Raw genomic sequence first — 57,243 nt, forward strand, 5'->3', positions numbered from 1 at the left:
AACCGAAATCCACGGTGCCGGCCTTGATCTGCGCAATTCCGCCGCCGGAACCGATCGACTGGTAGTTCACCTTGTTGCTGGTGGCGGCGTTGTAGTCGGCCGACCACTTGGACATCAGCGGGTAGATGAAGGATGCACCGGCGCCGGAGATTTCAGCGCTCTTGCTGTTGCTGGCAGTGGTACCTGCGCTTGGAGCACCCTTTGCGGCGTCGCCGGACTGCGCGTCCTTGCCGGGCGAGCACGCGGCCAGGGCGAGGGCGATGGTGAGAGACAGGGCGGTCAGGCTGGCCGACTGCAGTTTCATAGAAGCTCCGAGGCTGGATTGGCCGGATGTCCGGCAGACCACGCTATGAAATGATGTTTTTGTTACGCGTGCATGACAGTGCCTTCTGGCGAAGATATCACAAAAGAAGACGCGGCCCCGTAAGGCCGCGTCCCGGTGCCAATGCCGGTGGGAGAGACGGCGTCGTTCTGTACGTAGTCGCCCCTGAAAAACCCCAACCACCCAACGACCGCAAGGCCTTGATGTCTTCTCCGGCGTGCCAGAACTACCAGTGTTCGCTACGCTGAAGGCTGGTTTCTTGCAATTTCCGCCCATGCGTACACGCCGTCCTGCTGCCGAAGACAGACCCGCCGACGAGTTGTTTCGTTCGCGGCTGGAGAACCAGATCGATCTGCGTCATCCGCTGGCGCGGCTGAGCCAACGGATGCCGTGGACGGCGTTGGAGCAAGCACTTTCATCGCGCTTGCCGGCCACCCAGGCCGGTGGCGGTCGGCCGGCATTGCCGGTGCGGCTGATTGCCGGTTTGCTCTACCTCAAACACGCCTACGACCTGTCCGATGAAGCGGTGTGCGAGCGCTGGCTGGAGAATCCGTACTGGCAGTTCTTCACCGGTGAGGTCGTGTTCCAGACGCGTTTGCCGTGCGATGCCAGCTCGCTGACGCGCTGGCGGCAGCGCCTGGGTGAGGCCGGGATGGAAGAGCTGTTGGCGCACACCATCAACGCCGCGCATGCGATGCAGGCGGTGGACGCACGCGAGTTGTCGCGGGTGATCGTGGACACCACGGTGCAGGAAAAGGCGATCGCCTATCCGACCGACAGCCGTTTGCTGGAGGTGGCACGCAAGAAGCTGGTGTTACTGGCCAAGCGGCACGGCATCGGATTGCGGCAGAGCTACGCGCGGCAAGGCCCGGCCCTGAGCCGCAAGGCAGGTCGGTATGCGCATGCGCGCCAGTTCAAGCGGATGCAGCGCGTGCTGCGACGTCAACGCACAGTGCTGGGACGGCTCGTGCGCGACATCCAACGCAAACTCGATCAGGTAAACACCGGCGTGCGCGAGCGCATCGCTGTCTGGCTGGAACGTGCGCAACGGCTGTACACGCAGCGTCTGAAGGACAAACAAAAACTGTACGCATTGCATGCCCCGGAAGTGGAATGCATCGGCAAGGGCAAGGCGCGTCAAGCGTACGAATTCTGTGTCAAGGTCGGCATTGCGGTCACCGCCTGCAAGGGATTGGTCGTGGGTGCGCGCAGCTTCCCGGGCAACCCGTACGGCGGCGATACCTTGGCCGAGCAGCTGGAGCAGACACGCGGGTTGCTGCAGGATGTGAGCGTAGAACCGACGGTGGCGATTTGCGTCGCTGCAGGCTGAAAGGTGCCCAAGGCGATGCGCTGCACGTGCTCGGCTGCGCGGCCGGCTACAACCTGCGCTGGCTGCTGCGCTGGATCGCGTTTTGCGTGCCTGGATGCGGGCGATGGGATGGTCATCCTTGAGTGCTGTGCCGCTGTCACCGACGGCACTTGGCGCTTGAAGGGGATTTTTCAGGGACGACTACGTATCTCAACGTCCTGGAGTGGCTCACAAACCGTAGCGAGCAGTAGTCTACTGGGCGCGAACGGCGCTCAGAACCGCAGTATTACGAGCCCTAAATAACGATTAAGGACACCCCGAGCCGCGTCCGCCTGGCGGTGGTGCAGTAGTCCTGATGGCCACTCTTAGTGGGGCAGATTCTTGGCCCAATAGCCTTCGATCTGGGTCACCAGGCTGGCCGGCAGTGGCACGTAATCCAGCTGCCTGGCCTGCGCATCGCCCTTGCTGTAAACCCAGCGGAAGAACTCCAGCGTGTTTTTGAGGCCGGCCGGGTTCTTCGGTTTCTTCTGCACCAGGATGAAGTTGGTCGCAGTGATCGGCCAGGCGTTGTCGCCTGCGGCATTGGTCATCACCAGATAGAAGTCCTTGCTGTTGCCCCAATCGGCGCTATTGGCGGCGGCGGCAAAGGTCTCATCGGACGGCTGCACGAACTTGCCGGCAGCATTCTTCATCGCGGTGTAGGCCATCTTGTTCTGCAGCGCATACGACAGCTCGACGTAGCCTATACCGCCTTTGATCTGCTTCACGTAAGCGGCCACACCCTCGTTGCCCTTGCCGCCGATGCCGGTCGGCCACTGCACGGTAGTGCCTTCGCCGACCTTGCTCTTCCAGTCCGGATTGACCTTGGACAGATAGTTGGTCAAGTTGAAGCTGGTGCCCGAACCATCGGAGCGGTGCACCACGGTGATCTTGCCCTCCGGCAGCTTCACGCCCGGATTGAGCGCGGTGATCGCCGGATCGTTCCAGGTGCTCACCTTACCCAGGAAAATGTCGCCCAGGGTTTTGCCATCCAGCTTGAGCGCGCCGGCTGCGATACCAGGCACGTTGACCACCGGCACCACGCCGCCGATGACCGAAGGGAACTGCGCCAAGCCGGCGGCGGCCAATTCTTCCGGTTTGAGCGGCGCATCCGACGAGCCGAAATCCACGCTGGCCGCCTTGATCTGGGCAATGCCGCCGCCCGAACCGATCGATTGATAGTTGACTTGCTTCTTGGTGGCGGCGTTGTAGTCGGCCGACCACTTGGACATTACCGGATAAATAAACGAAGCACCGGCGCCGGTCACATCGGCGGCTTGGGCGCACAGTGCCAACGAGGCGGCGAGCACGCCGACGGCCAGACGGGTCTTCAAGGAGTGGACCACGGAACAGCTCCTGTAGCGTAGGGATGAGAACGTCCAGCAATCGTGCCATTGCAGAGCAGCGGCATGACCGCTCGGTGTCGGAGAGATGACAGGGCAATGACGGCGTGGCGTGAGCGCGCCTCCACGGTCGGGCAGGGCGGTGCAGCTGCCGCAAGCGCTCAGCCAAGCGCAACGCGGCGGCCGCGCCGGCACTCATGTACCAATAAATATTGCGCACGTGCTTCGGTGATCGACGGGTTGTCGTCGATCAGGCCACTTGTGGCGCTTTTGTAACGGGGGCTTGCCACCTTCTTCGCGTAGTTGAGCGGGAACGTGGCGTTGGAGCGCCAGTATCAGTTGGTGCCGATCGTCCACATGTCATCTTGCCGCCCAGTACGCCGTCCGCGAACGCAGTGGCGCCGTTGGGACCAGGTGACCATCGTTGAGGTCCATGGTGTCGTAGCGCATCGCCAGCTATCACAGGCCCGAGGCCGGCTCGTTCGGCAGTGGAGTGGTCGGCACGCCGGCCTTACGCTCGGGTCGTAACCGGCGGCCCACTCAAAATTTCCTGGGCCCTTGACACTGAGCAGCAGTTCGGCGCGACGGGTGCTGAATTCGGAATTGTCGCCATTGGAGCCGATCGGGCTGTTGAGGGCTCGCATATCGTTGTGGGACCAATTGCCGCCGTCGGCCTGGACCAAGCTATCCAACGAGATCTCCGAGCCGCCGATCACATCAATGGCGGTTTCAGCCTGGGCGGCGGGCGCGGCCAATGCCAGCAGCACGGCGGAGCCGAGCAGGGTAGAAGGAAGTTTCAAGTGTGCCTTGCGGCCTGAAAAAGTGAGTGCAGGCTATAGTGTGAAATTTTCGTTAATACGGCAACTTCGCGTCGCTCGGCCCATCAGGCCCTGTGCGCGCACCACTTGCGCAGGCGCGTTCTAAATTGTTAGCTTCGAGGCTATGCTTCTTCGATTATTCCACTCGCTGTTAGTCTGCCTGTTCGCGCTTACCGCGTGGTCGGCAGCCAATGCGCACACGCGCATCCATGATGCGTTTGTGGGCGAGGGCATGGCAGTGATGGTCGATGCTGGCGAACAACGCGATGCAGCAGACAATCTTCAGGACGACGCAGACGCACAGACCGAGGTCGATACACATCCTGCAGACGACATCCCCTTGCTTTCCCAAGCGTGGTTGATGTTCGCTTGGTATTCCCCCTGTTGGTACGCGCACTACGCGCCGGCATCTCAAAAACGCGACCTGATCCCGCAACTGCGCCCTCCTAACGCACTGCGCGCCTGATCGTCCGTTTGTCGCGTCAACCGGTGCTGCGCACCGGATCCTTTTAATTTTTTCGTCTTTGCCATTCGCGGTTTGCGACGCGGATGGCACCGTATTGCCTAGAGCGTGTTATGAACTTTGAAAGAGGGTGGCTGCATTTCCAAGCATCAGGATCGTGAAGACGACGAAGTGCAAACCGGCCAAGGTTTCCGGCAATCGCTCGTAGTCGCGTGCCAGCCGTCTGAAACGATTGGCCCATCCGAAGCTGCGCTCGACAACCCAACGGCGCGGCAGCAAGACAAAGCCTTTTTTCGCTTCTTGCAGCTTGATCACTTGCAACTCAATGCCTTCTTCCGTGGCCGCCTGCGCCGGTTCTTGACCGGTGTAGCCCTGATCAACAAAGGCGATCTTGACCGTTTCACCGGTCACGTGTTGTACCTCTTGTGCCAACGATCGGACTTGCGCGCGCTCCTGCTCATTAGCCGGCGTCACCTGGACAGCGAGCAGATGTCCAAGCGTATCGACGGCCATGTGTACCTTGCTGCCTTTCTTGCGTTTATAGCCATCGTATCCAGCACGCGGCCCGCTTTCGCAGGTGGACTGCAGCGTGCGAGCATCGAAAATGACCGCGCTCGGCTGGCCTTTTTTCCCTTGCGCCACACGCAAGAGTGAGCGTAGATCACTGACCATGGCCTCAAAGCAGCCCGCTTGCAGCCAGCGCTGTGTTTGCTGATACACCGCTTCCCAGGGCGGAAAATCGTTGGGAAGCAATCGCCATGGTGCGCCGGCGCGCGCGATCCACCGCAGTGCGTTGAACATCGCGCGTAGCTCATACTTGCGCTGCGGTGCCTGCACATCCATCAGCGTCAAATAGGGAGCCGCAAAGGCCCATTCTTCGTCCGAAATATCGGTGGAATAAGGCTTACGAGGCTTCATCCGTATACGTTAGCGTGACAAGGGCAAAGTTCATAACACGCTCTAAAGGTATCTCTCATGAAAAGTTTGCTAGAAGGTTTTCGTCATTTCCGCAAGGAAGTGTATCCGCGCCAGAGTGCGCGTTTTCAGGAACTGGCCGGCGGCCAAAGTCCGCACACCCTGTTCATTACCTGCGCCGATTCGCGCGTCATGCCGGAACTGATTTTCTCCGCGCAGCCCGGCGAATTGTTCGTCTATCGCAACATCGGCAATGTGGTGCGGCCTTACTCCCAGCACGTCAGTGGCGTGGTTGCAGCGATTGAATACGCCATCGCGGTACTGGGCGTGCGCCACATCGTGATCTGCGGTCATACCGACTGCGGCGCGATGAAGGCTGTGCTCAAGCCGGAATCGTTGGAAGACGTTCCTTCTGTGGCAGCGTGGCTCAAGCACACCGATGCAGCGCGTCATGTCACTGCCCATCACGGGCACGATCCGCACAGTCAGGAAGCGCTGAGCTGCATGACCGAAGAGAACGTGGTCTCGCAGCTGGACCATCTGCGTGCGCAGCCGGTGGTTGCAGCACGTCTTGCTGCAGGCACCTTGCGTATCCACGGCTGGATCTACGACATCGCCCATGGCGAGATCAGCGCCTTCGATGCCGAGAAGGGGGGCTTCCGTCCGTTATTGGCGGACGACACCCCCGAAGCCACCCCACGTCCGCGACTGCAGCAAGTCGCGCGCGCCGAACTCGCCTGACGGAGCCGATCATGAATGCATCAGATATCGGCGGATATTTCCGTCAGGGACTGTTCGGGCGCGATTTGTTGTCGTCTGTCGTGGTCTTTCTCGTCGCGCTCCCGTTGTGCATGGGTATTGCGATCGCATCCGGCATGCCGCCGGCCACAGGCCTGATCACCGGCATCATCGGCGGACTGCTCGTTGGCTTTCTGGCGGGCTCTCCTTTTCAGGTGAGCGGGCCGGCCGCCGGCCTGGCCGTGTTGGTGTTCGAACTGGTGCGTGAGCACGGCGTCGCCGTGCTCGGGCCGGTGATCCTGGTCGCTGGTGCGATCCAGTTGGTGGCCGGCCTGTGCCGGGCAGGTGTGTGGTTCCGAATGACATCGCCGGCCGTGGTGGCCGGCATGTTGTCGGGTATCGGCATCCTGATCGTGGCCTCGCAGGCGCACGTGTTGATGGATGCCGCCCCCAAGGCGCGCGGTCTGGAAAACTTCGCTGCATTGCCGGCCGTGTTATGGCAGGCGATCACCGAGGGCACCGGCCGCACCGCATTATTTGTGGGTCTGGCCACCATCGGCATCATCGTGGCGTGGGACACGCTGCGTCCGCAGCGTCTGCGGTCCCTGCCGGGTGCATTGATCGCGGTGGTCGTGGTCACAGCAACCGTGCAGCTGCAGGGTGTGAACGTCAACAAGGTCGATGTTCCGGCCAACCTGTTCTCTGCGATCACCATCCTCAGCTTCTCCGACATCTTTGGCGTATTCAACGCCACATTGTTGGTGTCTGCGGTGACCTTTGCCTTTATCGCCAGCGCCGAAACGCTGCTATCGGCGGCGGCGGTGGATCGTATGCATCAGGGCGCACGGACGCAGTACGACCGTGAGCTGGCGGCGCAGGGCGTGGGCAACATGCTGTGCGGTTTTCTGGGTGCCTTGCCGATGACCGGCGTGATCGTGCGCAGTGCGGCCAATGTGCAGGCCGGTGCGGCAACGCGCATGTCTACCATCCTTCATGGCAGCTGGTTGCTGGTGTTCGCCTTGCTTGTGCCGTGGCTGTTGCGGATGACGCCGGTGGCGTGTCTGGCTGGTATCCTGGTCTACACGGGCGTGAAGATGATCAAGATCGGGCAGGTCAAGGAGCTGGCGACCTATGGTCGTGGCACTGCGGCGATTTACCTGGCGACCACCTTTGCGATCGTGGCAACCGACCTGCTGACCGGTGTGCTGATCGGTTTTGGTCTGTCGCTGTTCCGTCTTGCGCTGCATTCCTCGCGTTTGAAGGTGCACGTGAGTGAGCACGCGGACAAGAAGGACGAGATGCATCTGACCCTGCAGGGTTCGGCAACGTTCCTGAAGGTGCCGGCGATGGCGCGTACGCTGGAAAGCGTGCCGCCGAACACCGCACTGCATCTGGACGTGGCCAAGCTGCACCATGTTGATCATGCCTGCATCGAGTTGTTGCGCGACTGGAGCCGGAATGCGGCCTCGCGCGGGTGCGAGCTGGTGGTGGACTGGAAAGAGTTGGATCGACGCGTCGAAGGTCAACCGACGCTGGAAAACGCGCTGGTCGAACAGCGCGTCGAGCAAGCGAAGGCTGCGTAACCTACTGATGCATGGCCCCGAAAGACGTATTGCCCGGTCGCGATTTTTCGATGGTCGGGAATCGGGAATCGGGAATCGTGAACCGCAAAAGCCCGGCTCGGCGTTAGCCGATGCGATGTGCCTAAAAAGCTCACGGCTGTGCGCTGCGCAGTCGTTGTGATGACCTTCCAGATCGTATCAGCCACGTTGAGTTGTCGGCCGTTCGAAGGGCGAAACGGTCTTGTCGCGATAGCGGCATAGATCGTGGATCACGCAGCCCGGGCAATCCGGTTTGCGTGCCTTGCATACGTAGCGGCCGTGCAGAATCAGCCAGTGGTGTGCGTCGTGCAAAAACTCGGCGGGAATGACCTTCACCAGTTTGTCTTCGACCGCGCGCACGTCTTTGCCCGGTGCAAGGCCGGTACGATTGGAGACGCGAAAGATATGCGTGTCCACTGCCATGGTGGGTTCGCCGAACGCAGTATTGAGCACCACGTTTGCGGTCTTGCGGCCCACGCCAGGCAACGCTTCCAGCGCAGTGCGGTCGTGCGGCACTTCGCCACCGTATTGCTCCAGCAGAATGCGGCAAGTGGCGATGACGTTTTTGGCCTTGGCGTTGAATAAACCGATGGTGGCGATGTAGCGCTTCAGGCCTTCTTCGCCGAGATCGAGAATGTCGCGCGGCGTATTGGCCACGGGATACAGCTTGCGGGTGGCTTTATTGACGCCGACATCCGTGGCCTGCGCCGAGAGCAGAACGGCGATCAATAACTCGAACGGCGTGGTGTATTCCAGTTCGGTGGTCGGGTGTGGATTGAGTTCGCGCAGGCGCGCGAACATTTCCTGTATTTCCGGTTTTCGCATGCTGCTGCCGCGACGTGCCGGCGGGGTCGACGTTGTCGCGTTCATGGCTGCGCTCCACCGGCGGCCTTGGCCTTGGCACGCGCGAGGATGGCAGCAGCCAGCGGCGGCAGCGCAGGCGCCGCTGGTTGGCTTGGTGCGGGCGCGGGTGTGCGGCCGGCATCGCGTTCGGCAGCACGGCGTTGCAGGCGCGCAGCGCGCGCGCGATAACGTTCGCGTGCGGCCCAGGCGTCGTGTAGACGCTGTTGTGCAGCGAGCAACACAGCGCACACATGCGGGCAGGTTGCGTCCAGCGCGTCGTGGTGCGGATCGGGCAGGTAATCCATTAGACCTAGTGCCAATGCGCGATCGAGATCGTCTGCTTGCACGCAGTCGAATAATTGCAGCGGCAGTGGGCGCGGTGCCGGTGTGGAGTCGAGCGTCATGGCGATGATCGGCGATTGCGGAACTGGGCGGGCGCTTATCGAGAAACGGGCGGGTACCTTCGCACATGTCGTCGCTGGCGAACAGCAGCGCAAATTCCGCTGTTTCCAGCTGCAATCCTTCTTCGATCGCGCACTGGCCGCCGAACACCACCGCGTCCAGAATGCCGCCCAGGGCCAGTGGTGCGGCGGCAGCCAGACGCTGAGCCAACCGCCAGGGTGTCTGCCTGCAATGCCTCTGGCTCGAGGACACGATGGACCAGGCCCGGCTGCAGCGCGCGCGCTGCATCAATCCGCATGCCGAGCAGGCACAGCTCCAACGCTACGGCGCGTCCGGTCAGGCGCAGCAGGCGCTTGGTGCCGCCGGAGCCAGGGATCACGGCTGAATTGATTTCCGGCTGTCCCAGCCATGCGGTTGCCGCTGCGATGCGCAGATGGCAGGCCATTGCCAGCTCCAATCCGTCGCAGAGCGCAACGCCGTTGACCATCGCGATCACCGGCTTGGGCATGCGTTCGATCCGGCGCATCAGCTGCTAGTTCAGCAAACAGAATTTGCGGCCCTGCATCGCCGAAAGGTCGCCCATTTCAGCGATGTCTACGCTGGCGCCGGAGGCCTTTGGGCCGGCGCCGGTGAGAATCGCTGCGCGCACCTCGTCGTCCGAGGCTGCCGCTTCCAGAAAGGCTTGGTTCAGCGCATGCATAATTTCCCGGTTCAAGCAAGCGTTCAGTTTGTCCGGCCGGTTGACCGTCATCGTGCGCACACTGGCTCGGTAGGCAATCAGACTGACGTGAAATGACGTGATTGGACACGGAAATCTTTGAGAACGTAAAAAATTAGTAAATACGGAACGTCCGAAAGCCTTGCGGTTCCTAGCTTTCGCGATAAGTAGCGGTTCCGCATCGCGGCCGCTATCCTAGCCCGTCATCTCAGGCGGCAGATCCGTCCTGTGCCCCCACCCTGGAGAATTGTTTGATGAAGTTGCGTTCTATTGCGGTCGCCGTGGCGGCCCTGGCCCTGACGGGCAATGCACTGGCCCAGGACACGACGTCCGAAAAGACTAACTTGAGCTACTACTTCGGCTATGAGTACGGTACCAACATTGCCGAGCTTACCGGCCGCGGCGAACAGATCGACATCAACTCGGTGGTAAAGGGTCTGCAGGACGCCTATGCCAAGAAGAAGCCGGCGGTCACTGCCGACCAGCTCAAGCCGGTGGTCGAAGCGTTCCAGAAGCGTGAGCAGGGCCGCGCCCAGCAGGCCAAGGCCGAATACGACAAGGCCGCTGCTGCCAACAAAACCAAGAGCGACCAGTTCCTGGCCAAAAACAAGGGCACCGCTGGCGTGCAGACGCTGCCGAGCGGCGTGCAGTATCGCGTGATCGAAGCGGGCAAAGGTGCCAAGCCGACTCAGGCCAGCACCGTGCAGCTGGAAGTGGCAGGCCCGTTCCCCTTCGGAGACCGCGAGAAGGCACGTCCGGCGCAGCAGATCCCGGCCATCAAGGTCAGCGAAGTGGAAATGCAGGCCATGCGCGACACGCTGCTGCAGATGCCGACCGGTTCCAAGTGGGAGGTGACCCTGCCGCCTGAGAAGGCCTACGGTGCCGACCCGCGTACCCCGTTTCCGCCGAACGTGGCTGTGCAGTTCGAGATCAAGCTGGTCAGCGTCAAGTAATTGCGTCTGATGTTGCTGTGACAACGCCGGCCACCAAGCCGGCGTTGTCGTTTTGGTCCACTGATTGCCTGGTTTGTCTGAAGAAATTGATGAGACGACGCGGCAGCTGCAGGAGCGGGCGATGACCGATACCAAGTCAGGTTGCAACACTGGTGTGCTGCCCAGCCCGTGTATCGGTGTATGTTCTTTGGACGCGCAGTCGCACTGTGTCGGCTGCCTGCGTAGCCTGGATGAAATTGCACGCTGGATGAGCATGAGCGACGCCGAACGCCGGGAGTATCTGCACACGGTCCTGCCTGCACGCGCCTTGACCGCGCGGCTGCCGGAATATATGCAGCTGCGGCGCGCGCTGTATCCATTGGATACCCCGCCGGACGGGCCGGGCTGGAACCATGCCGAACTGATCGACCTCACCGAAGGCGGCGCGTCTGCCGAAGCGGCCGTGCTGTGCGGCCTGGTAGCGCGCGAACACGGCACCATGGTGCTGCTGACCCGGCGCACCGAAAGCCTGCGTCATCACGCCGGGCAGGTCAGCTTCCCGGGCGGGCGCATGGAGCCGTACGATGCCGATGCGGCCGCTGCCGCGTTACGCGAGAGCTGCGAGGAAATCGCACTGAGCGCACAGCATGTGCATGCGATGGGCTACCTGGATCCGTTTCTGACCGTCAGTGGATTTCGGGTCACGCCGGTCGTGGCGGTGATCGACCCGGCGTTCGTGGCAGTGCCGCAACCAGACGAGGTGGCCGATGTGTTCGAAGTGCCGCTGGCCTACCTGATGGACCCGGACAATTTGCGCAGCGTGGAGCTGGAATTTCACGGCCGGCCCCGCCGCGTCCTCGAATACGACTGGCCGGGGCATCGCATCTGGGGCGCCACTGCGGCCATTCTTCTCAATCTTCGTCGTCGCCTGGAGCAGGTTGCATGAGCGCCGATCCGAACTGGACCACACTGGTCGATAGCGCCACCTTGGCGGCCATGCTGCGGCATCCGCATGTGCGTCTGCTGGACGCGCGCGCTGCGCCGCCGACCGCACCGGACCCGGATGCGGCACGCAAGGCTTACGCGAAGGGGCATTTGCCCGGCGCGTATTACGCCAATCTCGACCACGATCTGGCCGATCTGTCGCGGTCTGCACAGGGGCGGCATCCGTTGCCGCACAGCGAAACGTTCGCGCAGCGCCTGGGCGAGTGGGGCATCGATCCGGACCACCAGGTGGTGGTCTACGACGCGGGCGATGGCAGCATGGCGGCGGCGCGTGCGTGGTGGATGCTGCGGCTGATGGGACATCGTCGCGTGGCGGTGCTGGATGGTGGATTGGCCGCCTGGCGCGTTGCCGGATTGCCGGAGAGCACCGAGCAACCTGACGTAAGCGACAGTCCCGCCTATCCCGCTTGCTTCGACACCGATGCCGTGGTGGACGCCGAGCAGATTCTGGCGCGACTGCAGCAGGCGCCTGGCTGGCTGCTGGATGCGCGGGCCGGCGAGCGCTTTCGCGGCGAGATCGAACCGATCGATCCGGTGGCCGGGCATGTGCCGGGTGCGGTGAATCGCCCTCTGGGTCTGAGCATCCGCGATGGCCGCTTCAAGCCGGCAGACGAACTGCGCACCGAGCTGTCTGCGCTGCTTGGCGCGTATCGACCCGAGCAGGCGGTGGTGATGTGCGGATCGGGCGTCACTGCCTGCCATCTGCTGCTGGCCCTGGAAGTGGCGGGGTTGTGTGGCGCGCGCGTTTACGCTGGTTCCTGGAGCGGTTGGTTGCAGGACCCGGCGCGTCCGGTCGCGACCGCTCCCTGATTGCGGGCACAATAGCCGAAGGAGCGGTGACCTGTGGGGACGCAGGGTCGCTGCGCGGAGCGCAGTTTATTGCAGTGCTGGGTGACTCATGCGGTTGCAGTTACAAATCGGCGTTCTTTGCGTCGCGACGTGGTTGATGGCTGCCTGTTCGGCGGGGTCGACCGCGGGCGTCAACGATGCGCGTATCGCCGGTCGTGGACAAAGCGATGAGCACGCGGCGTATCAGGTCGAGCTGGAGCGCGCGCGTGCACAACGACTGACGCGTTTGCGCGCACCCGATGGTTGGTTGAGCTATACCGGCTCCGGTCGCGTGCGTGCGGGCCATTACCAGGTGGGCAGCGATCCGCACAGTGATATCGTGCTGCCAGCCGGCCCTGCGCAATTGGGGCAGCTGACGCTGGATGCCGACGGTCGCGTGCAGTTCCAGGCCGGGGCCGGTACGTCGGTGACCTTGAACGGGCAGCGCGTCGATCGTGAGCGGCTGGAACCAGAGCGGGCAGGGCAGCGCGGCGATCGCCTGGACGTGGACGGCCGGCAGTTCTATCTGGTGCAGACCGGCAGCGTGTACGGATGGCGTTTCCGCGATCCCGCAGCACCGGCGCTGACGCAATTCGATGGGTTGGAATACTTCCCGAGCGATCCGCGGTGGCGCATCCAGGCGCAGTGGCATCCCTATTCGACGCCACGCACAACGACCTTGTTGACCTCGATCGGTACGCCGCTCACGGTCGATGTGCCAGGTGAGGCGGTGTTCTCGCGCAATAGCCATGAATATCGCTTGCAGCCGCTAATGCAGGAGGATGGGAACGGTTTGTTTTTCCTGTTTGCCGATCGCACCAGCGGCAAGGAAAGTTTTGGCGGCGCACGCTATCTCTACACCGCATTGCCGCACGATGGCCACGTCGTGCTTGATTTCAATCTGGCCGAAAATCCGCCGTGCGCATTGACGCCGCATGTGGTCTGCCCAATCGCACCGCCTAAAAACCGGCTGGATGTAGCGGTGACTGCCGGCGAGAAGACCTATCGCGCGGCGGAGCGTTGAGCACTCTGCAAACCCGGAAAGACATGCATTGCGCATAGCGATCTGCCCAAATATCCAGTGCAGCCAACAACGCTAACCTACTTGCTTGGCGGCTACTGCAGTCGTTCGAGGGCAGTGCGCTTAGGTGCTCCATCAACGCTGCGCTCTGAGGGCAAACACAGTGTTGGGTGTTGGTGCTGAGCAGAATCGCTTCGATCTTTTGCCTGCGGCTCGCGTCGCGGCCAGCAGACATCGCTTGCCTGCTCAGTCGCTGTGCAGTCGTCGAAAAGAAATTCTCAGCGCGGCGTATGCGACCAGCTCACCGCAGCTTCAATCCGCGGCCACGGAAACAGCGGGCCGGGATCGAGTTTGCGTTGAATCTTGCGCGCTGGATCGTCGCTCGCCGCTTCCTGGGTGATATCCAGTGCCTGATGGCCGGCGATGCTGCGTACCGACGGAAGCTGCTGTTGCAACCATTGCAGCAGCGTGATCAGTCCGGCGATCTGCGCCTCAGGATACGGCTCGGTCATGACTTGATGGCGCGAGTCCAGCCAATGCGGGTAACGGCCGCTATTGACCAGCTCGATGCCCAGCGTGTGCGGGTTGTGGCCGCGCACATGATGCGCAACGCGCTCCAGCGCAATGTAGTGCTGGATGCTGCCGTTGCGGTCGATATAGTAATGCCCGCTGTTGCCGGTGCCGCTGTCGTAGAGCACGCGCTCGCCGTATTCGCGCGCCATCGCCATATCCGGCAATTCGGTGCAATGGATGACCACCATGTCGATCTGGGTGAGCGCGCGTCGCGCCAACCGTGATTCGTAGGACAACGGTGCGTAGGTGATCGGTGGCGACGGCAGGACGGCATCGGACATGGGGCGGATGCTAGCATTCGACGATGGCTTTGAATCCCGACAGCCCTTTGGGCAAATTTATGGCGACGCTGCCGCGGACCGGTCAGGTGACCTGGATCGGTGTGCGTCCGGCGCGCGACGTGGAGATGCTGGAGGTGGATGCGGCGCAGGCCACCACTGGCATTGGATTGGTGGGAGACCGCTACAAAGGCGGCAGCGGCAAGCGCGGCGTGACCTTGATCCAGGCCGAGCACCTTCCGGTGATCGCGGCGCTGGCGGGGTATGCGGCGATCGCGCCGGCCACGCTGCGACGCAATCTGGTGGTGTCCGGCATTGCGCTGATCGCTCTGAAAGGGCGGCGGTTTCGCATTGGCGATGTCGAGCTGGAAGGCACCGCTCCCTGCGACCCGTGCTCGCGTATGGAAGCTGCGCTGGGCGCGGGCGGCTACAACGCGATGTGCGGCCATGGTGGGCTGTGCGCGCGCATTCTGCGCGGCGGCGTGTTGCGCATCGGCGATACGGTGCAGGCGCTATGAGTCGCGGTCATTGCATCCTCTCGCATGGCTTCAAAAGTAGCCCAGGCGCACTGAAAGTCACCGCATTGGCTAACGTTGCCGAGCAGTTGGGCTGGACCCACGAGCGCCCCGATTACACCGACCTGGATGCGCGCTGCGCGGTGAGCACGCTCGGGGATGTGCCTGGCCGGCTGCAACGCCTGCTCGAGATCGCGCGCGCGGCGGCCGACAAGGGGCCGCTGGTGCTGGTCGGCTCCAGCCTGGGCGCGTATATCGCCGGGTTGGTATCACTACAGGTGCCAACGCGCGGGTTGTTCCTGATGGTGCCGCCGCCCACGATGGGCCCATTGCCTGCGCTGGATGCGGCGCCGGTGCCGATTTCGATCGTGCATGCCTGGCGCGATGAGCTGATTCCTGCCGCCGACGTGATCGCTTGGGCGCAGCCGCGCGGAGCACGCTTGCTGCTGGTCGATGACGAGCATCGTCTGGCGTTGCACGTGGATGCCTCGGCGCGCGCGTTTGCCGAACTATTGCAGAGCCTGTGATGCGCCTGCACCCGACCGACTATTGCGTGCGGGATTGCCGATGGATGTGCTGATTCGCGAAGCGACCGAAGGCGATGCAGCTGCCATCGACATCCTGACGATGGTCGCGTTCATGCGCGCCGAACACAGCCGCCACGATGAGCAGTACGTGATTGCGGCCTTGCGCGATGAAGGCGCCCTGGCGTTGTCGCTGGTGGCAGATCACGACGGCTATGTGGTGGGCCATCTGGCGGTGTCGGCGGTGTCGCTGTCGGATGATTCGCCCGGCTGGTATGCGCTGGGGCCGCTGGCGGTCGGCCCTGGACATCAAAGGCAGGGCCTGGGCACCCGATTGGTCCAGGCGGCGCTGGCCAGCTTGCGCGAGCGCGGCGCAGCCGGCTGTCTGGCGCTTGGTGAGCCGGCGTTTTTCAGGCGCCTGGGCTTTGCGGCCGAACCGGGCTTGGTAGTGCCCAACGTCCCGATATCGGAGCTGCAGGCGCTCGCATTCGGTGACCGACTGCTGCCGCTGGCCGATGTGGCATACCACCCGGCATTCGGCTTGAGCTGAGCGTGTGGCAAGCGCGTTCACTGCTTTAGCGCAGTTCCGGCAGCCGTGCTTCGTCTGGCATCGTGCATTCCGACGTCCGTTTTTCTCGCGGAAATTAAGATGAAAATTCAAAACGAACTCGTGGACCAGGCCACTTCTCCTGACCTTAATCGACTGATTTCCCATGGCACCGGTGCCGAGCAGGACTACGCTGCGTTACTGGAATCCATTAAGGCACGTCTGCGTGAGGCCGGCGACCTTCCCGATGCGACGGTCGACCAGCAAATTCGCTTGCTCAAAGAATTGTCGGCTTTCGAGCTTGGCCGGTTCCTGATCGCCAATCGTGGATTGAACGCGTACTGGACACATCAGTTGGTGACCTACCGCCCTGGAACTGTGCCGCAAGGGTCGGTTCCGGATCTTGAATATACCTTCTACGAGAAACTACCGGCGGTGCTCGCAACCCGCGAGCGTTTCGGGATTTTCCGCCAGCAACTGCAAGCGTTGCTACGGCCTGGCCTGACCCTGGCATCGGTTCCTTGCGGATGGATGGGGGAATTGTTGCTGCTCGATTATGCGCAGCATCCGGATACCACGTTGATAGGCATCGATCTGGATCCAATGGCGCTGGAGGGAGCGGCCCAACTCGCGGCAGAACGCGGACTGGCCGAGCGGTTGTCGCTGCATCGCGCCGACGCATGGGCTCCTGGCCTGAAAGCCAGCGTCGATGTGTTGACCAGCAATGGTCTCAATATCTATGAACCCGACGATGCGCGCGTGACTGCACTGTATCGCGGGTTTTTCGAGATGGTGAAGCCTGGGGGCTCGCTGGTTACCAGTTTCCTGACTCCACCAGCAGCGTTGTCGGATCAATCGCCGTCGGCGTCAACGCAAATCGATCAGGAAACGTTGTCGCTTCAATATCTCATATTCGTGCGCCTGATCGATGCGAAATGGAGCGCATTTCGAACCCATGCGCAGACGTTGCAGCAACTGGAGGATGCCGGTTTTTCCGACATCCGGTTCATCGATGATCGCACCTGCATGTTTCCGACCGTCATTGCGCAAAAGCCCCTTTGACACGTGTCGGAAAAGTTTGCGGGCCGGGTTGCTGCGTGTCGCTGCAGCAGGTGGAACGGTGCGGCTACGCTGACGTGCTGGTCCTGATTGTCACGCTGCCGCTCCTGTCGCGGTTTGGCCGACGGCTGCGCACGGATACCACGCAGGCACGCTGCCAGCGGGCGGCGGGATGAACCACCGATAGGCAATCGGGACGACGGGCTGGTAAAGCCGGCCGCGATGGCCGACCATTTGCGCCCGCCCGTGGCGGCACGGCATTGCCTTCCAAGGCGCCGGCCCGCCGTCCTGCTCTCACGCTCGCCACCGCGGCCAGCGTCTCCACCGACACCTGCCGACGTGAAATTCTTCGCATCCTGTGCCAAGGGCCTGGAATACCTGCTTGCCGACGAGCTGCTGTCGCTCGGTGTCAGCAAGGCCACCGCCACCATCTCCGGCGTTAACGTCGAAGGCGAATTATGCGATGCGCTGCGCGCGGTCATGTGGTCGCGCCTGGCCAGCCGCGTGCTGTGGCCGCTGACCGAGTTCGATTGCCCGGACGAGGATGCGCTGTACGCGGGTGTCGCTGAACTGCCGTGGCACGAGCACCTGTCTGTCGGCCACACGCTGTCGGTGGACGCGCATGTCTCCGGTACCGCGATCACGCACGCCCGTTACGCGGCGCAGCGCATCAAGGACGCCGTGGTCGACACCATGCGCCGGCAGGGGCTGGAACGCCCCTCGGTAGACGTGGAGAGTCCGGACCTGCGTCTGAACTTGTCGCTGCGCAAAGGCCGCGCCACCATCTCGGTGGATCTGGGCGGTGGCCCGCTGCATCGGCGCGGCTGGCGCATGGCGCAGAACGAGGCGCCGTTGAAGGAAAACCTGGCCGCAGCCGTACTGCTGCGCGCCGGCTGGCCGCGCGCTTACGCCAATGGCGGTGGCCTGCTGGATCCGATGTGCGGCAGCGGCACCTTGTTGATCGAAGGTGCGTTGATGGCCGCCAATGTCGCGCCCGGTCTGCAGCGCTACGGCAGCGATATCCCCAGCTGCTGGCGCGGCTTCGACCGCGAGAGCTGGCAGCAATTGGTGAGCGAAGCGCGCGAACGCGATAGCCTCGGCCGCGCTGCGCTCAAGCAGGTCATCCACGGCAGCGACATGGACCCGCACGCGATCCGCGCGGCCAAGGAAAACGCCCAGGTGGCCGGGGTGGCCGAGGCGATCTGGTTCGGCGTGCGCGAGGTGGGCGATCTGCAGACCCCACCGCAGGCTACGGGCGTGGTGGTGTGCAATCCACCCTACGACGAGCGCCTGGCGGCCGATGCAGCGCTGTATCGCCGCCTGGGCGATGCCTTGCAGCGCACCGTGCCGCAGTGGCGGGCCAGCCTGTTGTGCGGCAATGCCGAATTGTCCTATGCAACGGGCCTGCGTGCGGGCAAGAAATACCAGTTGTTTAATGGTGCGATTGAGTGTGCGTTGATCGTCTGCGACCCGATCGCGGTGCCGCGCCGCACCCCATTGGCCGCGCCGATCGCGCTCAGCGAAGGCGCGCAGATGGTCGCCAACCGCGTGCGCAAGAATCTGCAGAAATTCAAGAAATGGCGCGCGCGCGAAGGCATCGAATGCTTCCGAGCCTATGACGCCGATCTGCCGGAATATTCCGCCGCCATCGACGTGTATCAGGAAGCCGACGGCGCGCGTCGGGTGTTTGTGCATGTGCAGGAGTACGCCGCGCCAGCGACGATTCCGGAAGCCGATGTGCGCCGCCGTCTTACCGAATTGCTGGCCGCCACACGCGAGGTGTTTGAGGTGCCGGCCGAGCAGGTTGCGCTGAAATCGCGCGAGCGTGGCAAGGGCGGCAGCAAGTACGGCCGCTTCGAGCAGCGCAACGAGTTCATCAACGTGCGCGAGCACGGTGCGTTGCTGCGGGTGAACCTGTTCGATTATCTGGACACCGGGCTGTTCCTGGACCACCGCCCACTGCGCGGCACCATCGCCACGCAGTCCAAGGGGCGGCGCTTGCTCAATCTGTTCTGCTACACCGGCGTGGCCAGCGTGGAAGCGGCGGTGGCCGGTGCGACCTCCACCACCAGCGTGGATCTGTCCGGCACCTATTTGCAGTGGTGCGCCGACAACATGGCCTTGAACGGCCAAGCCGGCGTGCGCCACACGCTCGTGCAAGCTGATGCATTGGCCTGGCTGCAAGCCGAGCGCGCGCACTTTGACGTGATCTTCTGCGACCCGCCGACCTTCTCCAACTCTGCGCGCGCGGAAGACTTCGATATCCAGCGCGAGCACGTTCGCTTGTTGCGCCTGGCAGTTGCGCGTCTGGCACCGGGTGGCGTGTTGTACTTCTCCAACAACTTCCGTCGCTTCAAGCTGGATGAGGAAATGCTGGCCGAGTTCGCGCACTGCGAGGAAATCAGTCCGCGCACCATCGACCCGGATTTCGAGCGGCATGCGCGTATCCACCGTGCGTGGCGGTTGACGGCTTGAGGTAAACCCAGGTCGCGTCTGACCGACTGGTGTGCGCAGTTGCGATGTCGGTAACGCCCGCGTTCGCCTGGCTGCCGTGCGTCAGTGCGTCAGTGCGTCAGTCGCGCTTGATCGCGCAGGCGCGATCGCAGCCGCGCGTGCCAGGGCAGGGTGCGGCCGCAACAAGGCCACCACGGGGCTGCGGTATGCTGGTTCGCACGCTTTGGAGTCAACGATGACCGCACCGCCTCGCATCGCCTTTCTCGCCAGTCCCGCCGAGCCGGCAGTGGCCGCGCGCGCGCGCCTTGTGCAGCGCTACGGCGATCATTCGCTGGACACCGCCGACATCGTCTGCGCCCTGGGTGGGGACGGGTTCATGCTGCAGACCCTGCATCGGCATGGTGCCGCCGATAAGCCGGTGTTCGGCATGAAGCTGGGCTCGGTCGGGTTTCTGATGAACCAGTACCGCGACGATCAAGACGACTTGCTCGCGCGCCTGCAACGTGCAGGCCCGGCCCATCTGCGCCCGCTGGAAATGCTGGTGCTGACCGAATCCGGCGCCAGTGCCGGTTCGTTGGCCTACAACGAGGTCTCACTGTTGCGGCAGACCCGTCAGGCCGCGCATCTGAGCGTGAATCTCAACGGCCAGACCCGCATCGCCGAGCTGATTGGCGACGGCGTGATGGTCGCCACGCCGGCCGGCAGCACCGCCTACAACTACTCCGCGCACGGACCGATTTTGCCGCTGGGCTCGTATACCTTGGCGCTGACGCCGATCGCACCGTATCGCCCGCGTCGCTGGCGTGGTGCCATCCTCAAGGCCGATACAGAAGTGCGCTTCCGCGTGTTGGACCCATACAAGCGCCCGGTCAGTGTCACCGCCGATTCGCACGAAATCCGCGACGTGGTCGAAGTGACCATTCGCGAGTCCACCGAACGTCAGGTCACGCTGTTGTTCGACCCCGAACACAATTTGGAAGAGCGCATTTTCAGCGAACAGTTTGCCGTGTGATTGGAACGGGATTTGGGAGTGGGGATTGGTAACATCGCGAGCGCGGCATGAGGTCGGCGAGAGCGCGCGCCGACCCGGTGCGATGCGGCGCAAGTCATCCAATCCCGAATTTCAAATCCCCAATCCCTGCTCCAACTCAATCCCAATGCCAATCTCCAATGCCAATCTCCAATGCCAAATCCTGGCTCCACAATGACTGACAACCCGCCAAGGTTATTGACCGTCGCGGTGACCTCGCGCGCCCTGTTCGATCTTGAAGAAGGCCATGCGCTGTTCGAGGCCGATGGGGTGGAGGCATATTCGGCGTTTCAGCGCGAGCACGAAGACGACATTCTCGAGCCCGGCGTGGCATTCCCGGTGGTGCGCAAGCTGTTGGCACTCAACCACGATGTGCCCGAAGAGAGCCCGCGTGTGGAAGTGATTCTGCTGTCGCGCAATTCCGCCGATACCGGCTTGCGTATTTTCAATTCGATCCAGCACTACAACCTGGGCATCGTGCGTGCCACCTTCACTTCAGGCGAGCCGACCTGGCCGTACGTGAAGCCGTTCGGCACCGATCTGTTGCTGTCGGCCAATCCGGAGTCGGTGCGCCGCGCGCTCACGCATGGCATCGCGGCGGCGACCATCATGCCGCGCGCACCGGGCGAACGCGCTGAGGCTGCAGCGGCGATCGTTGACAGCCACGAAAGCCGCTTGTCCACACAGCTGCGCATTGCCTTCGACGGCGACGCGGTGATCTTCGGTGACGAGAGCGAACGCATCTCGCGCGAGCATGGCGTGGAGGCGTTCGGACGCCACGAGCGCGAGCGTGCACGCGAGCCGTTGTCGGTGGGGCCGTTCCGCAATTTCCTCCGGGCGTTGCACACGCTGCAGGCGGCATTCCCGCCCGGCGAGGCCTCGCCGATTCGCACCGCGCTGGTCACCGCGCGTTCGGCACCGGCGCATGAGCGGGTGATCCGCACCTTGCGCGAATGGGGTGTGCGTCTGGATGAGGCATTGTTCCTCGGCGGCCGGCACAAGGGGCCGTTTCTGGAAGCCTTCGGCGCGGACATCTTCTTTGACGATTCGCAGCACAACATCGACAGTGCGCGCCAACATCAGCATGTAGCGGCCGGTCATGTGCCGCATGGCGTGGCCAATGATCCGCCAAACAGATGACTGACGCATCCAGGACGCTGGCGTTGTGCGATGCCTTCGCCGCGCCGCTCACTGTAGGTGGTTGACGCTGGGCACGGCATGGATCGATCAATCAATCGATCGACTAAGGAACCTCTGAACAACGCACTTCAAATGCGCGACACTACACACCTACGTTGAGGAGTCATCCATGCAACTGACGTTCGGTGACGCTGAAGGTTTGGGCAAGCGCAAGCAGACTCGCCGCGAGATCTTCCTGGCCGAGATGGAGCAGGTGGTTCCGTGGAGGCATTTGCTCGGACTGATCGCGCCGCACTATCCGGTGTCGGGGCGGCCTGGTCGACAGCCGTACGCACTGGCGACGATGTTGCGGATTCATTTGCTGCAGCAGTGGTATGCGTTGAGCGATCCGGCGATGGAAGAAGCGTTGCACGAGATCCGGACCTTGCGCCGTTTTGCCCGGCTCGTCGGTTTGGACAATGTTCCCGACGAGACCACGATTCTCAACTTTCGCCGCTTGCTGGAAACCCATGGCCTTGCAGCGCGGATGCTGGAGGCCGTCAACGCGGATCTGGTGCGCAAGGGTCAGAGCCTGCGGTCCGGCACGATCGTCGATGCAACCCTGATCGCTGCGCCCAGTTCGACCAAGAACACCGACCGCGCGCGCGACCCTGAAATGCATCAGACCAAGAAAGGCAATCAGTGGTATTTCGGGATGAAGGCACACATCGGCGTGGATGAGTTTTCCGGGCTGGTGCACTACGTCCGTTGTACGGCTGCCAATGTGGCCGATGTCACGGTGACCCACGCATTGCTGCACGGCAAAGAAGACAGTGTGTTCGGCGACAGCGGCTACACCGGTGCGGACAAACGCGAAGAACTGCAGACCTGCAAGGCTGGTTTTTTCATTGCCGCCAAGCGTTCGACGATTCAAGCCATTGGCAACAAACGCGAGCGCCGCCAGGAAGAACGTTGGGAATACTTCAAAGCAAGTGTGCGTGCGAAGGTGGAGCATCCATTCCGCGTGATCAAACGCCAGTTTGGCTACACCAAGGTCCGCTATCGCGGCTTGGCCAAGAACACCGCGCATGTGCTGACCCTGTTCGCACTATCCAATCTGTGGATGGTGCGCCGGCAGTTGCTGCCGGCCAGGGGATAATGCTGTCTGGCGCCAGCCAACGCCGCAAGAAACCGTAGAAATCGTATCGTACGCATCAACTCTGTGCGCTATTGGCACGCAGCAGGCTCGAATTTTAGAGGTCTGGTGCGTTGTTCAGACCTTCCCTAACGTGGCCGCTGTCTGCCGTCTGCGTCACTGGACGACTTCGCGTTAAATTTTGCTGGTTACTTTCCAGGCCGCTTTGATCGATGAGCGATCGTGGACGTTTCGGAGTCGCCAGCAAGCGCAGCGTTACGGTGCGGGCGGATTGCCGGTATCTGCCAGCGGCAACCGGATATCGGTCAGCCGCCAATCTAGGCCTTGCCGGGTCAGCACAAACACCACTGGCGCCCCGGTCGCGGTACGCGTGGTGGCGGTGAACCGGCGCGTGGATTCGAAGCGCTGTTCGGCACCTTGCAGCGGCCGCGCGGGTGCCGGGGCTGCATAGGTATCCGGGCTGACGGTGTCGCCGATGACTCGATTCCACACGCTGTGGCCTTGCAGTAACGCACTGATGCCGACTGGGGTGACCAGCGTGTCCATGCCCGCGCCGCTGATGCCACTGGCAAGCTGCAATGCGAATCCGCCGAGCAAACTCGATTGCATGCTGCTGCCGGCCTGGCGAATCAGATAATCGTCCAGCTGCGCTTTGAGGTTGACCCGCAAGCTGGGGAAATCCACGTGGCGTTCCAGCTGTGTAGCGTCGCGATTGGCGAGCGCTTCGCTAATGCCGCGGATGGCCAGATACGGCCCGGCAACAACATAACTGCCCAGCAACAGCACGGCGATTACAGGTAATAGCAACCAGCGCTTTTTCATGGTTCGCATTGCCTTGCTGTTGATGGCAGGTCAGTCAGGTTGGCACGCCGTCGAGCGGTGCAACCACAGTGCTGCACACCGATTGCCGGCGCAGCACCGATCGCTGTCTGCTCCGCGCGCCGCATCAGAATTCAAGATCCAGCGCGGCGCAGAGATAGTCGACAAACGGCGCCAGCACCACCAGATCCGCCTCGATGGTCTGACGCAGGCGAGGCCCGGTCATGATGGCGTCGTCGAGATGGCGCAGATAGGCCCAGTTGCGATGCTTGAGATCGTCGATGAACTCGAAATCGTTGGGGAAGCCGCGGGGCGCGCGTACCAGCTTTTCGCTGTCGTCCATGGCGAACTTCCGGTGCAGCTTGGGATCGTGCGCGGCGGCCTTCCAGCTGCCGGGGTTGTCGAAGATGAACTGTCGCAGCTTGCGTTGGGTATCCGGCTCCGGATGCCACAGCCCCGCGCCGACAAAGCTCTCGCCCGGCTGCAGATGGATGTAAAACGACGGTGCCGGGACTTGGCGGCGGCGCGCATGGAACAGGCGCGCGCCCTGCCAGTTCTTGTACGGCGATTTGGCGTTGGAAAAGCGCGCATCGCGATAAATGCGAAACAACGCCCCCCCTGGGTCTTGGGATCGGCGCGATAGTGCGCGCTGACGTCGGCCAGCGCCGGCTGCAGGTCGGTGATGAGCTGCAGAAACGGCTGGCGCACGTGCGCCTCGTACCGATGCCGGTGGTCGTTGAACCAGGTCTTGTCGTTGTGGCCGGCCAGGGCGCGCAGGAACTTGAAGCTGGCGTCGGAAAAATAGCTGGTCATAGCGTGCGTTGGAGCTCCCAACCCCAGGCGGCGAGCTGATCAAGCAGGGCTTGTTTGGTAGCATCGGCGGAGTGAGCAAGCCGTAAATCCGCAATCTGCGCCTGGAATTGATCGAGCGTTACTTCGCCCAGGCCGCGGTCTTCGAGCAGACGCTGGCGGCGGTACACATTCCAGCGTTCCTGCTCCTCGAACGATAGTGTCTGCGGCCAGTTGCGCGCGCGGTAGCGGAACAGCAATTCGATCAAGCGCGGGTCGCGAAAGCGCGATTCCAGCGCGCCCAGTTCGGCCGGCGCGCTGGCGCGGACCTGCGCAAGCAAGCGCTTGTCGCCTTCGGCCAGGAAGCCGTCGTAGAGCGAGGCATCGGCATCGTTGACCGCCGCCGCAGCGGCGCGCTCATTGCCGTACACCTGGCGCACTTTCTCGGCCAGTTCAGGGCCGAGGTCGCGCAGACGCGCGGCTTTTGCCAGCACCACCTCGTGGTCGATGCCCAGGCGCGCAAAATCCGGTGCGCGCAGATGCTGCCAAGCCACAAGTGCCGGCGACTTGTTCAAGTGCACTTCTTTGAGCGCAATGCGTTGCTCGCCTTCGGGCAGATCGCTGGCGCGGATATACAGCCGGTCGACGATTTCGTCCGGGCTCAAGCGCAACAGCACCTCCGGATCGCCGTCCAGATCGAACACGATGACGCGGCTGTCGATGCGCGGATGGCGCGTCAACGGCAGCACTGCCGCTGCGCACAGGCGCGATGCGGGGTAGCGCTGCGAGATATGCAGCACCGGCTGCATCGCGATGACGCCCAGCAACGTTGCAGCAAAACGCTTGTCGCGCAGACGCAGCGCGTATTCCCACAATTTCGGCTGACATTGCTGAAATTTGCGCGCCAGGCCGATGGTGGCGTATACGTCAGACAACGCCTCGTGCGCATCGCCTTCGCGCACGCCGTTGGCATCGGCCAGGTGTTCGAGCTTGAACGAAGTGGCGCCGTCTTCGCGCTGCGGCCAGACGATGCCATCCGGGCGCAGGGCATGCACCAGCCGCAAAACGTCCAGCAGATCCCAGCGCGAATTGCCGCCGCGCCACTCGCGCTCGTACGGGTCGTAGAAATTGCGGAACAGGCCGCAGCGCACGAACTCGTCGTCGAAGCGGATCGAGTTGTAGCCCAGCGTGCAGGTCTGCGGGCGGCTCATTTGCTCGGCGATACGGGCGAAGGCTTCGGCCTCGGTGACGCCTTCGCGCAGCGCGTGTTGCGGGGTGATACCGGTGACCATGGTCGCGTAAGGGGAGGGCAGCAGATCGTCGGCCGGCTGCACGAAGAAACTGATCGGTTCTTCGATCACATGCAGTTGCGCATCGGTGCGCACGGCGGCGAACTGCGCGATGCGCGTGCGACGCGGATCCTGCCCGAAGGTTTCCAGGTCGTAAAAGAGAAAGCTTTCAGCCATGCGCTATCGAAATCCGAATCCGCGGAGCGCTGCGGGCGAGCGCCGCCAGTGTTGCCTAGTATCTCTCATCCGCGCGCCGGCACGCTGACGCGGCAGGTTCAATGCGCGCCTTCGAGCGGCTCCAGACGCGCATGCACGGCTGCTTCCAGCGCCGCCCAGTCGATGCGCGACAAATCGGTGTGCCCGCGCGTCGCCTCGTCCAGGATTTCGCGCTGGATATCGCTGCGCCTCAATACAATCGAATAGCGCGTGCGCAGAAAGGTCACCATCGTGTAATGCGGGACAAAGCGCGTGGGCCAGCGTGCCTGCAATTCCTGTTCGAGCGCGCGCTGCAACAGGAATTGCGGATCATCGACGCGGTCGCGCATTTCCAGATAGTTTTCCAGCGCCATCTGCTGGATGGCTGCCGCATCGTCGCGACGTGCGGCTTCGAACGCGGCAAACGCGCTGCCGAGGTCTGCGTGCGCATCCAGTTGTTCTGCCAATGCCACGCAATCTTCGAACGCGCAATTCATGCCCTGGCCGTGGAAGGGCACCATCGCGTGCGCGGCATCGCCAATCAGCAGGGCGCGTCCGTGCAGATGCCAGCGGTCCAGCGTCAGGGTGCCGAGCAGCCCGGGCGGATGTTCTTCCCAATGTTCCTTGAGCTGTGGGATCAGCGGCAATGCATCCGGGAAGTCGCACGCGAACAATGCCAACGCTTCATCGCTGGTGCGCGTGGTGGCAAAGCTCGGCTCGCCGGCGTTGGGCAGAAACAGCGTGACGGTGAAGGTGCCGCCGTCGTTGGGCAACGCGATGCACATGTAATGCCGGCGTGGCCAGATGTGCAGCGCATTGCCTTCGATGCGGAAACCGCCGCCGGGCAGCGGCGGAATTTCCAGCTCTTTGTACGAGTGGTCGAGAAATTCGGTGCGCTCGCCCAGTGGCGCTTTGCGTTGCATCGCCGCGCGTAATGCCGAGCCGGCGCCATCGCTGCCGATCAGGCTCTGAAAATGGATTTCATGCGGCTGGTCGTCGCGGTCATCGATGAAACGCGCGTAGCCGGCATCGAAATCCACGGTGTGCAGGCGGCGATAGAAATGCACGCGTGCGCCGGCTTGTTCGGCCAGATTGAGCAGGGCGACATTCAACGCGGCGCGGTGGATCGACCAGATCACTTCGCTGTCGTCGCGCCCGTAGCGCTGCAGCTGCGGCTCCCCCACAAGCGGATGCACCATGCGCCCGCGCATCATCACTGCCTTGGCCATCACCGCATCCTCGGCGCCAGCCTGGCGCAATGCGTGGCGGCCACGTTCGGCCAACGCCAGGTTGATCGAGCGGCCGGACTCGTAGCCCTTGATGCGCGGATCGCCGCGGCGCTCGTAGACAGTGACCTGCCAGCCGCGACGCGACAGCAGAATGGCCAGCAGGCAACCGGCCAAACCGGCACCGATCAGTGTCAAAGAACGAGGAGAAACTTGGTTCAATGCAGTATCCGGCAGCGCCGGACGCGGATGCCGGCGCAGATGGAGGGAGTGAAGCGGCTAGCGACGGCGTAAGCCGCAGTCAGCCAGGTGCGGGTGCGGAGTGTACGTCGGCGTGTAGCGGTTACGGCGACGCGCACACCTGTTCGACGGCACAGTCTGTGTCGCGCGCTCAGGCGGCGGCCCAGGTTTCCACGTGCTCCACGAACTGGTGCAGATCGCAGAAGCGGTTGTACAGCGGCACCGGAGCGATGCGTATCACGTCCGGTTCGCGCCAATCGCCGAGTACGCCGACCGAGTGCAGGTACTCGAACAGCGAGCGTCCCTGCGCGCCTCCACCGGCCACCCGCAACGACAATTGACAGCCGCGCTGCGAAGGCTCGGCCGGCGTCACGATCTGTAGCACCTGCGGCACGCGTGCATGGATCAGCTGTTCCAAGTAGCCGGTGAGTTGTTCGGACTTGGTGCGTAGCGCGGCCATACCGGCGTGATCGAACAGCTCCAACGACGCACGCAACGGAGCCAGTGCCAGCACCGGCGGATTGCTCAGCTGCCAGCCTTCGGCGCCAGGCGAGGGCACGAACTGCGGGTCCATGCGGAAGCGCGTTTGCTGCGCGTGCCCCCACCAGCCAGCCATGCGCGGTAAATCGCTGTGGGCGTGGCGTTGGTGAACAAAGCAGCCGCCCACCGCACCTGGACCGGCGTTGAGATATTTGTAGTGGCACCACACCGCGAAATCGACGCCATCGTCGTGCAGCGTCAGGGGAAGATTGCCGACCGCATGCGCCAGGTCCAAGCCCACCGCAGCGCCCTGTGCACGCGCCAGCCGCACGATTTCGCCCAGATCGAAGGCTTGGCCAGTGCGGTACTGGACGCCTGGCCACAGCACCAACGCAAGACGCGGGCCGTGCTGTGCGATGGCATCGGTAATCGCCGCCATCGATAACGTGCCATTCGGTTCATCGGCGTCCACTTCGATCAGGTGCGTGGCCGGATCCAGCCCGTGCAGTCGCAGTTGCGATTCCACCGCATGTCGGTCGGACGGAAACGCGCCCGCTTCGATCAAGATCGCGCCGCGCTGCGGCGTGGGGCGATAAAAGCTGACCATCATCAGGTGCAGATTGACGCTTAGCGCGTTCATTGCCACCACTTCGCCTGGCAGTGCGCCGACCACGCGTGCCAAGCAGTCGCGCACCAGTTGGTGATAGGTCAGCCATTGTGTGGGTCCGGTAAAGTGACCTTCCACCCCAAGTGCGCCCCATTGGTCGAGCACCTCGGCGACCATCGCGCGCGTGGCGCGCGGTTGCAGGCCGAGCGAATGGCCGACGAGATAGGTCTGCTCCTGGTCGCCATGCTGCGGGAACACGAAGTCATCGCGCAGGCTGCGCAGCGGGTCGGCGACATCCAGCGCAGCGGCATGGGAGCGGGACAGAGGGTCGATCATTGTGGTGCTCGCAACGCAGGTATCAGCGCTGCAGTTTACCTGCCGGCGCCCTGTGCACTGTCATGTACGGCCGGCGGCTCGGTCGAAGCTGGTCGGGCAGGGCGCAGCAGATGGGTCAGTGTGCCGATGCTGTCGGTGATGCGGTCCACGGTGTCGGCCACTGCGGCGGTAGTCGGTGAGCCGTCCGGCAATGCGGCCAATGCGTCGGACAGCCGGCGCTCGGCGCTGCGCAAGGTGGTCGCGGCGGGGATGCCGCCGTTGATCAGGCAGTCGATCAGTTCGGACAGCGCCTGGTCGGCCTGTTCTGCGAACGCGAACAACGCTTCCAGCGTAGGTAACGGGTGGCCGTCGCGTAGCACCGCCTCCAGCGACAACGTGGCGCGGATCAGCCGGTTACCGTTGGCCAGCAGCGATTCGGCGAGTTTGAGTTCCTGCAGATTGCGCTGGCTGCGGGGCTCGCCACGCAAGCGTTCGATCGAGGCCTGCGCATTGGTACGTGCTACCCGTGCGGCGGCGCGAGTATCGCTCAGATCATCCATCTTGCCGAGCAACAAATTGCGCAGATGATCGCGATAGGCGCTGAGCAACTGCGCCAGCGAGGCACGGATATGCCGGCGTTCGCGCGTCGGCCATAGCGCGTAAGCGATCAGCGCCAGTGCGCTACCGGCCACAGTGGCTTGCAGGCGCGCGCCGACGGCCTCGCCCGGGGACACGCCTTCGAACGACAGCAACAATACCAGCATGCCGGTCACAAACGCCACGCCAATGCCGTAGTTCACCTGCGTCAACAAACGAAAGCCCAGGCAGAGCAACGCCAGCAAGGCCATGCGGATGTTGACGCCATCCATCGCCAGATGCGCCAGCAACGTGGCCACCAACAAACCGACGAAGGTGCCGGCCACACGCAACGCACCGAACCTGAAAGTGCCGCCGAAATCCGGCTTGAGCACGATGGCGGTGGTCATCGGGATCCAGAACCCGTGCGGGATCTGCTGCCAGCGTTGGAAGGCGATCGCCAGTGCAAGACACGCGCCGCAGCGCAACGCATGCCGGAAGGCCACCGACGACAGATCCAGGTTCGCCCGCAAGGCCGCCCAGGTCGCGGCCGGACGCAGCGCCGCCGGCAAGCGTGCTTCGGCCAATTGCGCCTGGATTTCGCCACGGCTGCTGGCCCAGTGCGCGTTGCGGATCAATGCGCGCAGCTGGCCGCCCAACCCTTGCGCACGCGCCACCGCCACACGCACCAACCGACGCTCGCGGGTATCGGCGTTGTCGTGCTGAAACTGCGCGAGGGCGCTGACCAGATCATCGAAGCCGGTCATCGAGGCATTGGCGGCGGCCGGGTCTTCGCCGACCGTCATTGCGAGGGCTAGTTGTTGCAGCACGATCGCGCTGCGTTCGAGCACCCGCTCGATTGCCGGGCGCGCTTGCGAGTCGGTCAGGCGGGTGTCGGCATCGGCCAGCGACAACAATTCCAGCCGCACGCGATCGCACAGCTCGGCGATGATGCGAAAGCTCTGCACGGCAATCGCTCGCGAACGATGTTCGCCGTGCAGCATCACCATCGCATCGAGCACTTCCTGGGTCGCGGGCGGCGGGGCGCTGGCTTCCGGGCGCTGGCGTGCGATGCCTGCCAGTTGCCGCATCAGGTCGGCCAGCGCAAAACGTTCGGGGCGATAGCGTTGCAATGGCCACGCGGCTAACGCCAACACCACTTGCAACAGACCGCCGGCGAAGATCAACGCCGCAACGCTCGGTGCCTGCTCCGTCGGCAATCGCATATCGGCACTGACCACCAGCAGGATCATGCTGGTCAAGCCCACGCGCGCGGCCACCGGGCCGAGCGCCACCAGCAAGCCGCCTCCCAGTCCGAGCAATAATCCGGCGACCACCAGCGCGGGTGTGTCATGGCCGACCCAGATGCCGAGCAACGCGGCCAGGCCGGCTGCCAGCGCGGCCATCAACATGCGCTGCAGGCGTGCACGATACGGACCGGGCTGGTCGGAGAACATGGTGTTGAGCGCGCCGCTGCACACCGCCAGGCCGGCGGCGACATGCCCGGTCACCACACCCACCGCCAGCGGCAGCACCACCGCAGCGGTATTGCGCAGGGCAACGCGCAACGGCACGTCACGCGGTTTGAGATCGATCAGTGCGCGCAGCATGGTGCGGACTGCAGTGGGTTCAACTGGCGTGTGCACTGCGTGCGCCCGCGCCAGCCCCACTTACGCCTGGACCGTGACATACCGCTCGGGCGCTGGATGCACGTGCCCGCACTGCGTGCAGGTGCGTAGCGCAAGCGAGCGGTAGAAATGATCGAATACCGGCGGGAAGTCGGTTTCGATGTTCTGCAGCTGAAACATCGCTTCATACAACTTGTGATTGCACTGCGGGCAATACCACTGCAGGCCATCGCGCTCGTGCGGGAGCCGTTCGCGTTCGATGACCAGGCCGATAGAGCCGGCGGCGCGTTGCGGCGAGTGCGGCACCTTTGGTGGAAGCAGAAAAATTTCGCCGGCGCGGATCGGGACGTCACGCGCGACGCCTTCGTCCTGCACCTTCAGCACCATCTCGCCTTCGAGCTGGAAGAACCACTCCGGGCCTTCGTCGTAGTGATAGTCGGTGCGCGTATTCGGCCCGCCGACGATCATAATGATGAAGCCGTCCTGCTGGATGCACTTGTTGCCGACCGGCGGCTTGAGCAGGTGGCGGTGTTGCGCGATCCAGGCATGCAGGTTGATCGGCGGGATCAGCATGGACGTTCCTCGGCGAAGAAGACGTCCAGCATAGCCAACCGAAGGCGCCGATGGGCGCCCCCTAGTGTGCGTCGTCGGGTACGGCTCAGCGTTCGGCGTGATCGGCCTGGATCTGCGCCAGCGCTGTGTCGTAACGTTCCTGCAGCAATTCGGGGCGGTCGATCGACATGCCCAGATCGTGCACGCGGCCATCGCGCAGACTGTAGACCCAGCCATGCACGCACAGCTCCTGGCTGCGTTCCCAGGCATCGCGCACGATGGTTGTACGGCAGACGTTGACGACCTGCTCGAGCACGTTGAGCTCGCACAAGCGTGCGTGCTGCACCGGCAGGTCGCCGGCGTGGTGCAGGCAGGCCGCGTGCTTGTCGGCCACATCGGTGACGTGACGGATCCAGTTGTCGACCAGGCCCATGCGTTTCTGGGTGAGGCTGGCGAACACGCCGCCGCAGCCGTAATGGCCGACCACCAGCACGTGACGCACCTTGAGCACGTCCACCGCGAACTGAATCACCGACAGGCAGTTCAGATCGGTATGCACCACCACATTGGCGACGTTGCGATGGACGAACACCTCGCCCGGCGCCATGTCGATGATCTGGTTGGCCGGCACACGCGAGTCCGAGCAGCCGATCCACAGATATTCGGGGGTCTGTTGGGTGGACAGCTTGGAGAAGAATTCCGGGTCTTCGCGACAGATGCGCTCGGACCAGGCACGGTTGTTTTCAAGTAAATGGTTGAGCTCGTTCATGCGCGCAGTATTCCAGATGGTGCAGGGGGGGGAGGCAAGCGGAAAGAGGAGCCATAAAGCGGTAGTGCAGACATCCGGCGTAAGCGGTGCCGTTCAGGCCGTGCCATCGCGTGCACGCAGGGCATCGCGCTTTAGCGCGGCGACTTCTTGGGAGTTGGTGGACGCTTGCAATGCCAGCGCATCGCTTACCGCTGCAACATGACCGGCTATAACGACCATGCAGATGCGCGACGGCGTAATTCCAGGTCGGCACGCGCGCAGTGGCTTCCTTGTCCGTATACCAGCTCGGCGAAACGTAGGCATGCGGCCCTTGCACCACGATCACCGCATCACCAGGCTGGCGTGCCTGCGGGTTGGGGCGCGCCCAGTGGCCTTCGATGATCACTGCCTGCGCATCGCGCCGATACAGCACCGGCAGATGCGAGATCGCCGGCTGGCCGTCGTCGCCCTGGCTGATCAGGGTGACGAACGGGTCGCGTACGAACAGCCAGTCCAGCAAGGCCAGATCGGTCTGCGCAAACGCGCGTGGGGTGTACATGTCAGGCGCGGCCGCCCAAGGTCAGCACCATGCACTCGCGCAAGTGCGCATCGTCCTCGGCACGCGGCGGCGTTACCTCGCTCAGGGAGAAACCGCGCATCAACGCGTCTTCTTCGTCCAGTCCATCGAGCGAAACGAATTCGGCATCGAACAACGCCGCGCGTGCGCCGTCTTCGCTGTCGTAAGGCAGCGTCTTGCCATCGCTGTCCAGAACCTCGGCGGTACCGGCCTGCTTGACGCGCAGACGTGCCCAGATCAGCGTGCGGCCGATCGTGGCCAGCCACCACGAATCGTGGTCGTCGTGTGCAATGTCGTGCGGTGCGTTCATGGCATTACCTTGGAAAGCAGGCTGAGCAGGGCCGCCATGCCCAGGCCGAGGAAGATGGTCAGCAGCGACAGCCAGGCGGGTGTGGCCAGACCGGACAGCGCACTGTCGCTGTGGCTGCGGTAGCGGCGCGTCAGCAACCAACGCAGCGCGGCAGGGCTGATGAAGGCCGGGTCGCCGAAGCTGGCCAGCGCCTCGGGATGGCGGTCGCGCATGTGCACCAGCGTCAGGGGCCAGAAGATCAGTAGAGCGGTGAGCCCGGCCACTGCGACACCGACAAAACACAGCGCGAAGAACAGGGTCATGTGCCCGCCATCCTCAGTGCGAATTTGGGAAGTACCGCGCCAATGACGATCGCAGCGCTGGACCGCCACAGAGCGGTGATGGCATTGCCGATCGCCGCGCGGGCGGGTTCGTTCTGCCACCACGTGGCGCGATCGGGCTGGCGTGCCGACACGCGTGCAAGCCGTACGCCGTGCAGGCAGGCAATCCCGGCTGCGACCAGTGCCAGCACCAAAGCCAACACCTGCAACGTGGAGGCGACCAGCAGGCTCACCTCAGAATTCCGCGCTGCCCGGCGCGCGCGGGTAGGCGATGGCGTCGCGGATGTTGCTCAGCCCGCACACGTACACCACCAACCGCTCAAATCCCAGGCCGAAGCCGGCATGCGGCACCGAGCCGTAGCGGCGGAAATCCCGGTACCAGCTGTAATGATCCTTATCCAGGCCGAACTGCGCCATACGTGCGTCGAGCACATCCAGGCGCTCTTCGCGCTGGCTGCCGCCGATGATCTCGCCGATGCCCGGCGCCAGCACGTCCATCGCCGCGACGGTCTTGCCGTCGTCGTTGAGGCGCATGTAGAACGCCTTGATGTGCTCGGGGTAGTTGGTCACCACCACCGGGCGACCGATGCGTTCTTCGGTCAACCAGCGCTCGTGTTCGGTCTGCAGGTCCAGGCCCCATTCGACCGGGAAGTCGAACTTTCTGCCGGAGTTCTGCAGCAGCTTTACCGCCTCGGTGTAATCGATCTGCTCAAACGGCGCATTGATGAAGGCTTCCAGCTTGGTGATCGCGTTCTTGTGCACGCGCTCGGCCAAGAAGGCCAGATCGTCGCCGCGCTCTTCGAGCACCGCGCGAAACAGATACTTGAGAAATTGCTCGGCCAGGCGCGCGTCTTCGGCCAGATCGGCGAAGGCGATTTCCGGCTCGATCATCCAGAACTCGGCCAGATGGCGGGTGGTGTTGCTGTTCTCGGCGCGGAAGGTCGGGCCGAACGTGTAGACTTTGCTCAACGCCAGGCAGTACGCCTCCACATTGAGCTGACCGGACACGGTCAGGAAGGTTTCCTTGCCGAAGAAGTCCCGGCTGAAATCCACCGCACCGCTGGTATCGCGCGGCAGGTTGACCATGTCCAGCGTTGAGACGCGGAACATCTGCCCTGCGCCTTCGGCATCGGAGGTGGTGATGATCGGGGTGCTGATCCAGTTGAAGCCGTTCTGATGAAAGAAGCGGTGCACCGCCTGCGCCAGACAGTTGCGAATGCGGGTGACTGCGCCGAACAGGTTGGTGCGCGGGCGCAGATGCGCCACTTCGCGCAGGAACTCCGGCGACATGGGCTTGGGCTGGATCGGGTACGTCAGCGGGTCTTCGACCCAGCCGACGATGTCGACACCACTGGCCTGGATCTCGTAGGACTGGCCCTTGCCCTGCGACTTCACCAGCACGCCGTTGGCGATCAGCGAGCAACCGCTGGTCAGACGCTTGATCTCGTCGAAATTGGGCAGCGTGTCGTTCGCCACTACCTGGATCGGAGCGAAGCACGAGCCATCGGTCACGTTGATGAAGGCCAGTCCGGCAGATCCGCGCAGCGTGCGCACCCACCCCCGTACAGTGACTTCGCCGCCTTCTGGGAGCTTCCCCGTAAGCGCATGTTCAACGCTGACCACCGTCATGACTTTTCCTCGCCGTAGCGACCTTGAATGGCCTGCGAGTTTACTGGCTGCGGCCGCGCTGGCGCGAGCGTCTGAATAGCTTGCTGCCGTGCCGTGCCGTGCCGTGCTTGTCTGGCGCGACGCGTGCCCCCATCTGCCGAGAACGTCGATGCTGCCGTTCCGGCCTCGCTATACTTGCCACCATTGTTTTGGAGTGTCTCCATGGCCATCAGCCTTACCCCCGCCGCGCTGGAGCGTGTGCAACGTTTCGTGCAGCAGACCCCGGGCGCGCTGGGCCTGCGCTTTGGCGTGACCAAGACCGGTTGCTCCGGCTGGGGCCACATCACCGACCTGGCACGCGATCAGCGCGACGACGACGCGGTGTTCGAGCAGGGCGGGGTGCGCATTTTCGTCGACCCCACCAGCCTGCCGCTGGTGGACGGCACTTGCATCGACTTCGGCAAGCATGGCCTTGGCGAGACCTTCACCTTCAGCAATCCCAATGCTACCGCCGAGTGCGGATGTGGGGAAAGCTTCACCACCGAGGCCGACAAGGCGTAAAGGATGACAGAGGCTGGGACATCCGGCCTTGAATGGAGTTGGCGCTTGCGGCATTGCGGAGCTCCTCCCGCCGCCGCCCGATTGCCGGCGGGTTTGGGCGCGTTCGAGAACTGCCTTGCTGCCATGCGCTGCGTTGTCTGTTGGCCACAGTCGGGCTGAAGACGCGTCTGCCTGGAGCCAGTTGCAGCTAACTAGCTGAACTGCCATACTTTCTGGCTTCCTGCCCGGTTCCGGGTGGGAGCCCTTGCTCCACCGGCCCGCTTTGCGCGGGGTACCGGGGAGCTGTCCGGCCCACGTGGCCACATCCGAAAGGTAAAAAACAACATGAGTCGTCATTACGAAGTCGTGTTCCTGGTCCACCCGGATCAGAGCGAGCAGGTCCCGGCCATGATCGAGCGCTACAAGTCGCTGATCGAGGGCGGTAACGGCAGCATCCACCGTCTGGAAGATTGGGGCCGTCGTCAGCTGGCCTACCCGATCCAGAATCTGGTGAAGGCACACTACGTGCTGTTCAACATCGAAGTCGACCAGGCCGTGCTGAGCGAGCTGGTGGAAAGCTTCCGTTTCAACGATGCGGTGCTGCGTCACCTGGTCGTCAAGCGCGATGGCCCGGACACAGAGCAGTCGCTGATCATGAAGAGCAAGGACGAGAAGGGTGACAAGCCCGAGCGTAGCGAGCGTCGTCGTCGTGACGACGAGGAAGGCGATGCTGCACCTGCTGCCGCCACCGATACCGACGGCGACACCGCCGAAGCCGCTTAAGGAGCGCTGTCATGTCCAAGTTCTTCCGTCGTCGCAAGTTCTGCAAGTTCACCGCCGAGGGCGTCAAGGAGATCGATTACAAGGATCTCAACACCCTGCGTCAGTACCTCACCGAGAACGGCAAGATAGTGCCGAGCCGCGTGACCGGTACCAAGTCCAAGTACCAGCGTCAGCTGGCAACGGCCGTCAAGCGCGCGCGTTTCCTGGCGCTGATTCCGTATACGGACAATCACGACGTCTAAGTAACTGCGCGCGGGAATCCGCCAGTTGTGCGGGTTCTTCTCGCAAAGCCCGCACGTCCATGTGCGGGTTATCAAACTGATAGAAGCTGGTGATTCGGGGATGCGGTGTTGATCGTTGCTTTGCTTTTTACGATTACCGATTCCAAATCCCGATTTCCGGCCTCACCTATTCGGACAGCAAGCGTTGCGCCAGCGAAGTGCCGGCGCTAACGAATAACGGAGCACCACCATGGATTTGATTCTTCTGCAGAAAGTGACCAACCTGGGCAACCTGGGCGACAAAGTCAGCGTCAAGCCGGGCTACGGCCGCAATTTCCTCGTGCCGCAGGGCAAGGCCGTTCCGGCCACCGCTGCCAATGTCGAGGCGTTCGAAACCAAGCGTGCCGAGTACGAAGCCAAGGCCAACACCATCCTGGCCGATGCACAGAGCCGCGCCGGCAAGTTCGAAGGCGCCAGCGTTACCATCGGTGCGCATGCGTCGGCCGAAGGCAAGCTGTACGGCTCGGTTGGTCCGCGCGACATTGCCGAGGCGTTCACCGCCGCCGGCCTGCCGCTGGAAAAGAGCGAAGTGATCTTGGGCGAAGGCGCATTCCGCAATGTCGGCGAGTACGACGTTGTGCTGCACCTGCACGCCGATGTGGAAACCATGGTCAAAGTCATCATCGAATCCGACGCCTGATCCACGCCGCATGCACTATCCAAAGGGCGCCTTGTTAGGCGCCCTTTGCCTTTGCATCGGGCGCCGCCAGTGATGGCAGGCCCGTTATACTCGTGTTCCATTACCGGTGCCACGGTCCAGAGATCTTACCGATCAATGGGTTAGATCCCGGCTTCACAGGAAAACGCGCCTGCCGGCTTTGTCCGCGCGGTGCCCGGAACCCTCCAGTCCCATGCGCCTGTCCACGATCAAACTGTCCGGTTTCAAGTCGTTCGTCGACCCGACTACCTTGCACCTGCCCACCAACATGACCGGCATCGTCGGCCCCAATGGGTGCGGCAAGTCCAACATCATCGATGCGGTGCGCTGGGTGATGGGCGAAAGCTCGGCCAGCCGCCTGCGCGGCGACTCGCTGACCGACGTGATCTTCTCCGGCTCCTCGGCGCGCAAGCCGGTGTCGCAGGCCACGGTGGAGCTGATCTTCGACAATTCCGATCACACCATTACCGGCGAGTTCGCCTCGTTCAATGAGATCTCGGTCAAGCGTTTGGTCAGCCGCGACGGCACTAGCGCGTACTACCTCAACGGCACCAAATGCCGGCGTCGCGACATCACCGACCTGTTCCTTGGCACGGGCTTGGGCCCGCGCAGCTACTCGATCATCGAGCAGGGCATGATCAGCCAGATCATCGAAGCGCGTCCGGAAGATTTGCGCGTGTATCTGGAAGAGGCCGCCGGCATTTCCAAGTACAAAGAACGCCGCAAGGAAACCGAAACGCGCATCCGCCATACTCGCGAAAACCTTGATCGTCTGGGTGATCTGCGCGAAGAAATCACCAAGCAGTTGGCGCATCTGCAGCGCCAGGCACGGCAGGCCGAGCAGTATCAGGCCTTGCAGGAAGAACGCCGGATCAAGGACGCTGAGTGGAAAGCGCTGGAATACCGCGGCCTGGATGGCCGTCTGCAGGGCCTGCGCGAAAAATTGAATCAGGAAGAGACCCGCCTGCAGCAGTTGATCGCCGAACAGCGCGATGCCGAAGCGCGTATCGAAACCGGCCGCGCGCGCCGTGAGGAAGCGGCCGAAGCGGTGGCCAAGGCGCAGGCCGATGTCTATGAAGTCGGTGGTGCATTGGCGCGCATCGAACAGCAGATCCAGCATCAGCGCGAACTCTCGCATCGCCTGCACAAGGCGCGCGATGAAGCGCAGAGCCAGCTGCAGGAACTGACCCAGCACATCAGCGGCGATTCGGCCAAATTGGCGGTGTTACGCGAAGCGGTCGATGCCGCCGAACCGCAACTGGAACACCTGCGCGAAGACCACGAATTCCGCCAGGAAGCGCTGCGTGAAGCCGAAGCGCGTCTGGCCGATTGGCAGCAGCGCTGGGAAACCCATAATCGCGACACCGGCGAAGCGTCGCGTGCCGGAGAAGTGGAGCGCACGCGTGTCGATTATCTGGACCGCCAATCGTTGGAAGCCGAGCGCCGCCGCGAGGCGCTGGTCAACGAGGGCGCCGGGCTGGATCTGGATGCGCTGGCCGAAGCGTTCGAGCAGATCCAGCTACGCCATGAAACGCAAACGACCTCGCTGGATGGACTGACCGAGCAGGTCGAGGCGCGTAAGCACGCGCTCGGTGGCCTGCAGGAACAACAGCGGGCAAGCCAGGGCAAACTAGCCGAAGTACGCAAGCAGGCGCAGGCCGCGCGCGGTCGGTTGTCGTCGCTGGAAACGTTGCAGCAGGCCGCGCTTGGTCAGGAGCAGGGCGCGGCAGTGGCATGGCTGAAATCGCGCGGGCTGGATTCGGCCGCGCGCGTCGGCGAGCGCATTACGGTCGAAAGCGGTTGGGAAAACGCCGTCGAAGGTGCGTTGGGGCAGTTGATCGAAGGCGTGCTGGTCGATGCGCCGGAGCAACTGGTCGATGCATTGGGGGAATTGGGCGACGGGCGCATTGCGTTGGTGTCCAATGCCATCGATAGCGCGACCTTCCCGGCGACGTCGCTTGCGGCCAAGGTGCAGGGGCCGATCGCGATCCGCCGCCTGCTAGCGCGTCTGCACGCGGCCGAGGATCTGGACACCGCGCGCGCGCTGCAGCGCAGCCTGTCCGAAGGCGATTCGGTCATCACCCGCAGTGGCGAACGGCTGGGCGAGGGCTGGGTACGTGTATCGCGCTCCGGCGCCGCCAAGCAAGGCGCCTTGCTGCGCGAGCGCGAGATCCAGCAGCTACGTACGCAGATCGAAACCCTGCAGGAGCGCGAAACCGAGCTCGAGTACCAGCTCGCCGGCTTTCGCGAGCAACTGCTGGCTGCCGAACAGCAGCGCGAAGATGCGCAGCGTCAGCTGTATATGGCGCACCGCAGCGTCTCTGAACTAGCTGGTCAGTTGCAGAGCCAGCAAGGCAAAGTCGATGCGGCGCGCACGCGTATCGAGCGCATCGAAAACGAGTTGTCTCAGTTGCTGGAAACGCTGGACACCAGCCGCGAGCAGGCACGTGAAGCGCGTGCCAAACTCGAAGACGCGCTCACCCTGATGGGCGACCTGCAAGGCACCCGCGAAGCGCTGGAAAACGAGCGCCGTCAGCTCACCGATGCGCGTGATCGGGCCCGCGATGCCGCGCGCGGCGTGCGCGATGCGATGCATGCACTGGCGCTCACGTTGGAATCGCAGCGTACCCAGATCACCTCGCTCAGCCAGACGCTGGAGCGCATGGACAGCCAGCGCGGCCAGCTCAACACGCGTCTGGAAGACCTGGTCGCCCAGCTCAGCGACGGCGACTCGCCGGTGGAAACGCTGGAACACGAACACCAGGCCGCATTGAGCGAACGGGTGCGCACCGAGCGCGCGCTTGGCCAAGCGCGCACTATGCTCGAAAGCATCGACAGCGAACTGCGCAGCTTCGAACAAACGCGTCAGCAGCGCGACGAACAAGCGTTGGCGCAGCGCGAGCGCATCTCGCAGCGCAAGCTCGATCAGCAGGCCTTGGTGCTCAGCGCCGAGCAATTGTTGGCAGTGGTGGCGAAAGCCGGCTTCGTGCTGGAGGACGTGGTCAACGGCCTGCCCGAGTCGGCCGATGCTGCCGAATGGGAAGCGGCGGTCGACCAGATCGATGGGCGCATGCGCCGATTGGAGCCGGTCAACCTGGCGGCGATCCAGGAGTACGGGGAAGCCGCGCAGCGCTCGGAATATCTCGACGCGCAGAACCTCGATCTCAACACTGCACTGGAGGCGTTGGAAGAAGCTATCCGCAAGATCGACCGCGAAACCCGCGGCCGTTTCAAGGACACCTTCGATCGCGTCAATTCCGGCGTGCAGGCGCTGTATCCGCGCCTGTTCGGGGGGGGCATGCGTATCTGGAACTGACCGGCGAAGACCTGCTCGACACCGGCGTGACCATCATGGCGCGCCCGCCGGGCAAGCGCGTGTCCAGCATCTCGCTGCTGTCCGGTGGAGAGAAGGCGATGACCGCGGTGGCGCTGGTGTTTGCGATCTTCCAGCTCAACCCGGCGCCGTTCTGCCTGCTCGACGAGGTGGACGCACCGCTGGACGAAGCCAATGTCGGCCGCCTGGCCAATATGGTCCGCGAAATGAGCGAGAAGGTGCAGTTCCTGTTTGTCAGCCACAACAAGGCGACGATGGAAGCGGCGCGTCAGCTCTCCGGCGTGACCATGCGCGAGCCGGGCGTCAGTCGCCTGGTCAGTGTGGACCTGGAAGAAGCTGCACGTTTGGCGGGTGCGGCATGACGTGCCATGCTTGCCGGAATGATGACACCTGTCACTCTTATGCGGAGGCACGCTGAATGTCCGACATGGCAATGATCCGGATCGGAATCCTGATTTCTGGACTGCTGCTGGTCGCGGCCATCTTCCTGTTCGGTCGCCCGAAAAAAACGCCGCAAGGGCGCCGGGTCGACAAGGACGACGGAACGCTGCGCGAGCGTCGCGAGCCGGTGATTTCCGGCGACGTCAACGGGGACGGCGAGCCGTTCGAGCGCACTGAAAGCGCCGAGCAGAACGCGCTCGACCTGGATGATCCCGATGCCGTCGGCGGTAACGATGTCGGCAAGCGTCCGAACCAGGACTTCGACAAGATCGTGTCGTTGTTCGTGGCCGCCAAGGCGGGCCAGGTCTTGCGCGGCGAAGATGTGGTGGTCGCTGCCGAGAAGACCGGGCTCGTCTTCGGCCATATGAATGTGTTTCATCGATTGGTCGAAGGACACCCTGAGCGCGGGCCGATCTTCAGCATGGCCAGCATTCTCAAGCCCGGCAGTTTCGACATGGCCAATATCCGCGAGATGCAGACGCCTGCGATTGCGTTCTTTTTGACCTTGCCCGCACCGATGACCGCGCTGGATGCGTGGGAAAAAATGTTGCCCACCGTGCAACGCATGGCTGAACTGCTCGACGGTGTGGTGCTGGACGACAGCCGCAATGCGTTGGGTCGCCAACGCGTTGCGCATATCCGCGACGAACTACGCGCCTACGATCGCCAACACCAGGCGCCGCCGCTGACCAAGTCGCCGCGCTGGTGACTGCGCACTGCTGGTGATGCGCAGGTTGCTGGCGCCGACGCCGATCATGACCGTGTTCCTGCCGCACGTGATTGCACTGTTCGATGCCAAGTGCTGCGCTGAAGTCAGGTGTCCGTCGGTCCACCACTTGCGCCTCGGCATCGCCCGTTAGAATGGGCGGCCCAGAGCAAGCCCAGCGAGCGTATGACTGCCAGCCCGGATCCCGTTCAGCGCATCGATGCCTTGCGTCGTCGTCTCGAGGACGCGAACTATCGCTATCACGTGCTCGACGAGCCGCAGATGGCCGACGTCGACTACGACCAGTTGATGCGTGAACTGGAGGCGCTGGAAGCGGCGCATCCAGAGCTGGCCAGCGCCGATTCGCCAACCCAGCGCGTCGGCCATCTGGCTGCCTCGCGCTTTGCCGAAGTCCGGCATGTCTTGCCGATGCTGTCGCTGGACAAGGCCTTCAGCGATGAGGAGGTGGCCGAGTTCGTGCGCCGCATCAGCGAGCGGCTTGGAGTCAAACAGCCGCGGTTTTCGGCCGAACTCAAGCTTGATGGTCTGGCGATCAGTCTGCGCTACGAAAACGGCCAGTTCGCGCAGGGCGCCACGCGTGGCGATGGCGTTACCGGCGAGGACGTCAGCGCCAATCTGCGCACTGTCAAGGCGATTCCGCTACGCCTGCGTGGCGAAAGTTGGCCGCGCGTGTTGGACGTGCGTGGCGAGGTATATATGCCGCGCGCCGCATTCGAAACCTACAACGCGCAGATGCGCCTGCACGGCGGCAAGATGCTGGCCAATCCGCGCAATGGCGCGGCCGGTTCGCTACGTCAGCTGGATGCGCGCATCACCGCGCAGCGCCCGCTGAGTTTCTTTGCCTACGGCGTTGGCCAAGTCAGCGACGGCGCATTGCCACAAACGCATTCGGCCATCCTGAGGCAGTTACGCGAATGGGGTTTCCCGGTCAGCTCGCTGGTTGATGTCGTGCAAGGCACCGACGGTTTGTTGGCGTATTACCAGCGCATTGGTGCCGCGCGCGATGGCTTGCCATTCGACATCGATGGCGTGGTCTATAAACTCGACGATCTGGCCGGGCAGCGCGAAATGGGTTTTGTCTCGCGCGCACCGCGTTGGGCGATCGCGCATAAATTTCCGGCGCAGGAGCAGTCCACCACGGTGGAGGCAATCGAGATCCAGATCGGTCGTACCGGTGCGGCAACGCCGGTGGCGCGCTTGAAGCCGGTGCATGTGGCTGGGGTAATCGTCACTAATGCCACGCTGCACAACGCCGACCAGATTGCGCGGCTGGGTGTGCGCGTGGGCGATACGGTGATCGTGCGGCGTGCCGGCGATGTGATCCCCGAGGTGGCCAGCGTGGTCGCCGATCAACGGCCGCCCGGCACGCAACCATGGCAGATGCCCACGCAATGCCCAGTGTGCGGTTCGGAGATCGTGCGCGAGGAAGGCGAAGCGGTCTGGCGCTGCTCTGGCGAGCTGATCTGCCCGGCGCAGCGCAAGAAAGCGTTCCGGCATTTCGTGTCGCGTCGTGCGATGGACGTCGATGGCCTGGGCGAAAAATTCATCGAGGTGCTGGTCGATAGCGGCGTGGTGCAGGGCGTTGCCGATCTGTATCTGTTGAGCGTGGATCAGCTGCTGCAATTGCGCCTGATCAGCACGGCCGAAAGCCCGCATGCGTTTCTGCGCGAAGCGCGCGAGCATCTGGCCACCGGTGCGTATGCACAGCTGGAAACCACCGTGGCCAGCATCGGGGTGGATCTGGCCGGCGAGCGTGAGGTGCCGCCGGCCTGGCAGGCCGATCTGCTGCGCGCCGGCCTGCCGAGGTTCGACTGGAACCGCAAGAAGATCGCCACAAAGTGGGCCGAAAACCTGATCCAAGCGATCGAACAGTCGCGCGACACAACGCTCGAACGCTTTCTGTTTGCGCTGGGCATCGCGCATGTGGGGGAGAGCACGGCCAAGGCGCTCTCGGCCTGGTTCGGCGATCTGCAACTGATCCGCCACCTGCCGTGGCCGCTGTTCAAGCGCGTGCCGGATATCGGTGGCGAAGTGGCGCGCTCGCTTGGGCATTTCCTCGATCAGCCCGGCAATCAGCAGGCCATCGATGATTTGTTGCAGCATGGCGTGCGCATCGGCGATGCGCATCCGCCATCGCCCAGACTGCGCGACGCGCTGAGTTTTGCCAGCGTGCTGGAAGACATGGAGATACTCAAGGTGACGCCGGTACGTGCGCAGCAGTTGGCCGCCGCGGTGGCCTCATTCGATGCGCTGCGCGGCGCGGGGTCCGATGCGTTGTTGCAGGCCGGCATTCCTGCGCCGGTCGTGGACTCGCTGCTGCACTGGCTGGAGCGCCCGGAAAATGCCGCATTGGCCAGTGCTGCGCAACACGCAATGGAGACGGTGCTGTCGCGTCTGCCAGAAGCCGATGCGGAGCAGACCGGCCCGCTCGATGGACAGACGGTGGTCATCACCGGCACCTTGGCTGCGTTGACGCGTGACGCTGCCAAGCAGCGACTGGAAGCGTTGGGCGCCAAAGTCGCCGGCAGCGTCTCGAAGAAAACCGCGTTTCTAGTGGCTGGCGAAGAGGCCGGCTCCAAGCTTGACAAGGCGCAGTCGCTGGGCGTGGAGATCTGGGACGAAGCGCGCTTGCTGGCGTTCCTTGGCGCACACGGCCAACAGCCATGAGAGCGGCGCAGATCGATCTGGCCGCATTGCAGTTACGCGCGCGGCTCAACGCCGCGATCCGTGATTTCTTCACCGAACGCGGCGTGCTGGAAGTGGAAACGCCGGTGCTCTCGGAGGCTGGCAACACCGAACCGAATATCGAAAGTTTCAGCACGCGTTTTACCGGCCACGTGGATGCCGGCGCACCGCTGCGCTGGTTGCGGACCTCGCCGGAATACCCGCTCAAACGCCTGCTCGCCTCTGGCGTGGGCGATTGCTATGAGTTGGGGCGGGTGTTCCGCAACGGCGAAGCCGGCGGCCGCCACAATCCCGAGTTCAGCATGCTCGAGTGGTATCGGGTGGGTTGGGACGATCGTGCGTTGGCGCAGGAAACCATCACGTTGGTGCGTCAGGCGCTTACATTGGTTGGGCGCGAAGCACAGGTGCAGGTACTGACGTATCGCGAGCTGTTCGTGCAGCAACTGGGCATCGACCCATTGCGCGACCCGATAGAAACGCTACGCGCAGCGCTGCACGATATCGCCATCGATCCGCAGGGGTTGACCCGCGACGATTGGCTGGATTTGCTGATGACCCATCGCATCCAGCCGGGCTTCGCTAGCAACACGTTGACGGTGGTGCACGACTGGCCGGCCAGCCAATGCGCGTTGGCGCGTATCCGCCACGACGATCCGCCGGTGGCCGAACGCTTCGAGCTGTATCTGGGTGCCTATGAGGTGGCCAACGGCTACCACGAATTGAACGATGCGCAGGAGCAGCGGGCACGTTTTGTCCACGACAACGCGATGCGTGAACAGCGCCGATTGCCGCAGCTGCCGCCCGATGAGCGCCTGCTCGCGGTGTTGTCGCAGTTGCCCGACTGCGCCGGTGTGGCGGTGGGCGTGGATCGGCTGTTGATGGCCTTGCGCGGCACCGCACAGATTGCCGACGTGTTGGCATTCGAGTTCGCTCGCGCCTAGCGCGGGCGCCGCTTATCGAGCATCGCGTTCGATTCGATGCCGTATCGCACACTGCGGGTGCAACCCCGTTGTCATCGGCGCTGTATTGCTTTCTTCACATCGATGGTGCTCTCATCGTCGCGTCCACGGGGGCGCGACGTACATCGGTTCGGGTGAGGATTGTCGGCATGAAGTGGCTGATCAGCTTATGCGGTTTGTGGTGCTTGCCGCTGCTGGTGCTCGCCGATGCGCGTGCCTCCGAGCGCGCCGCCGGCGTGGTGCGTTGCCAGTCCAGGGACATGGCGCGCGTGCACTGTGCGATGGACACCGCGCATGGCGTGCAACTGGTGCGTCAGCTGTCCGAAACCAGCTGTATCCGCGGCAGCGAGTGGGATGTGGAACGCGATGGCGTGTGGGTCGAACAGGGCTGCCGCGCAGAATTCGCATCGGCCCATGTGCTGGCTGCACCGCAAATGCGCCGCGTGGTGCGTTGCGATTCCAATGGCGGCAAGGTGGCGTGCCCAGTGGTGCTGCGCGGCCTGCCGGTGCGTCTTTTGCGTCAGCATTCGTTGTGGCCATGCAAGGAAGGCCGTACATGGGGCGCCCGCCGTAACGAGATCTGGGTGTCGCGCGGTTGCGAGGGCGAATTCGAGGTCGGTGCCGAAGACGGCTCCGGCTTCGTGGCGGTGCCGCGTATGGTCACCTGCGAATCCAAGAAGAGCTCACGCCGCACCTGCGGCGTATCGGTAGAGAGCGGTGTGCGCGTTGGCCGGCAGATGTCCAGAACGCCATGCGTGGAAGGCCAGACCTGGGGCTGGAGCCGCGACGGGGTGTGGGTCGACGACGGTTGCCGTGCCGAGTTCATCGTCGACTAAGAGCGGCTAACAAAACGACCGCACTCACCGCCAGGCGGGCGCGGCCGGTGCTCGGAGTCGGCATGCATCACTCGTGCACTCCGGTTCTGAGCGCGCCGTCCACACCCGCCCTGACGACTGCTCGCTCGTTTTGTTAGCCGCTCTGAATATCGTCGACGCAATGGGGTTCAACGCATTGCTATGTGCGCTGGGCGGGTTGGAGCACTGCCTGTCCACTGACTGCGCTGCGCAGGCGCCTTACAATGGCCGGATGAACGACAGCGTCCACATCGATTACGCCCGCTACGACCATATTCGCCCACTGCTGTGGACCGGCGACGCCCTGGAATTGCTCGACCAACGCAAGCTGCCCTTCGTGGTGGAGCATGTGCACTGCGAGAGCAGCGACGCGGTAGCCGAGGCCATCCATTCGTTGGTCGTGCGCGGCGCGCCGGCGATTGGCATTGCGGCCGGGTGGGGGGTGGTGCTGGCGGCGCGCGACATCGACGCCAGCGACGGCAATGCAGCCTTGCAGAAGCTCGAGCCGGCGTTGCTGCGGCTCAATGCCGCGCGTCCGACCGCAGTCAATCTGGCTTGGGCGCTGATGCGCATGCGTCGTGCGCTAGGCACAGCCGATGCCGATTGGCGCGAGGTCATCGCACGCCAAGCGCACGCCATCGCGGACGAAGATCTGGCCGCCAATCGCCGTATGGGCGCGCTCGGAGCCGATCTGATCGCGCCGGGCAGCGGCGTGCTGACCCATTGCAATACCGGCTCGCTGGCCACCGCCGGCTTCGGCACCGCGCTAGGCGTCATCCGCGCCGGCGTGGCGCAGCAGCGCATCGCCAAGGTGTTTGCGGGCGAAACCCGCCCGTGGTTGCAGGGCGCGCGCCTGACCGTGTGGGAACTACAGCAGGATGGCATCGATGCCACCCTGATCGCCGATTCGGCCGCTTCGCATCTGATGAAGTCCGGGCTGGTGCAGTGGGTGATCGTCGGCGCCGATCGCATTTGCGCCAATGGCGATACGGCCAACAAGATCGGCACCTATCAACTGGCGATTGTCGCGCGCCACCACGGCGTCAAGTTCATGGTGGTGGCGCCGTCGTCGACGGTGGACATGGCAACAGCCAGCGGCGACCAGATCGAGATCGAACAGCGCGATCCGGGCGAATTGTTCGGCGTCGGCGGGGTCAGAATGGTCGCCGACGGCATCCTCGCCTGGAACCCGGTGTTCGACGTCGCCCCTGGCAGTTTGATCGATGCGATCGTCACCGAACGTGGTGTGATCGAGCAGCCGAACTTGACCCGAATGCAGGCCGCCTTCGGCGCCTGAGCCCCGCGTGGCGCAGGCGTGCCGTCAACGCCGCTCAAACGCCCTGCAAGTGCTTGTTTCTGGATGGTAAACCGGAGCCATCGGGTTGCCTTGCCGTGGTACAATCAGACACTTGAATCGATCGGCGGGAGCGTGGGGTCGGCAGCCTGTCACAGGGCGCCTCCGGCGCGGCTTTCCGGCTCGCCCGCCACCTCACTTACGGAACCCGAATGGCAGAAACCGCCAAGGAAATCATCCAGGTCAATCTGGAAGACGAGATGCGCAAGAGCTATCTCGATTACGCAATGAGCGTGATCGTGGGCCGCGCACTCCCCGATGCCCGTGATGGCCTCAAGCCGGTGCATCGCCGCGTACTGTTCGCGATGCACGAGTTGGGCGCACACAGCAACAAGGCCTACTTCAAGTCGGCGCGTATCGTCGGCGACGTCATCGGTAAATATCACCCGCACGGCGACCAGTCGGTGTACGACACGCTGGTGCGCATGGCGCAGCCGTTCTCGCTGCGTTACATGATGGTCGATGGCCAGGGTAACTTCGGTTCGGTCGACGGTGACTCAGCCGCAGCAATGCGTTACACCGAGTCGCGCATGTCGCGGTTGGCGCATGAGCTGATGGCCGACATCGACAAGGAGACCGTCGATTTCCAGCCCAATTACGATGAAAAGGAACTAGAGCCGACGGTCATGCCGACCCGGTTTCCGAGCCTGTTGGTCAACGGGTCGGCCGGTATTGCGGTGGGTATGGCCACCAATATTCCGCCGCACAATCTGACCGAAGCGATCAACGCATGCATCGCGTTGATCGACACGCCAGAGTTGGATGTCGAAGGCTTGATGAAGTACATCCCCGGCCCGGATTTCCCCACCGCCGGCATCATCAATGGCACTGCCGGCATCGCTGCCGGTTACCGCACCGGCCGTGGTCGGGTGCGCATCCGTGCCAAGGCCGATGTGGAAGTGGCCGACAACGGTCGCGAAGCGATCGTCGTTACTGAGATCCCGTATCAGGTCAACAAGGCGCGGCTGATCGAAAAAATCGCCGAGCTGGTGAAGGAAAAGAAGCTCGAAGGCATCAGTGAGCTGCGCGATGAGTCCGACAAGGACGGTATGCGCATCTACATTGAAATCAAGCGGGGCGAGTCTGCCGAGGTTGTGCTCAACAACCTGTATCAGCAGACCCAGATGGAGTCGGTGTTCGGCATCAACATGGTGGCGCTGATCGATGGCCGCCCGCAGTTGATGAACCTCAAGCAGATGCTGGAGGCGTTCATCCGCCATCGGCGCGAGGTGGTCACCCGTCGCACCATTTACGAGTTGCGCAAGGCGCGGGCACGTGCGCATGTGCTGGAAGGTTTAACCGTCGCGTTGGCCAACATCGACGAGATTATCGAGTTGATCAAGACCTCGTCCAACCCGCAGGAAGCCCGTGAGCGCATGCTGGCCAAGACTTGGGAACCGGGTCTTGTCGGTGCGCTGTTGGGTGCGGCCGGTGCCGAAGCCTCCAAGCCGGAAGATCTGCCGCCGGGTGTGGGCCTGATCAAGGGTTTCTATCAGCTCAGTGAAGTGCAGGCCTTGCAGATCCTGGAAATGCGTCTGCATCGCCTCACCGGGTTGGAACAGGAAAAGCTGACCGACGAGTACAAGCAATTACTCGGAGTTATCGAAGGACTGATCCGCATCTTGGAAAACCCCGACGTGCTGCTGCGGGTGATCCGCGATGAGCTGATCAATATCCGCGAAGAGTACGGCGATGCGCGTCGCACCGAAATTCGTCACAGCGAAGAAGATCTGGATATTCTCGATCTGATCGCGCCGGAAGACGTTGTGGTGACGCTCTCGCACGCCGGTTATGCCAAGCGTCAGCCGGTGAGTGCGTATCGCGCGCAGCGCCGTGGTGGCCGTGGTCGTTCTGCTGCAGCGACCAAGGAAGAAGATTTCATCGATCAGCTGTGGTTGGTCAACACGCATGACACGCTGTTGACCTTCACCAGCAGTGGCAAGGTGTTCTGGCTGCCGGTGCATCAGTTGCCGGAGGCCGGCTCCAACGCGCGCGGCCGCCCCATCGTCAACTGGATTCCGCTGGAACCGGGCGAGCGTGTGCAGGCCGTGCTGCCGGTGCGCGAATATGCCGACAACCGCTATGTGTTCTTTGCCACGCGCAACGGCACGGTCAAGAAGACCCCGCTGAGCGAATTCGCATTCCGTCTGGCACGCGGCAAGATCGCCATCCACCTCGACCAGGGCGATGCGCTGGTGGGTGTGGCGTTGACCGATGGCGATCGCGACGTGTTGTTGTTCGCCTCCAACGGGAAGACCGTGCGCTTTGGCGAATCTACCGTGCGTTCGATGGGCCGCACCGCCACCGGCGTGCGCGGTATTCGTCTGACCAAGGGCGAAGAGGTGGTCAGCCTGATCGTTTCCGAGCGTGCTGGCGTTGTCGAAGAGGGGGGCGAGCACGAGGACGTGGACGAGGTGGTCGAAATTACCGACGGCGCCGACGCCACGTTGATCGAGGTCGCCGAGAGCGACGACATGGCCTACATCCTCACCGCAACCGAAAACGGCTACGGCAAGCGCACGCCGCTTGCGGAGTATCCGCGCAAGGGCCGCGGTACGCAGGGCGTGATCGGCATTCAGACGACCGAGCGTAACGGTAAGTTGGTGCGTGCGGTGCTGTTGGGCGCTACCGATGAAGTGCTGCTGATTTCCGATGGCGGTACCTTGGTGCGCACACGCGGTTCGGAGATTTCGCGCGTCGGTCGCAACACGCAGGGCGTCACGCTGATCCGTTTGTCCAAGGGCGAAAAGCTGCAGGCGGTCGAACGGTTGGATGCCTCGCTGGACGAGGTGGAAGATGTGGTGGACGAAGCGACAGCAACCACCGCAACCCCAAGCACGTTAGCGCCGCCGACCAGTGCGTGATTGTTCCATATGATCGACGTAGTCGAAGAAAGTTGAAAAAATTCCGACGCATTCGCGCAATGCTGTTCACTTAATCTTCCAATCGAGGGTTTTTGCAACTCCAAACAGTCGCAACGTCTACTAAAGAGGCGCCTCCCCGACGGAGGTAGACGCCATTGGAAGTGGTCTTCCACACCTATAATTTGTCGAGCAAGCAAGGGGCTATACATCGCACCCAGTGTTCAACCGATATTCGCTGCAACGGTGTCCTCCATTAGCGCATCCTGCACGTCCTTGGCCAGCGTTGCCTTGACGATGATCGAGCGGATAGCATCGGTTGCCTCGGACAGTGGCACGTCGTTGCTCAGACGTTGGAACGTGTCGCGGCTGTTGTAACCGGAGCTATCGTTCAAATAGTGATCGTACATCGACAGCAGATCCTGGCATGCCGTGACCAACGCGGCGATATTGCTGCCGGTCAAGGCATGGCCGATGTGGTCGAAGCTGTGCAGGCAATCTGCCAGCCAATGCAGGTCGTAGCGGGCGGTGCTGGGCTCGGGCGCATTGTGGCCGCGGCTGTAAGCACTGTAGCGGCGCAGGCTGCGCGCCACGCGCGCTACGTGTGCAAACAGTGTTCCGATCTCGTTGGCGATGTCCAGCCGCTGCACCATCACCATCGGAATCACTGGGTTGGCAGCGGCGGTCTGCTGCTCCGACGTCTTCTGCTCTTGTTGTTCCAGCAACTGCTTGAGATCGGCATAGCGACGCTGTACCGCCTCCAGTTCAAGTGCGCTGGCGGCCGCGCGCGCCTTCAGCTGCGACAATGCAGCCTGGTAACGGGCAAGCCTATCCTGTGTGCTTGCGTGCTGGTTGTACTCGGCATGCAGCTGACGGCCACGCATAAAAGCCATCGCCGATGCGATCATCGCCCACAGCGCAAAGGCCGGCACTAAGTAGATCAGGATGCCCATGTAGGCTCCTCCAAGCGTTACATACGTTTTCGACCTGCCAGCGGCGTTCTTGAGGATGATTGTTGAGCAGTCTGGCGCTTGACCTTACGGTGCAGGGCAGGCAATCCGAGCCCAGATCGAGGTCTTGCTGAGTGAGGACTTCAGTCCGGAACAGATTGCCGGTCGCACCGGATTGGCCAGTCATGAATGGATCTATCGGCACATTGATGCCGACAACGGTAAGCAGTTCGCTGATCATCGGCTCATTGCTGCTTGCTTGCAGAGCGATTTCTATTTTGCAGATCCGTACTGTGCACGGCAGCGTGGCAGCAACGAAACTGCCAACGGATTGACCCGCCAGAATCGTCTCCGCAAGATACTCGGATTCAAAACGCCCCTCGACCGTCTTCTCCAAGGAGATCATCAACAGCGTTGCAGATCGGAGTTGAATTCGCTCTGAAAATTTTGAATCGGTGGTTCGGCCGCTTCCCTATGAAGGGCTGGGATGTCGGTTGCGCGATAGGGCTTCGATGACAGGCATCGGCTCGCCAAGAATTCCAGGTAAGTCCAAGCCCTTCTCCTTAGCGCACTCGGTGGCGATCTCATAGCTGGCATCGGCATGCCGCATCACGCCGGTGGCCGGGTCGTTCCAGAGCACGCGCTCGAGGCGCTTGTCGGCGGCGTCGCTGCCGTCGCAGACGATGACCATGCCGGTATGTTGCGAAAAGCCCATGCCGACGCCACCGCCGTGATGCAGCGACACCCAGGTGGCGCCGCTGGCGGTGTTGAGCAGTGCGTTGAGCAGTGGCCAGTCGGAGACGGCGTCGGAGCCGTCGGCCATTGATTCGGTTTCGCGATTGGGCGAGGCCACGCTGCCGGAATCCAGATGGTCGCGACCGATCACCACCGGCGCTTTCAACTCGCCGCTGCGTACCATCGCGTTGAATGCCAGGCCGAGCCGGTGCCGGTCGCCCAGACCGACCCAGCAGATACGTGCGGGCAGCCCCTGGAACGCGATCTTTTCGGCCGCCATGTCGAGCCAGCGGTGCAAATGCGCATCGTCGGGAATCAGCTCCTTGACCTTGGCATCGGTCTTGGCGATGTCGGCCGGATCGCCACTGAGCGCGACCCAGCGGAACGGGCCGATGCCGCGACAAAACAACGGGCGGATATAGGCCGGCACAAAGCCGGGAAAGTCGAATGCGTTATCGATGCCGGCTTCCAATGCCATCTGGCGCAGGTTATTGCCGTAGTCCACGGTGGGCACGCCGAGCGCGTGGAAGCCGAGCATGCTTTGGATGTGCCTGGCCATCGATGCGCGTGCAGCATGTTCGACTTCCTTCGGCGCGCTGACACGCTTCTGGTCCCACTGCGCAACGCTCCAACCCTGTGGCAAGTAGCCGTTGACCGGGTCGTGTGCGGAGGTCTGGTCGGTCAGCAGGTCCGGTTTGATGCCGCGCTTGAGCAGCTCTTCGAGCACGTCGGCGACGTTGCCGAGCAGGCCGATCGAGCGCGGCGTTTTGTTCGCGCAGGATTCTTCGATCAAGCGCAGCGCTTCGTCCAGCGAATCGGTCCAGGTGTCCAGGTAACCGGTGCGCAGGCGCATATCGATGCTGGAACGGCGGCATTCCACCGCCAGGCATGAGGCGCCGGCCATCACTGCGGCCAGCGGTTGCGCGCCGCCCATGCCCCCGAGGCCGCCGGTGAACAACCAACGCCCCGACAGATCGCCGCCGTAATGTTGGCGCCCCATTTCCACGAACGTTTCGTAAGTGCCTTGCACGATGCCTTGGGCGCCGATGTAAATCCAACTGCCGGCGGTCATCTGGCCGTACATCGCCAGACCCTTTTGATCGAGTTCGTTAAAGTGGTCCCAGGTGGCCCAGCGCGGAACCAGATTGGAATTGGCGATCAGCACGCGTGGCGCATCGGTGTGGGTGCGAAACACGCCGACCGGCTTGCCGGACTGCACCAGCAAGGTCTGGTCGTCATCCAGACGCGTGAGCGTGGCGACGATCGCATCGAAGGACTCCCAATCGCGCGCGGCGCGGCCGATGCCGCCGTAGACCACCAGTTCCCGCGGGCGCTCGGCCACGTCCGGGTCGAGGTTGTTCATCAGCATGCGCAGCGGTGCTTCGGTTAACCAGCTTTTGGCAGTAAGCGTGGTGCCGGTGGCGGCGTGGATAACGCGGGTTGCATCGTGACGGTTCATGCCGGTGTCCTTGCAGTCAACGGGTCGCCGCATGCGGCGTGTCGGTGGGGGCGTGATCGGTCGTCGTGGCGAATTGCAGACAGACCAGCAGCACGTGACGCAGCACTGCGCGTAACGCCGCTGCATGCACGGGTTGCCACGGCGTGGGCCAGTTTTCTGGCGTGATGGTGTCCGGCTCGCGCATATAACCGCGGCAGGCCAGTTCCATCTGCAAGCTGTGCACACCGTGCTCGGGCTGCGCGTAGTGGCGGGTAATCCAGCCGCCCTTGAACCGCCCGTTGCGCACCGTGCTGGAACCACTGCTGCGGCATAGGCGTTCCACCGCATCGACCAAGCGCGGGTCGCAGCTGCGATCGTCGTTGCTGCCGATGTTGAACTGGGGTAGCTCGCCATCGAACAGATGTGGGATGAAGGAGCGTATCGAATGCGCGTCGTAGACCACGACCTTCGCGTGCTGCTTGCGCAAGCGCGCAATTTCCTCGGCAAGCGCAGCGTGGTACGGGTCGAACCAACGCGTGCGGCGCAGATCGATCTGCGCCTGATCCGGTGCAGCGCCATCGGCATACAGCGGCTGATTGTCGAAGGTGGTCAGCGGGCACAGGCCGGTGGTGTTCTGGCCGGGATAGAGCGATGCGCCACTTGGGTCGCGATTGACGTCGATCACCGAGCGCGAGATCGCGGTGCGCACCGTGGTGGCGCCCAATGATTGCGCGAAGTCGTAGAGCTCATGCACCCACCAATCGGCATCGCGACGTGCCAGCCATGGCGATACGAATTGATCGGCAACCTCGGCGGGCAACTCGGTGCCGGTATGCGGGAAGCTGATGATGAGCGGCGCATCGCCGCGGTGCAGTTCAAGCCAGTCGGGCAGGGGGCTCATCGCTGTGCTCCTGTCGCAAGTGCAGCAAATGTGCCGCGCTGCTCGCACGCGTGCATGCGCACTCCGTGATTGGTGTGCACTGCGCTGCCATTGCGTACGGGTGCGCACAGCAATGCTGCGCAACGTCGCGTACTTGAACGCCGCGCTGCGAAGCTCAGTGCATTGGTCGCAGCCTGCCGACTCATGCCTCCTGCTCCACACCCGGTAATGCAATCGCCACCGCCTGCGCCAACGCACCCGAACGCACCACTGCACTGGCGGCCAATATGTCCGGATGGAAATAGCGGTCGTCCTGCAGCGTCGGCACCTGCGCACGCAACAGTGCGCGTGCGGCTTCCAGCGCGGTGCTGGAGCGTAGCGGCGCGTGGAAATCGCAACCTTGCACCGCAGCGAGCAGTTCGATGCCGATGACGTGCGCGGCGTTTTCGGCCATTGCCAGCAAGCGTCGCGCGCCGTGCGCAGCCATCGATACATGATCTTCCTGATTGGCCGAGGTCGGAATCGAATCGACACTGGCCGGGTACGCGCGCTGTTTGTTCTCCGATACCAAGGCCGCGGCGGTGACCTGCGCGATCATGAAGCCGGAGTTCAAGCCCGGACGTGGCGTGAGAAACGCCGGCAGGCCCGACAACGCGGGATCGACCAGCATCGCGGTGCGGCGTTCGCTGATCGAGCCGATTTCGCAGACCGCCATCGCCAACATGTCGGCTGCCAATGCCACCGGTTCGGCGTGGAAGTTGCCGCCCGACAACGCCTCGCCGGTATCGCTGAACACCAAGGGATTATCGGACACGCCATTGGCTTCGATCTCCAGGGTACGTGCTGCCTGACGCATGATGTCCAGCGCGGCGCCCATCACCTGCGGCTGGCAGCGCAGACAGTACGGATCCTGCACGCGCACATCGCCGAGCCGATGCGATTCGCGGATCGCCGAATCGGCCATCAACGCACGCAACGCCGTAGCGGTAGCGATCTGCCCCGGTTGTCCGCGCAATGCATGGATACGTGCATCGAACGGTGTATCCGAGCCCTTGGCTGCCTCCACTGACAACGCGCCGGTGACCAGCGCCGCCTGCAACACGGTTTCGATCTCGAACAAGCCGGCCAATGCGCAGGCGGTGGAGAACTGGGTGCCGTTGAGCAGTGCCAAGCCTTCTTTTGCACCGAGCACGCGCGGCTGCAGCTGCGCCTGTGCGAGCGCGTCGGCAGCCGGCAAACGTTGCCCGCCGACGAGCGCTTCGCCAACACCGATCATTACCGCGGCCAGATGCGACAGTGGCGCCAGATCGCCGGATGCGCCGACCGAGCCCTGGCAGGGCACCACCGGCGTGATGCCAAGGCGCAGCATCGCGCCCAATAACACCAGTGTGTCTGGCTGCACACCCGATGCACCTTGCGCCAGGCTGGTGAGCTTGAGCGCCATCATCAAGCGCACCACCGGCACCGGTGTGGGCTCACCAACGCCGGCCGCATGCGAGAGCACGATATTGCGCTGCAGGGTTTGCAGATCTTCGCGCTCGATGCGCACGCTGGCCAACTTGCCGAAGCCGGTATTGACGCCGTAGACCGGCTCGCCACGCGCGACGATCGCTTCCACCGTTTGCGCACTGCGCAGCACGGCGGCCGCGCAAGCGTCGTCGAGTGCGACGTCGGCGCCGCGATAGAGCGCACGCCACTGCGCCAGAGTGACCTGGCCGGGTTGCAATACAACAGAAACAGGCATGACGGCTCAGGATTCAGCACAGATGCCCGCGCCAGACGCGGGCATGAAGAGGGTTGAAGCCCATGCGGTAGAACAGATCGGCCGGCGCATCGATGTCCCAGATCGTCAGGTCGCAATCCATGCCGGCACGCAGCCGGCCCAGGCGCTCGCTGCGTCCGAGCGCACGTGCGGCTTCGCGCGTAAAGCCGGCGATGCACTCGTCCACGGTCATACGGAACAACGTGGCGGCCATGTTCATCGTCAGCAGCGGGCTGGTCAGCGGCGAGGTGCCTGGATTGCAGTCGGTGGCCAAGGCCAGCGGAACCCCGGCAGCGCGCAACGCGGCGATCGGCGGCACCTGGGTGTCGCGGGTGAAATAGAATGCGCCCGGCAGCAACACTGCCACCGTGCCGGCACGAGCCATCGCGGCGATGCCGGCCTTGTCCAGATATTCGACATGGTCGGCCGACAACGCGCCGTAGCGGGCGGCCAGTGCTGCACCGTGCTGATTGCTCAGTTGTTCGGCGTGGATCTTGATGTTCAACCCTTGCGCTTGCGCAGCAACGAAGACTTGTTCGGCTTGCGCGGGCGAAAACGCCAGATGCTCGCAGAACACATCCACCGCCTCGGCAAAACCTTGTGCGGCGATCACCGGAATCATCTGCGTGCAGACGGTATCGATATAGGTCTGCGCATCGCTGCCCGGTGGCACCGCATGCGCGCCGAGAAAGGTCGGCACTACTTCGACCTTGCGCAGCGCGGCGAGTTGGCGGGCCACGCGCAATTGCTTGATTTCGTCATCCAGCGTCAGCCCGTAGCCGGATTTGATTTCCAGCGTGGTGACGCCTTCGGCAAGCATGGTGTCCAGGCGGGGCAGGCTAGCTGCGAGTAAAGCCGCCTCGTCGGAGGCGCGGGTCGCGCGCACCGTAGACATGATACCGCCGCCGGACGCTGCAATCTCGGCGTAACTCGCACCGCGCAGACGCTGCTCGAATTCGTTAGCGCGATTGCCGGCGTACACCAGATGGGTGTGGCAATCGATCAGGCCGGGGCTGATCCAGCGGCGTTGGCAATCGTGCGCGGTTTCTGGCTGTAGCGTTGGCGCCTGTCCGGCCGGTCCGGCGTAAACGATGCGGCCGTCCTGGCAGGCGATTATGCCATCGTCCATGCTGCCCAGGCCGCCATCGGCGGCGTCCAGGGTCATCAGTT

General features: G+C 63.3%; 47 protein-coding genes, 1 other RNA gene and 7 pseudogenes (2 of these 55 cut by a window edge). 29 read left to right on the forward strand and 26 right to left on the reverse strand.

All coding sequences use genetic code 11. From position 1 onward, the window contains the following. A protein-coding gene (gene pstS, locus PD885_RS08760) for a phosphate ABC transporter substrate-binding protein PstS (protein ID WP_002804432.1) crosses the window boundary here: on the reverse strand, positions 1–304 show its beginning. Its footprint begins 788 nt before the window's first position; the window shows 304 of its 1,092 coding nt (coding positions 1–304); its start codon is at positions 302–304; its stop codon lies beyond the left edge, outside the window. 292 nt (positions 305–596) lie between these two features. Here pstS (PD885_RS08760) and PD885_RS08765 point away from each other — a divergent pair. Further along, positions 597–1,812, forward strand: a pseudogene (locus tag PD885_RS08765) (IS5 family transposase). Positions 1,813–1,996: 184 nt separating this feature from the next. On the opposite strand, the gene pstS (PD885_RS08770) reads toward PD885_RS08765, so the two are convergent. After that, positions 1,997–3,016: a phosphate ABC transporter substrate-binding protein PstS gene (pstS, locus tag PD885_RS08770; protein ID WP_002804435.1), complete on the reverse strand. Its 1,020-nt coding sequence runs from the start codon at positions 3,014–3,016 to the stop codon at positions 1,997–1,999. Between the two features lie 158 nt (positions 3,017–3,174). Beyond that, positions 3,175–3,813 (reverse strand): annotated as a pseudogene (locus PD885_RS08775) (porin). 142 nt (positions 3,814–3,955) lie between these two features. Between PD885_RS08775 and PD885_RS08780 the strand changes: the two are divergent. Further along, a complete protein-coding gene (locus tag PD885_RS08780) occupies positions 3,956–4,297 on the forward strand; it encodes a hypothetical protein (RefSeq protein WP_002804438.1) in 342 nt (113 codons plus the stop codon). A gap of 108 nt (positions 4,298–4,405) precedes the next feature. On the opposite strand, the gene PD885_RS08785 is transcribed toward PD885_RS08780, so the two are convergent. Then, entirely contained in the window at positions 4,406–5,212 is an 807-nt protein-coding gene (locus tag PD885_RS08785; RefSeq protein ID WP_002802516.1) for an IS5 family transposase, read from the reverse strand. 57 nt (positions 5,213–5,269) lie between these two features. Here PD885_RS08785 and PD885_RS08790 point away from each other — a divergent pair, with 57 nt between their 5' ends. Further along, positions 5,270–5,950, forward strand: coding sequence for a carbonic anhydrase (locus tag PD885_RS08790; RefSeq protein WP_002804439.1), 681 nt, complete (start codon positions 5,270–5,272; stop codon positions 5,948–5,950). Between the two features lie 11 nt (positions 5,951–5,961). After that, positions 5,962–7,530, forward strand: coding sequence for a SulP family inorganic anion transporter (locus PD885_RS08795; protein WP_002804440.1), 1,569 nt, complete (start codon positions 5,962–5,964; stop codon positions 7,528–7,530). A gap of 177 nt (positions 7,531–7,707) precedes the next feature. Here the strand turns inward: PD885_RS08795 and nth are convergent, their stop codons facing one another. The 3 genes and pseudogenes from nth to PD885_RS08810 form a co-directional block, all read right to left on the reverse strand. Next, positions 7,708–8,418: an endonuclease III gene (gene nth, locus PD885_RS08800; RefSeq protein WP_002804441.1), complete on the reverse strand. Its 711-nt coding sequence runs from the start codon at positions 8,416–8,418 to the stop codon at positions 7,708–7,710. Beyond that, positions 8,415–8,795, reverse strand: coding sequence for a hypothetical protein (locus tag PD885_RS08805; protein ID WP_002804442.1), 381 nt, complete (start codon positions 8,793–8,795; stop codon positions 8,415–8,417). The genes nth and PD885_RS08805 overlap by 4 nt, the downstream gene beginning before the upstream one ends. Further along, a pseudogene (locus PD885_RS08810) lies at positions 8,792–9,544 on the reverse strand (enoyl-CoA hydratase-related protein). The gene PD885_RS08805 and the pseudogene PD885_RS08810 overlap by 4 nt, the downstream one beginning before the upstream one ends. 221 nt (positions 9,545–9,765) lie before the next feature. On the opposite strand from PD885_RS08810, the gene PD885_RS08815 reads away from it, so the two are divergent. The 4 genes from PD885_RS08815 to PD885_RS08830 all read left to right on the forward strand — a co-directional run bounded on the left by PD885_RS08815 (position 9,766) and on the right by PD885_RS08830 (position 13,300). Next, entirely contained in the window at positions 9,766–10,464 is a 699-nt protein-coding gene (locus PD885_RS08815) for an FKBP-type peptidyl-prolyl cis-trans isomerase N-terminal domain-containing protein (RefSeq protein ID WP_002804447.1), read from the forward strand. 121 nt (positions 10,465–10,585) lie between these two features. Then, complete coding sequence (locus PD885_RS08820) at positions 10,586–11,389, forward strand: CoA pyrophosphatase (RefSeq protein ID WP_002804448.1); 804 nt, start codon at positions 10,586–10,588, stop codon at positions 11,387–11,389. Then, positions 11,386–12,258 (forward strand): sulfurtransferase, encoded by an 873-nt coding sequence (locus PD885_RS08825; protein WP_002804449.1) that lies wholly within the window; start codon positions 11,386–11,388, stop codon positions 12,256–12,258. Before PD885_RS08820 ends, PD885_RS08825 begins: the two co-directional genes overlap by 4 nt. Positions 12,259–12,346: 88 nt before the next feature. Continuing rightward, positions 12,347–13,300 carry a DUF1684 domain-containing protein gene (locus PD885_RS08830; protein ID WP_002804450.1) on the forward strand — a complete coding sequence of 318 codons (954 nt, stop codon included), beginning with the start codon at positions 12,347–12,349 and terminating at the stop codon, positions 13,298–13,300. 275 nt (positions 13,301–13,575) lie between these two features. On the opposite strand, the gene PD885_RS08835 is transcribed toward PD885_RS08830, so the two are convergent. Continuing rightward, positions 13,576–14,151 carry an N-acetylmuramoyl-L-alanine amidase gene (locus PD885_RS08835; protein ID WP_002804451.1) on the reverse strand — a complete coding sequence of 192 codons (576 nt, stop codon included), beginning with the start codon at positions 14,149–14,151 and terminating at the stop codon, positions 13,576–13,578. Positions 14,152–14,174: 23 nt separating this feature from the next. Here PD885_RS08835 and PD885_RS08840 point away from each other — a divergent pair, with 23 nt between their 5' ends. From PD885_RS08840 to PD885_RS08875, 8 genes are all read left to right on the forward strand, one after another. Further along, a complete protein-coding gene (locus PD885_RS08840; RefSeq protein ID WP_002804452.1) occupies positions 14,175–14,666 on the forward strand; it encodes an MOSC domain-containing protein in 492 nt (163 codons plus the stop codon). Next, positions 14,663–15,190: a YqiA/YcfP family alpha/beta fold hydrolase gene (locus PD885_RS08845; RefSeq protein WP_002804454.1), complete on the forward strand. Its 528-nt coding sequence runs from the start codon at positions 14,663–14,665 to the stop codon at positions 15,188–15,190. The genes PD885_RS08840 and PD885_RS08845 overlap by 4 nt, the downstream gene beginning before the upstream one ends. A 40-nt stretch (positions 15,191–15,230) precedes the next feature. Then, complete coding sequence (locus tag PD885_RS08850; RefSeq protein ID WP_002804455.1) at positions 15,231–15,737, forward strand: GNAT family N-acetyltransferase; 507 nt, start codon at positions 15,231–15,233, stop codon at positions 15,735–15,737. Between the two features lie 99 nt (positions 15,738–15,836). Beyond that, entirely contained in the window at positions 15,837–16,796 is a 960-nt protein-coding gene (locus tag PD885_RS08855; RefSeq protein WP_002804456.1) for an SAM-dependent methyltransferase, read from the forward strand. A 336-nt stretch (positions 16,797–17,132) separates the two neighbouring features. Then, positions 17,133–19,268, forward strand: coding sequence for a bifunctional 23S rRNA (guanine(2069)-N(7))-methyltransferase RlmK/23S rRNA (guanine(2445)-N(2))-methyltransferase RlmL (rlmKL, locus tag PD885_RS08860; protein ID WP_002804457.1), 2,136 nt, complete (start codon positions 17,133–17,135; stop codon positions 19,266–19,268). 214 nt (positions 19,269–19,482) lie between these two features. Next, entirely contained in the window at positions 19,483–20,259 is a 777-nt protein-coding gene (locus tag PD885_RS08865; RefSeq protein WP_002804459.1) for an NAD kinase, read from the forward strand. Positions 20,260–20,451: 192 nt separating this feature from the next. After that, positions 20,452–21,417: a 5'-nucleotidase gene (locus PD885_RS08870; RefSeq protein WP_002804461.1), complete on the forward strand. Its 966-nt coding sequence runs from the start codon at positions 20,452–20,454 to the stop codon at positions 21,415–21,417. A gap of 169 nt (positions 21,418–21,586) precedes the next feature. Continuing rightward, positions 21,587–22,555, forward strand: coding sequence for an IS5 family transposase (locus tag PD885_RS08875; protein WP_088056811.1), 969 nt, complete (start codon positions 21,587–21,589; stop codon positions 22,553–22,555). Between the two features lie 252 nt (positions 22,556–22,807). Here PD885_RS08875 and PD885_RS08880 read toward each other — a convergent pair whose 3' ends face one another. The 13 genes and pseudogenes from PD885_RS08880 to asnS form a co-directional block, all read right to left on the reverse strand. Beyond that, on the reverse strand, positions 22,808–23,374 hold the full coding sequence (locus tag PD885_RS08880) for a DUF2939 domain-containing protein (RefSeq protein ID WP_002804466.1): 567 nt from the start codon (positions 23,372–23,374) through the stop codon (positions 22,808–22,810). Positions 23,375–23,498: 124 nt separating this feature from the next. Then, positions 23,499–24,184, reverse strand: a pseudogene (locus tag PD885_RS08885) (DUF2461 domain-containing protein). Further along, positions 24,181–25,626: an exodeoxyribonuclease I gene (gene sbcB, locus PD885_RS08890; protein WP_002804469.1), complete on the reverse strand. Its 1,446-nt coding sequence runs from the start codon at positions 25,624–25,626 to the stop codon at positions 24,181–24,183. The pseudogene PD885_RS08885 and the gene sbcB overlap by 4 nt, the downstream one beginning before the upstream one ends. A 98-nt stretch (positions 25,627–25,724) precedes the next feature. After that, the gene (locus PD885_RS08895) at positions 25,725–27,092 is read right to left on the reverse strand and encodes an FAD-dependent oxidoreductase (RefSeq protein WP_002804470.1); all 1,368 of its coding nucleotides are present in this window, start codon (positions 27,090–27,092) and stop codon (positions 25,725–25,727) included. Between the two features lie 169 nt (positions 27,093–27,261). After that, the gene (kynU, locus tag PD885_RS08900; protein ID WP_002804474.1) at positions 27,262–28,533 is read right to left on the reverse strand and encodes a kynureninase; all 1,272 of its coding nucleotides are present in this window, start codon (positions 28,531–28,533) and stop codon (positions 27,262–27,264) included. 35 nt (positions 28,534–28,568) lie between these two features. Next, a complete protein-coding gene (locus PD885_RS08905) occupies positions 28,569–30,698 on the reverse strand; it encodes an FUSC family protein (protein ID WP_002804476.1) in 2,130 nt (709 codons plus the stop codon). A 60-nt stretch (positions 30,699–30,758) separates the two neighbouring features. Next, entirely contained in the window at positions 30,759–31,289 is a 531-nt protein-coding gene (locus tag PD885_RS08910) for a 3-hydroxyanthranilate 3,4-dioxygenase (protein ID WP_002804477.1), read from the reverse strand. 85 nt (positions 31,290–31,374) lie between these two features. After that, positions 31,375–32,037 carry a carbonate dehydratase gene (gene can, locus PD885_RS08915; protein WP_002804478.1) on the reverse strand — a complete coding sequence of 221 codons (663 nt, stop codon included), beginning with the start codon at positions 32,035–32,037 and terminating at the stop codon, positions 31,375–31,377. A gap of 202 nt (positions 32,038–32,239) precedes the next feature. After that, positions 32,240–32,575, reverse strand: a pseudogene (locus PD885_RS08920) (FMN-binding negative transcriptional regulator); the annotation flags it as partial. Position 32,576: 1 nt separating this feature from the next. Continuing rightward, positions 32,577–32,903, reverse strand: coding sequence for a hypothetical protein (locus PD885_RS08925; RefSeq protein ID WP_002804480.1), 327 nt, complete (start codon positions 32,901–32,903; stop codon positions 32,577–32,579). Beyond that, positions 32,900–33,205 (reverse strand): hypothetical protein, encoded by a 306-nt coding sequence (locus tag PD885_RS08930; RefSeq protein ID WP_002804481.1) that lies wholly within the window; start codon positions 33,203–33,205, stop codon positions 32,900–32,902. The genes PD885_RS08925 and PD885_RS08930 overlap by 4 nt, the downstream gene beginning before the upstream one ends. Further along, entirely contained in the window at positions 33,202–33,456 is a 255-nt protein-coding gene (locus tag PD885_RS08935) for a hypothetical protein (RefSeq protein ID WP_002804483.1), read from the reverse strand. Before PD885_RS08935 ends, PD885_RS08930 begins: the two co-directional genes overlap by 4 nt. Before the next feature lies 1 nt (position 33,457). Then, entirely contained in the window at positions 33,458–34,852 is a 1,395-nt protein-coding gene (gene asnS / locus PD885_RS08940) for an asparagine--tRNA ligase (protein WP_002804484.1), read from the reverse strand. A 201-nt stretch (positions 34,853–35,053) separates the two neighbouring features. Between asnS and PD885_RS08950 the strand changes: the two genes are divergently transcribed. The 12 genes and pseudogenes from PD885_RS08950 (at position 35,054) to gyrA (ending at position 50,311) form a co-directional block, all read left to right on the forward strand. Next, on the forward strand, positions 35,054–35,392 hold the full coding sequence (locus tag PD885_RS08950; RefSeq protein ID WP_002804485.1) for a HesB/IscA family protein: 339 nt from the start codon (positions 35,054–35,056) through the stop codon (positions 35,390–35,392). A gap of 324 nt (positions 35,393–35,716) precedes the next feature. Continuing rightward, positions 35,717–36,154 (forward strand): 30S ribosomal protein S6, encoded by a 438-nt coding sequence (gene rpsF, locus PD885_RS08955; RefSeq protein WP_002804486.1) that lies wholly within the window; start codon positions 35,717–35,719, stop codon positions 36,152–36,154. Between the two features lie 11 nt (positions 36,155–36,165). Then, the gene (gene rpsR / locus PD885_RS08960; protein ID WP_002804494.1) at positions 36,166–36,396 is read left to right on the forward strand and encodes a 30S ribosomal protein S18; all 231 of its coding nucleotides are present in this window, start codon (positions 36,166–36,168) and stop codon (positions 36,394–36,396) included. Between the two features lie 229 nt (positions 36,397–36,625). Next, positions 36,626–37,075 (forward strand): 50S ribosomal protein L9, encoded by a 450-nt coding sequence (gene rplI / locus PD885_RS08965; RefSeq protein WP_002804495.1) that lies wholly within the window; start codon positions 36,626–36,628, stop codon positions 37,073–37,075. A 211-nt stretch (positions 37,076–37,286) separates the two neighbouring features. After that, positions 37,287–40,789, forward strand: a pseudogene (gene smc / locus PD885_RS08970) (chromosome segregation protein SMC). A gap of 56 nt (positions 40,790–40,845) precedes the next feature. After that, positions 40,846–41,577, forward strand: coding sequence for a cell division protein ZipA (zipA, locus tag PD885_RS08975; protein WP_002804498.1), 732 nt, complete (start codon positions 40,846–40,848; stop codon positions 41,575–41,577). 183 nt (positions 41,578–41,760) lie between these two features. Continuing rightward, positions 41,761–44,262 (forward strand): NAD-dependent DNA ligase LigA, encoded by a 2,502-nt coding sequence (gene ligA / locus PD885_RS08980; RefSeq protein WP_088056812.1) that lies wholly within the window; start codon positions 41,761–41,763, stop codon positions 44,260–44,262. Continuing rightward, positions 44,259–45,221, forward strand: a complete 963-nt coding sequence (gene epmA / locus PD885_RS08985; protein WP_088056813.1) for an EF-P lysine aminoacylase EpmA — start codon at positions 44,259–44,261, stop codon at positions 45,219–45,221. The genes ligA and epmA overlap by 4 nt, the downstream gene beginning before the upstream one ends. A gap of 167 nt (positions 45,222–45,388) precedes the next feature. Beyond that, positions 45,389–46,075, forward strand: a complete 687-nt coding sequence (locus tag PD885_RS08990; protein ID WP_002804502.1) for a DUF3011 domain-containing protein — start codon at positions 45,389–45,391, stop codon at positions 46,073–46,075. Positions 46,076–46,137: 62 nt separating this feature from the next. Continuing rightward, positions 46,138–46,214: non-coding RNA, sX9 sRNA (locus PD885_RS08995), on the forward strand. A gap of 111 nt (positions 46,215–46,325) precedes the next feature. Beyond that, on the forward strand, positions 46,326–47,390 hold the full coding sequence (mtnA, locus tag PD885_RS09000) for an S-methyl-5-thioribose-1-phosphate isomerase (protein ID WP_002804503.1): 1,065 nt from the start codon (positions 46,326–46,328) through the stop codon (positions 47,388–47,390). A 209-nt stretch (positions 47,391–47,599) separates the two neighbouring features. Then, the gene (gene gyrA, locus PD885_RS09005) at positions 47,600–50,311 is read left to right on the forward strand and encodes a DNA gyrase subunit A (protein WP_002804504.1); all 2,712 of its coding nucleotides are present in this window, start codon (positions 47,600–47,602) and stop codon (positions 50,309–50,311) included. A 221-nt stretch (positions 50,312–50,532) separates the two neighbouring features. Here the strand turns inward: gyrA and PD885_RS09010 are convergent, their stop codons facing one another. Beyond that, the gene (locus PD885_RS09010; RefSeq protein WP_088056814.1) at positions 50,533–51,261 is read right to left on the reverse strand and encodes a hypothetical protein; all 729 of its coding nucleotides are present in this window, start codon (positions 51,259–51,261) and stop codon (positions 50,533–50,535) included. Positions 51,262–51,373: 112 nt separating this feature from the next. Here PD885_RS09010 and PD885_RS09015 point away from each other — a divergent pair. Next, positions 51,374–51,689: pseudogene (locus PD885_RS09015) on the forward strand (hypothetical protein); the annotation flags it as partial. 41 nt (positions 51,690–51,730) lie between these two features. Here the strand turns inward: PD885_RS09015 and hutU are convergent. The 4 genes from hutU to hutI all read right to left on the reverse strand — a co-directional run. After that, entirely contained in the window at positions 51,731–53,452 is a 1,722-nt protein-coding gene (hutU, locus tag PD885_RS09020; RefSeq protein WP_002804507.1) for a urocanate hydratase, read from the reverse strand. Between the two features lie 16 nt (positions 53,453–53,468). Continuing rightward, positions 53,469–54,332 (reverse strand): N-formylglutamate deformylase, encoded by an 864-nt coding sequence (gene hutG / locus PD885_RS09025; RefSeq protein ID WP_002804508.1) that lies wholly within the window; start codon positions 54,330–54,332, stop codon positions 53,469–53,471. Between the two features lie 181 nt (positions 54,333–54,513). Then, positions 54,514–56,055 (reverse strand): histidine ammonia-lyase, encoded by a 1,542-nt coding sequence (hutH, locus tag PD885_RS09030; protein WP_002804509.1) that lies wholly within the window; start codon positions 56,053–56,055, stop codon positions 54,514–54,516. 13 nt (positions 56,056–56,068) lie between these two features. Continuing rightward, positions 56,069–57,243 carry the 3' portion of an imidazolonepropionase gene (gene hutI, locus PD885_RS09035; RefSeq protein ID WP_088056815.1) on the reverse strand. The gene runs 31 nt beyond the window's last position, so the window shows 1,175 of its 1,206 coding nt (coding positions 32–1,206); the start codon falls outside the window, past its right edge; the stop codon is at positions 56,069–56,071.

This window comes from Xanthomonas fragariae, from assembly GCF_900183975.1.
Taxonomy (GTDB): Bacteria; Pseudomonadota; Gammaproteobacteria; order Xanthomonadales; family Xanthomonadaceae; genus Xanthomonas; species Xanthomonas fragariae.

Bases quoted from the DNA above. Each gene is read 5' to 3' on its own strand.
- PD885_RS08780 (WP_002804438.1), top strand. From the start codon at position 3,956: ATGCTTCTTCGATTATTCCACTCGCTGTTAGTCTGCCTGTTCGCGCTT.
- PD885_RS08785 (WP_002802516.1), bottom strand. From the start codon at position 5,212: ATGAAGCCTCGTAAGCCTTATTCCACCGATATTTCGGACGAAGAATGG.
- PD885_RS08790 (WP_002804439.1), top strand. From the start codon at position 5,270: ATGAAAAGTTTGCTAGAAGGTTTTCGTCATTTCCGCAAGGAAGTGTAT.
- PD885_RS08795 (WP_002804440.1), top strand. From the start codon at position 5,962: ATGAATGCATCAGATATCGGCGGATATTTCCGTCAGGGACTGTTCGGG.
- nth (WP_002804441.1), bottom strand. From the start codon at position 8,418: ATGAACGCGACAACGTCGACCCCGCCGGCACGTCGCGGCAGCAGCATG.
- PD885_RS08805 (WP_002804442.1), bottom strand. From the start codon at position 8,795: ATGACGCTCGACTCCACACCGGCACCGCGCCCACTGCCGCTGCAATTA.
- PD885_RS08815 (WP_002804447.1), top strand. From the start codon at position 9,766: ATGAAGTTGCGTTCTATTGCGGTCGCCGTGGCGGCCCTGGCCCTGACG.
- PD885_RS08820 (WP_002804448.1), top strand. From the start codon at position 10,586: ATGACCGATACCAAGTCAGGTTGCAACACTGGTGTGCTGCCCAGCCCG.
- PD885_RS08825 (WP_002804449.1), top strand. From the start codon at position 11,386: ATGAGCGCCGATCCGAACTGGACCACACTGGTCGATAGCGCCACCTTG.
- PD885_RS08830 (WP_002804450.1), top strand. From the start codon at position 12,347: ATGCGGTTGCAGTTACAAATCGGCGTTCTTTGCGTCGCGACGTGGTTG.
- PD885_RS08835 (WP_002804451.1), bottom strand. From the start codon at position 14,151: ATGTCCGATGCCGTCCTGCCGTCGCCACCGATCACCTACGCACCGTTG.
- PD885_RS08840 (WP_002804452.1), top strand. From the start codon at position 14,175: ATGGCTTTGAATCCCGACAGCCCTTTGGGCAAATTTATGGCGACGCTG.
- PD885_RS08845 (WP_002804454.1), top strand. From the start codon at position 14,663: ATGAGTCGCGGTCATTGCATCCTCTCGCATGGCTTCAAAAGTAGCCCA.
- PD885_RS08850 (WP_002804455.1), top strand. From the start codon at position 15,231: ATGGATGTGCTGATTCGCGAAGCGACCGAAGGCGATGCAGCTGCCATC.
- PD885_RS08855 (WP_002804456.1), top strand. From the start codon at position 15,837: ATGAAAATTCAAAACGAACTCGTGGACCAGGCCACTTCTCCTGACCTT.
- PD885_RS08865 (WP_002804459.1), top strand. From the start codon at position 19,483: ATGACCGCACCGCCTCGCATCGCCTTTCTCGCCAGTCCCGCCGAGCCG.
- PD885_RS08870 (WP_002804461.1), top strand. From the start codon at position 20,452: ATGACTGACAACCCGCCAAGGTTATTGACCGTCGCGGTGACCTCGCGC.
- PD885_RS08875 (WP_088056811.1), top strand. From the start codon at position 21,587: ATGCAACTGACGTTCGGTGACGCTGAAGGTTTGGGCAAGCGCAAGCAG.
- PD885_RS08880 (WP_002804466.1), bottom strand. From the start codon at position 23,374: ATGAAAAAGCGCTGGTTGCTATTACCTGTAATCGCCGTGCTGTTGCTG.
- sbcB (WP_002804469.1), bottom strand. From the start codon at position 25,626: ATGGCTGAAAGCTTTCTCTTTTACGACCTGGAAACCTTCGGGCAGGAT.
- kynU (WP_002804474.1), bottom strand. From the start codon at position 28,533: ATGATCGACCCTCTGTCCCGCTCCCATGCCGCTGCGCTGGATGTCGCC.
- PD885_RS08905 (WP_002804476.1), bottom strand. From the start codon at position 30,698: ATGCTGCGCGCACTGATCGATCTCAAACCGCGTGACGTGCCGTTGCGC.
- PD885_RS08910 (WP_002804477.1), bottom strand. From the start codon at position 31,289: ATGCTGATCCCGCCGATCAACCTGCATGCCTGGATCGCGCAACACCGC.
- can (WP_002804478.1), bottom strand. From the start codon at position 32,037: ATGAACGAGCTCAACCATTTACTTGAAAACAACCGTGCCTGGTCCGAG.
- PD885_RS08925 (WP_002804480.1), bottom strand. From the start codon at position 32,903: ATGAACGCACCGCACGACATTGCACACGACGACCACGATTCGTGGTGG.
- PD885_RS08930 (WP_002804481.1), bottom strand. From the start codon at position 33,205: ATGACCCTGTTCTTCGCGCTGTGTTTTGTCGGTGTCGCAGTGGCCGGG.
- asnS (WP_002804484.1), bottom strand. From the start codon at position 34,852: ATGACGGTGGTCAGCGTTGAACATGCGCTTACGGGGAAGCTCCCAGAA.
- PD885_RS08950 (WP_002804485.1), top strand. From the start codon at position 35,054: ATGGCCATCAGCCTTACCCCCGCCGCGCTGGAGCGTGTGCAACGTTTC.
- rpsF (WP_002804486.1), top strand. From the start codon at position 35,717: ATGAGTCGTCATTACGAAGTCGTGTTCCTGGTCCACCCGGATCAGAGC.
- rpsR (WP_002804494.1), top strand. From the start codon at position 36,166: ATGTCCAAGTTCTTCCGTCGTCGCAAGTTCTGCAAGTTCACCGCCGAG.
- rplI (WP_002804495.1), top strand. From the start codon at position 36,626: ATGGATTTGATTCTTCTGCAGAAAGTGACCAACCTGGGCAACCTGGGC.
- zipA (WP_002804498.1), top strand. From the start codon at position 40,846: ATGTCCGACATGGCAATGATCCGGATCGGAATCCTGATTTCTGGACTG.
- ligA (WP_088056812.1), top strand. From the start codon at position 41,761: ATGACTGCCAGCCCGGATCCCGTTCAGCGCATCGATGCCTTGCGTCGT.
- epmA (WP_088056813.1), top strand. From the start codon at position 44,259: ATGAGAGCGGCGCAGATCGATCTGGCCGCATTGCAGTTACGCGCGCGG.
- PD885_RS08990 (WP_002804502.1), top strand. From the start codon at position 45,389: ATGAAGTGGCTGATCAGCTTATGCGGTTTGTGGTGCTTGCCGCTGCTG.
- mtnA (WP_002804503.1), top strand. From the start codon at position 46,326: ATGAACGACAGCGTCCACATCGATTACGCCCGCTACGACCATATTCGC.
- gyrA (WP_002804504.1), top strand. From the start codon at position 47,600: ATGGCAGAAACCGCCAAGGAAATCATCCAGGTCAATCTGGAAGACGAG.
- PD885_RS09010 (WP_088056814.1), bottom strand. From the start codon at position 51,261: ATGGGCATCCTGATCTACTTAGTGCCGGCCTTTGCGCTGTGGGCGATG.
- hutU (WP_002804507.1), bottom strand. From the start codon at position 53,452: ATGAACCGTCACGATGCAACCCGCGTTATCCACGCCGCCACCGGCACC.
- hutG (WP_002804508.1), bottom strand. From the start codon at position 54,332: ATGAGCCCCCTGCCCGACTGGCTTGAACTGCACCGCGGCGATGCGCCG.
- hutH (WP_002804509.1), bottom strand. From the start codon at position 56,055: ATGCCTGTTTCTGTTGTATTGCAACCCGGCCAGGTCACTCTGGCGCAG.